At 68.9% G+C, this 42,621-nt stretch carries 34 protein-coding genes and 1 pseudogene (1 of these 35 running past the window's edge); 20 read left to right on the top strand and 15 right to left on the bottom strand.

From position 1 onward, the window contains the following. Positions 1 to 138 (bottom strand): annotated as a pseudogene (locus tag ACFFGN_RS11450) (IS3-like element ISMysp3 family transposase); the annotation flags it as partial. A gap of 966 nt (positions 139 to 1,104) precedes the next feature. Between ACFFGN_RS11450 and ACFFGN_RS11445 the strand changes: the two are divergent. The 4 genes from ACFFGN_RS11445 to ACFFGN_RS11430 all read left to right on the top strand — a co-directional run bounded on the left by ACFFGN_RS11445 (position 1,105) and on the right by ACFFGN_RS11430 (position 6,206). Further along, positions 1,105 to 3,027, top strand: a complete 1,923-nt coding sequence (locus tag ACFFGN_RS11445; protein WP_380046291.1) for a S8 family serine peptidase — start codon at positions 1,105 to 1,107, stop codon at positions 3,025 to 3,027. Between the two features lie 318 nt (positions 3,028 to 3,345). After that, positions 3,346 to 4,365: a glutamine synthetase gene (gene glnII, locus ACFFGN_RS11440; RefSeq protein WP_380046289.1), complete on the top strand. Its 1,020-nt coding sequence runs from the start codon at positions 3,346 to 3,348 to the stop codon at positions 4,363 to 4,365. A 164-nt stretch (positions 4,366 to 4,529) separates the two neighbouring features. Next, the gene (locus tag ACFFGN_RS11435) at positions 4,530 to 5,174 is read left to right on the top strand and encodes a LysE family translocator (protein ID WP_380046287.1); all 645 of its coding nucleotides are present in this window, start codon (positions 4,530 to 4,532) and stop codon (positions 5,172 to 5,174) included. An 81-nt stretch (positions 5,175 to 5,255) separates the two neighbouring features. Then, the gene (locus ACFFGN_RS11430) at positions 5,256 to 6,206 is read left to right on the top strand and encodes an SDR family NAD(P)-dependent oxidoreductase (RefSeq protein ID WP_380046285.1); all 951 of its coding nucleotides are present in this window, start codon (positions 5,256 to 5,258) and stop codon (positions 6,204 to 6,206) included. A gap of 81 nt (positions 6,207 to 6,287) precedes the next feature. Here ACFFGN_RS11430 and ACFFGN_RS11425 read toward each other — a convergent pair whose 3' ends face one another. Then, positions 6,288 to 7,853: a phytoene desaturase family protein gene (locus ACFFGN_RS11425; protein ID WP_380046283.1), complete on the bottom strand. Its 1,566-nt coding sequence runs from the start codon at positions 7,851 to 7,853 to the stop codon at positions 6,288 to 6,290. Between the two features lie 53 nt (positions 7,854 to 7,906). On the opposite strand from ACFFGN_RS11425, the gene ACFFGN_RS11420 reads away from it, so the two are divergent. Then, positions 7,907 to 8,380 (top strand): SRPBCC family protein, encoded by a 474-nt coding sequence (locus tag ACFFGN_RS11420; RefSeq protein ID WP_380046281.1) that lies wholly within the window; start codon positions 7,907 to 7,909, stop codon positions 8,378 to 8,380. An 8-nt stretch (positions 8,381 to 8,388) separates the two neighbouring features. Here ACFFGN_RS11420 and ACFFGN_RS11415 read toward each other — a convergent pair whose 3' ends face one another. Together ACFFGN_RS11415 and ACFFGN_RS11410 are read right to left on the bottom strand one after the other, a co-directional pair. Further along, positions 8,389 to 8,694 (bottom strand): hypothetical protein, encoded by a 306-nt coding sequence (locus ACFFGN_RS11415; protein ID WP_380046279.1) that lies wholly within the window; start codon positions 8,692 to 8,694, stop codon positions 8,389 to 8,391. A gap of 91 nt (positions 8,695 to 8,785) precedes the next feature. Continuing rightward, entirely contained in the window at positions 8,786 to 9,658 is an 873-nt protein-coding gene (locus ACFFGN_RS11410) for a manganese catalase (protein ID WP_380046277.1), read from the bottom strand. 149 nt (positions 9,659 to 9,807) lie between these two features. Here ACFFGN_RS11410 and ACFFGN_RS11405 point away from each other — a divergent pair, with 149 nt between their 5' ends. After that, positions 9,808 to 10,491 carry a GAF and ANTAR domain-containing protein gene (locus ACFFGN_RS11405; RefSeq protein ID WP_380046275.1) on the top strand — a complete coding sequence of 228 codons (684 nt, stop codon included), beginning with the start codon at positions 9,808 to 9,810 and terminating at the stop codon, positions 10,489 to 10,491. Positions 10,492 to 10,505: 14 nt separating this feature from the next. Here ACFFGN_RS11405 and ACFFGN_RS11400 read toward each other — a convergent pair whose 3' ends face one another. Beyond that, the gene (locus ACFFGN_RS11400) at positions 10,506 to 11,477 is read right to left on the bottom strand and encodes an MSMEG_6728 family protein (RefSeq protein ID WP_380046273.1); all 972 of its coding nucleotides are present in this window, start codon (positions 11,475 to 11,477) and stop codon (positions 10,506 to 10,508) included. An 18-nt stretch (positions 11,478 to 11,495) separates the two neighbouring features. After that, positions 11,496 to 12,446 carry a prolyl aminopeptidase gene (pip, locus tag ACFFGN_RS11395; protein WP_380046271.1) on the bottom strand — a complete coding sequence of 317 codons (951 nt, stop codon included), beginning with the start codon at positions 12,444 to 12,446 and terminating at the stop codon, positions 11,496 to 11,498. A 75-nt stretch (positions 12,447 to 12,521) separates the two neighbouring features. Between pip and ACFFGN_RS11390 the strand changes: the two genes are divergently transcribed. The 4 genes from ACFFGN_RS11390 (at position 12,522) to ACFFGN_RS11375 (ending at position 15,855) form a co-directional block, all read left to right on the top strand. Next, positions 12,522 to 12,962 carry a MarR family winged helix-turn-helix transcriptional regulator gene (locus tag ACFFGN_RS11390; RefSeq protein WP_380046303.1) on the top strand — a complete coding sequence of 147 codons (441 nt, stop codon included), beginning with the start codon at positions 12,522 to 12,524 and terminating at the stop codon, positions 12,960 to 12,962. A gap of 11 nt (positions 12,963 to 12,973) precedes the next feature. Beyond that, positions 12,974 to 14,149 (top strand): serine hydrolase domain-containing protein, encoded by a 1,176-nt coding sequence (locus ACFFGN_RS11385; RefSeq protein WP_380046269.1) that lies wholly within the window; start codon positions 12,974 to 12,976, stop codon positions 14,147 to 14,149. Positions 14,150 to 14,227: 78 nt separating this feature from the next. After that, complete coding sequence (locus ACFFGN_RS11380; protein WP_380046267.1) at positions 14,228 to 14,593, top strand: YciI family protein; 366 nt, start codon at positions 14,228 to 14,230, stop codon at positions 14,591 to 14,593. Further along, on the top strand, positions 14,590 to 15,855 hold the full coding sequence (locus ACFFGN_RS11375) for an RNA polymerase sigma factor (RefSeq protein WP_380046265.1): 1,266 nt from the start codon (positions 14,590 to 14,592) through the stop codon (positions 15,853 to 15,855). The genes ACFFGN_RS11380 and ACFFGN_RS11375 overlap by 4 nt, the downstream gene beginning before the upstream one ends. Here the strand turns inward: ACFFGN_RS11375 and ACFFGN_RS11370 are convergent. Together ACFFGN_RS11370 and ACFFGN_RS11365 are read right to left on the bottom strand one after the other, a co-directional pair. After that, a complete protein-coding gene (locus tag ACFFGN_RS11370; RefSeq protein ID WP_380046263.1) occupies positions 15,852 to 16,220 on the bottom strand; it encodes a DUF4180 domain-containing protein in 369 nt (122 codons plus the stop codon). The genes ACFFGN_RS11375 and ACFFGN_RS11370 overlap by 4 nt on opposite strands. Positions 16,221 to 17,498: 1,278 nt before the next feature. Further along, entirely contained in the window at positions 17,499 to 17,636 is a 138-nt protein-coding gene (locus ACFFGN_RS11365; protein ID WP_380046261.1) for a hypothetical protein, read from the bottom strand. 86 nt (positions 17,637 to 17,722) lie between these two features. On the opposite strand from ACFFGN_RS11365, the gene ACFFGN_RS11360 reads away from it, so the two are divergent. The 8 genes from ACFFGN_RS11360 to idi are packed head-to-tail and all read left to right on the top strand — an operon-like array spanning position 17,723 to position 27,382. Beyond that, positions 17,723 to 19,045, top strand: coding sequence for an SWIM zinc finger family protein (locus ACFFGN_RS11360; protein ID WP_380046259.1), 1,323 nt, complete (start codon positions 17,723 to 17,725; stop codon positions 19,043 to 19,045). Continuing rightward, positions 19,042 to 20,439: a DUF5691 domain-containing protein gene (locus ACFFGN_RS11355; RefSeq protein ID WP_380046257.1), complete on the top strand. Its 1,398-nt coding sequence runs from the start codon at positions 19,042 to 19,044 to the stop codon at positions 20,437 to 20,439. Before ACFFGN_RS11360 ends, ACFFGN_RS11355 begins: the two co-directional genes overlap by 4 nt. Next, entirely contained in the window at positions 20,436 to 21,536 is a 1,101-nt protein-coding gene (locus ACFFGN_RS11350; protein ID WP_380046255.1) for an ATP-binding protein, read from the top strand. The genes ACFFGN_RS11355 and ACFFGN_RS11350 overlap by 4 nt, the downstream gene beginning before the upstream one ends. Beyond that, a complete protein-coding gene (locus tag ACFFGN_RS11345) occupies positions 21,533 to 23,713 on the top strand; it encodes a DUF5682 family protein (protein ID WP_380046253.1) in 2,181 nt (726 codons plus the stop codon). Before ACFFGN_RS11350 ends, ACFFGN_RS11345 begins: the two co-directional genes overlap by 4 nt. Further along, positions 23,710 to 24,867, top strand: a complete 1,158-nt coding sequence (locus ACFFGN_RS11340) for a VWA domain-containing protein (protein WP_446685181.1) — start codon at positions 23,710 to 23,712, stop codon at positions 24,865 to 24,867. The genes ACFFGN_RS11345 and ACFFGN_RS11340 overlap by 4 nt, the downstream gene beginning before the upstream one ends. A 31-nt stretch (positions 24,868 to 24,898) precedes the next feature. Continuing rightward, complete coding sequence (locus tag ACFFGN_RS11335) at positions 24,899 to 25,738, top strand: methionyl-tRNA formyltransferase (RefSeq protein WP_380046251.1); 840 nt, start codon at positions 24,899 to 24,901, stop codon at positions 25,736 to 25,738. After that, entirely contained in the window at positions 25,735 to 26,784 is a 1,050-nt protein-coding gene (locus ACFFGN_RS11330) for an NAD(P)-dependent oxidoreductase (protein ID WP_380046249.1), read from the top strand. The genes ACFFGN_RS11335 and ACFFGN_RS11330 overlap by 4 nt, the downstream gene beginning before the upstream one ends. A 22-nt stretch (positions 26,785 to 26,806) precedes the next feature. Further along, positions 26,807 to 27,382: an isopentenyl-diphosphate Delta-isomerase gene (gene idi, locus ACFFGN_RS11325; RefSeq protein ID WP_380046247.1), complete on the top strand. Its 576-nt coding sequence runs from the start codon at positions 26,807 to 26,809 to the stop codon at positions 27,380 to 27,382. Here idi and ACFFGN_RS11320 read toward each other — a convergent pair. The 4 genes from ACFFGN_RS11320 to ACFFGN_RS11305 form a co-directional block, all read right to left on the bottom strand. After that, a complete protein-coding gene (locus tag ACFFGN_RS11320) occupies positions 27,379 to 27,882 on the bottom strand; it encodes a hypothetical protein (protein WP_380046245.1) in 504 nt (167 codons plus the stop codon). The two genes, idi and ACFFGN_RS11320, sit on opposite strands and share 4 nt — an antisense overlap. A 45-nt stretch (positions 27,883 to 27,927) precedes the next feature. Then, complete coding sequence (locus tag ACFFGN_RS11315; protein ID WP_380046243.1) at positions 27,928 to 29,055, bottom strand: peptidoglycan recognition protein family protein; 1,128 nt, start codon at positions 29,053 to 29,055, stop codon at positions 27,928 to 27,930. Positions 29,056 to 29,176: 121 nt separating this feature from the next. Further along, positions 29,177 to 29,845 (bottom strand): lysophospholipid acyltransferase family protein, encoded by a 669-nt coding sequence (locus ACFFGN_RS11310; RefSeq protein WP_380046241.1) that lies wholly within the window; start codon positions 29,843 to 29,845, stop codon positions 29,177 to 29,179. Between the two features lie 24 nt (positions 29,846 to 29,869). Further along, positions 29,870 to 30,787 carry a DMT family transporter gene (locus ACFFGN_RS11305; RefSeq protein WP_380046239.1) on the bottom strand — a complete coding sequence of 306 codons (918 nt, stop codon included), beginning with the start codon at positions 30,785 to 30,787 and terminating at the stop codon, positions 29,870 to 29,872. A gap of 38 nt (positions 30,788 to 30,825) precedes the next feature. Between ACFFGN_RS11305 and ACFFGN_RS11300 the strand changes: the two genes are divergently transcribed. After that, positions 30,826 to 31,458: a TetR/AcrR family transcriptional regulator gene (locus tag ACFFGN_RS11300; RefSeq protein WP_380046237.1), complete on the top strand. Its 633-nt coding sequence runs from the start codon at positions 30,826 to 30,828 to the stop codon at positions 31,456 to 31,458. Positions 31,459 to 31,914: 456 nt separating this feature from the next. Here ACFFGN_RS11300 and ACFFGN_RS11295 read toward each other — a convergent pair whose 3' ends face one another. The 3 genes from ACFFGN_RS11295 to ACFFGN_RS11285 all read right to left on the bottom strand — a co-directional run bounded on the left by ACFFGN_RS11295 (position 31,915) and on the right by ACFFGN_RS11285 (position 35,631). Continuing rightward, positions 31,915 to 32,862, bottom strand: coding sequence for a zinc metalloprotease (locus ACFFGN_RS11295; protein WP_380046235.1), 948 nt, complete (start codon positions 32,860 to 32,862; stop codon positions 31,915 to 31,917). A gap of 132 nt (positions 32,863 to 32,994) precedes the next feature. Then, the gene (locus tag ACFFGN_RS11290; RefSeq protein WP_380046233.1) at positions 32,995 to 35,121 is read right to left on the bottom strand and encodes a bifunctional polysaccharide deacetylase/glycosyltransferase family 2 protein; all 2,127 of its coding nucleotides are present in this window, start codon (positions 35,119 to 35,121) and stop codon (positions 32,995 to 32,997) included. Between the two features lie 3 nt (positions 35,122 to 35,124). After that, positions 35,125 to 35,631, bottom strand: coding sequence for a hypothetical protein (locus tag ACFFGN_RS11285; protein ID WP_380046231.1), 507 nt, complete (start codon positions 35,629 to 35,631; stop codon positions 35,125 to 35,127). 222 nt (positions 35,632 to 35,853) lie between these two features. Here ACFFGN_RS11285 and ACFFGN_RS11280 point away from each other — a divergent pair, with 222 nt between their 5' ends. Further along, a protein-coding gene (locus tag ACFFGN_RS11280) for a calcium-binding protein (RefSeq protein ID WP_380046229.1) crosses the window boundary here: on the top strand, positions 35,854 to 42,621 show its 5' portion. It continues 3,729 nt past the right edge of the window; only the first 6,768 of its 10,497 coding nucleotides appear in the window; it begins with the start codon at positions 35,854 to 35,856; its stop codon lies off the right edge, out of view.

Below are 42,621 nucleotides of genomic sequence, written 5' to 3'. Positions count from 1 at the left end.
GCGCAACGTCTCCGCATTCATCCCCAACCGGCCAGACACCGCCACAATCGCGGCCCACTCGGAGCCGTAATCCTGAACATGCTCAGTGACCAGCCGGACCGCCTTGGCCTTGGTCTGCTCGTCGTACTTGCTCGGCATAGATGACACCTTCCCAACGAAGGAGGTGTGCACCAAACCCGGGGTGGTTCAGACACCCCAACCCCACCCAGGTGACGGCAACCCCCGAACTACCGACGGTCGGACGCAAAATGCGGCGAATGTGGACAACCCTCCCGCGAAGTGCCTCGAAGAGTTGCCGTCGCGGGCATCGGCTGGCAGCGGCGCGGTTCCACCGGACGGTTGCGTGCACGCCCCGCCGCGGGCGGGTGACACAAGGAGGCACTTCGCGGAAGGGTTATCCACACTTCCCGCATTCCGTGTACGCCGTGGTGGTGACGGTCGGCGGCGGTGTGGGGCGCCCGCATTTCGCGTCCGACCGTGCGCAGGCAGTGCGAGTCGGCCGCATTCCGCGTCCGACCGTGGGAAAACACTTCACGCGCGTCCGTCCCGCCTTAACCGACGGTCGGACGCGAAATGCGACGCGCCGAACCCCGCTCAGGTGACGGTCGGACGCGAAATGCGACCCCGTCGAACCCCAGCTAACTGACGGTCGGACGCGAAATTCGCCGAATGTGGAAAACCCTGCCGCGAGGTGCCTCGAAGTGTTGGCGTCGCGGTGTCGGCCGGCGGGGGCGCGGTTCCACGGAGGGTTCCGGTCCTCTCGGACCTGCGGGGAGCCCGGCGCAAGGAGGCACTTCGCGGAAGGGTTATCCACTTCCCGCATTCCGTGTTCGTGGTGGTGGCGGTGTGGGGCGGCCGCATTTTGCGTCCGACCGTGGGGAGGGAAGGAGGGGAGCTCGGCCGCATTTTGCGTCCGACCGTGGGGAGGGAAGGAGGGGAGGGCGGCCGCATTTTGCGTCCGACCGTGGGGAGGGAGGGGCGTTGGTGGGGGTTATCCCTTGTGTGGTGTCGCGGTTGGGACATTGTCATCAATTGGCAAGGTGCGGTGGGGGAGTTCTGGCCTAGGGTTCGGACACCTCTTTCCGTCCCACTGGAGGACCGCCCATGTTCAGCGCCCGTACGCTTCGCCGGGTTGCGGTTGCCGCCGCGCTCGCCGCCGGTGCCGCCTGTCTTACTCCACCGGCGCTTGCCGCCAATACCAGCGAGGCGACGGTTTCGGCCGTTCAGGCCGGCCTTCGCTCGTATTTCGTGATCACCGCGCCGGGGGCCACCGATGGCCCGAAGGCGGCGGTGCAGAGCAACGGGGGCACGGTTTACGCCTCGTACGACGCGATCGGCGTTATCGTGGCGCACTCGTCGTCGACCGGGTTCGCTGCCGCGATGCGCGGGGTGACCGGCGTGCAGAAGGTCGGGGCCACCCGGACCTCGGACGTACCGGCCGCCGCGGCGAATCCGGCTATTCCGGGCGCGCCTTCGCAGATCACGCCTACCGCGAACGAGACCAATCGCGCCGACATGGTGCAGATCGGCGCGGACAAGGCCTGGGCGGTCAATACGGGATCGCCCGAGGTGCGTGTCGCCGTACTCGACACGGGTGTGGACGACCAGCACTACGACTTGAAGGCGAACTTCGACGCCACCCGGTCCGCGTCGTGCGCCTACGGCAAGGCTGATACCCGCGCAGGCGCGTGGCGGCCGGTTGGCGAGCACGGAACCCACGTGGCCGGCACGATCGCCGCCGCGAAGAACGGCAAGGGCATCATCGGCGTCGCGCCCGGGGTGAAGATCTCGTCGATCCGGATCGCTGAGCCGAGCACGCAGTTGTTCTTCCCGGAGAACACGGTCTGCGCGTTCGTCTTCGCCGGTGACCAGGGCGTCGACATCACGAACAACAGCTATTACACGGATCCCTGGCTGTTCAACTGCCCGAGCAACGTCGACCAGGCCGCGATCCTTGAAGCGGTGAAGCGTTCGGTGGCGTACGCCGAGGGCAAGGGCGTGCTGAACATCGCCGCCGCCGGCAACGAGAACTACAACCTGGCCAGCAAGACGACCGACAGCACCAGCCCGAACGACTCCACCGCCACGAACCGCACGATCACCAACGACTGCCTCAACCTGCCGGGCGAACTTCCCGGCGTTGTTTCGGTTTCGTCGGTCGGAGCCAGCAACACCAAGTCGTCGTTCTCCAACTACGGCACGGACAAGATCCACCTCGCGGCGCCGGGTGAGTCGACGTACTCGACTGTGCCGGGTGGTCGCTACAGCTCCATGTCCGGTACGTCGATGGCCTCTCCGCACGTGGCAGGTGTTGCCGCGCTGCTTGCGAGCGTCAACCCGACCGCGACGCCGGCCCAGCTCCGGGCGGCCCTGGCCGCTCAGGCCGACGACCTGCCCTGCTCGGGTGGTTGCACCGGTACGGCCGCGAAGAACTCGTACTTCGGCGAAGGCCTGGTCGACGCGGAAGAGGCCGTCGGTGACGCGTCTCCGGCCGGGCCGAGCGTGACCAGCCCGGGCAACCGTACGGGCAAGGTCGGTACGGCGGTGTCGTTGCAGGTGGAGGCGACCGATCCGGGCGGTCAGGCGCTTACCTTCAGCGCGACCGGTCTTCCGGCGGGACTGACGATCAGCGCGAGCGGGCTCATCACCGGTACGCCGACCGCTGCTGGTACGTCGAACGTGACTGTGACGGCCAAGAACGCCGACAACCGTACGGGTTCAGCAACCTTCACCTGGACGATTACGAGCGACAACCCGGGTGGCACGGTCACGCTGACCAAACCGGCCAACCAGTGGAACTTCCGCGGCTGGGCGATCCAGGGCCTGCAGATCCAGGGATCGAGTACGGCGGGTGGCAGCCTTACCTACACCGCGACGGGTCTTCCCGCCGGTCTGACCATCAGCGCCAGCGGACGCATCACCGGTACCCCGACTACCGCGGGAACTTCAACCGTCACGGTGACCGGCAAGGACGCTGGAGGCAGTACAGGTTCCACTAGCTTCACCTGGACCATCTACGGCTTCTAACCGCGCAAACCAGCCGTAACCACCCGAGCCAGCCCGAACCACCGGAGCCAGCTCGAACCACCGGAGCCAGCTCGAACCACCCGAGCCAGCTCGAACCACCCGAGCCAGCTCGAACCATCTGAAGACGCCAAGACCAGCGAGACCCCGGGCGAACCATGCCCGGGGTCTCGCTGCATTACCACCCGGAAATGGCCTGAGAGCGGCGCTTAACACCGTGTTCATAATCGGGCAACAGGTCCGTAACGGCTGATTGACACCGTCGACTTCGGTCAGTTCAGGAACACCTGAGGGGACGGCCGCAAACGAAGGGACAGACGGTTGAGCTACAAGGCCGAGTACATCTGGATCGACGGTACGGAACCGAGCGCGCGCCTTCGCTCGAAGACAAAGATCCTCGCCGACGGCGCGGAGCTGCCGGATTGGGGCTTCGACGGTTCGAGCACCAACCAGGCACCCGGTGACAACTCGGACTGCGTACTGAAGCCGGTCTTCTCCTGCCCCGACCCGATTCGCGGTGGTGCGCACAAGCTGGTGCTGTGCGAGGTCTACCTCGTCGACGGCACCCCGCACCCGACCAACAACCGGGCCAAGCTGCTGCCGATCGCCGAGCAGTTCGCCGAGCAGGACTCCTGGTTCGGTATCGAGCAGGAGTACACCTTCTTCCAGGAGGGACGCCCGCTCGGCTTCCCGGCCGTCGGTTTTCCCGCCCCGCAGGGCCCGTACTACTGCGGCGTCGGCGCTGACGAGGTGTTCGGCCGCGAGATCGTCGAGAAGCACCTGGACGCCTGCATCGAGGCCGGCCTGGCGGTTTCCGGTATCAACGCCGAGGTCATGCCGGGTCAGTGGGAGTTCCAGATCGGCCCGGCCGGTCCGGTCGACGTCGCCGACCACCTGTGGGTGGCCCGCTGGCTGCTGTACCGCATCGCCGAGGAGTTCGACGTAGCCGCGACCCTGGACGCGAAGCCGGCCAAGGGTGACTGGAACGGCGCCGGCGCGCACACCAACTTCTCCACCCGGGCCATGCGGGAGGGCTACGACGCGATCATCACCGCGTGCGAGTCGCTCGGCGCCCCGGGCAAGGTCGAGGAGCACATCGCCGGTTACGGTCACGGCATCGAGGAGCGCCTGACCGGTCACCACGAGACCGCTCCGCACGACGTCTACAGCTACGGGGTCTCCGACCGTGGCGCTTCGGTCCGCATTCCCTGGCAGGTCGAGGTGGACAAGAAGGGCTACATCGAGGACCGGCGCCCCAACGCCAACATCGATCCCTACAACGTCACCCGGCTGCTGGTGAACACCTGCTGCACGGCGCTGGAGAAGGCCGGCCAGGTCTGATCTCGCACTCGCACTGCCCACAACGTCGTCCGGCACCGCCGGGCGACGTTGTGTCATTCTGGCCGGACGCAACTAGGCGAGACAGACGCAACCAGGCGTAGACAGGCGAAACCACGCGCCATCACCTGACTGACGTCTGTCGCTCTCTGCGATGGGGTGTGGCGATGAACTGGCTGGCACCGGTCGGATTCGGTCTGGCCGTTCTTCCGCTCTGCCTGACCCCGGGCGTGAGCTTCACGCTCGTCACCGAGCGAGTGCTCGGAAGCGGTGTCCGGGCCGGTGCCGGAGTGATCGCCGGTACGTCCTTCGGACTGCTGACCCACGCACTACTCGCTGGGGTCGGGTTGTCCGCGCTGGTCATGAGGTCCGCCACGGCCTTCACCGTGGTGAAGCTGCTCGGCGCGCTGTACCTGATCGTGCTCGGAGTCCGGACCATCTGGGCGGCCCGGCCGGCGGCCACCGCGGCCCAGGCCGGTGACAGGTCCTCAGGAAGGTGCTCGCTGCCGTGGAACAACCGTGGCGACTTCGTCCAGGGCTACCTGGGCAACGTTCTCAACCCCAAGGCCGCCGCGGTCTATCTCACCCTCGCGCCGCAGTTCCTGGTTCGGGATCACCCGCTGCTGCCGCAGATCATGCTGCTGTGCGCCGCGCACGTGATCGTGGCGGCCAGTTGGCTGCTCATCTGGGCCGGGGTCGTGCATATGTCCCGGCGCGCGTTCCGCACTCCCACGTTGCGTACGGCGATGTCCAGGATCTCCGGGCTGGTCCTGGTGGCACTGGGCGTGCGAACCGCCGTCGCCGCCAGGTGACGCCGAAGCCATCCCTGACGGCCGGATCCCGGTTCGGCGGCCCGGAGACGGGTACCCCGAGGGGAACCGGGAGGAGACGAGATGGCGCGCGTAGTACTGATCACCGGGGCGTCCAGCGGGATCGGCCGGGCCACGGCCCAGGCGTTCGCGGCCGAAGGGGCGAACCTCGTTCTGGCCTCACGATCGCCTGACGGCCTTGCCGCCGTGGAGGCGGAAACGAAGGCCTTGGCCGGGGAAGTGCTCACCGTGCCGACGGATGTCGCCGACGCCGAGCAGGTGGAGGCGTTGTTCGAGGAGGCCGTACGGCGGTTTGGCCGGGTTGACGCCGTCGTACACGCCGCGGCCGTGCTGGCGTACGGGCGGTTCGAGGATCTCCCGGCCCAGGTCTTCGACCAGGTCATCCGGATCAACCTCGGCGGTACGGCGAACGTCAGCCGCGAGGCGCTCAAGGCGTTCCGCGACTCCGGTGGTGGCCGGCTGGTCCTGGTCGGCTCGCTGCTCGGGATGATCGCTTTGCCGACGATGGGCGCCTACACCACGTCGAAGTGGGCGATTCACGGTCTCGCGCACACCTTGCGGATCGAGGCCCGCCAAACGCCCGGGGTTCACGTCAGCCTGGTCTGGCCTGGTTCGGTCAACACGCCGATCTACCACCAGGCGGCCAGCTTTCTCGATCGGGCGAATCGGGCGCTGCCACCGGTCGATCCACCCGAGAAGGTGGCCCGCGCGATCGTGAAGACGGTGCACCGGCCCCGGCGGTCGGTTTCGGTCGGCCCGGTGAATCACTTGGTCGCCCAGCTGTTCGCATCGCTGCCAGGGGTGTACGACGCGGTGGCGGGCCCGGTGATCCGGGGAGGCGGAACCACCAAGGAGCCGGTGCTGCCGAACCACGGCAACGTCTTCGAACCGAAGCCCGAAGGTGAAGCCGTGCACGGGAAATGGGGACGGCACTGGTTGCGCGGTATCGCCCTGGCGGGCGCCGCCGGACTAGCCGGTGCCGCCGCAACCGCCTACCGCCGTACCAACCGCTAGAGCCGCCGTACGAGCCTTAAGCCGCAGCAACGCTAGAACCGCCGTACGAGCCTTAAGTCGCGGGCAACCGCTAGACAGAACCTACTTCCGGAACCGGAGGCGGTCGTGCAACAGGGCGGCTCGGGCGGCGTTGGAGCCGCACGCGCCGTGTACGCCGCCTCCGGGATGTGCCGAGGCTGACGCCAGGTATAGCCCGCCCACAGGCGTTTCAGCCCGCCCAAGTCCCGGTACGGGCCGGAAGATCAACTGCTGGTGGAGAGCCGCCGTACCGCCGTTGACCGCTCCGCCGACCAGGTTCGCGTCACGGGCCTGCATCTCGTGCGGGGTGAGTACGCGGCGCGCAATCACCTTGCTGCCGAAGCCCGGGGCGAACCGTTCCACGCGGGCCTGGATCCGGTCGGCCATGCGCTCACCTTCGTCGCGGTCCCACGCGCCGGTCAGGCCGTCCGGCCCGGCGTCGTGCCGGACCCGTTGCGGTACGTGTGTGTAGGCCCAGACCGATTCGGTTCCAGCAGGTGACCGGGTCGGATCGGCCGTGGTCATCTGGCCCATCAGCAGGAACGGGTCGGACGGTACGGCGCCGGCCGTGATCTGCGCCGCGGTCCGGGACAACTCGTCGACCGATTCGGCGATATGAACCGTGCCCGGGGCCAGCTCGGGCTGGTCGCGCCACGGGATCGGCCCGTCCAGGGCCCAGTCGACCTTGACCGTTCCCGGGTCCCACTCGAAGCCGCGCAACCGCTTGAGCAAGCGCGCGGGTAGTACCTCCGGCGGCAGCATGTCGCCGTACAGCGCGGGGGCGGAGACGTCGGCCAGTACGGCGCGATCGGCCGCGAACCGCGTGCCTTCCGCCGTGACCACACCAACGGCACGGCCGTCGCGAACGGTGATCTCGGTGACCCGGCTGTCGCAGTGGATCGTGCCGCCGACACTGGTGAATCGATCGGCCAGCGCCTGGCTCAACCGGCCCGCGCCACCAACGGGCACGGGATATCCGTACTGCTGGCCGAGCATCACCAGCAGCCAGCCCATAAAGCCCGAACCGGCCGACTCCGGGTTGATATCGGCGTGCTGCGCGTTCGTGGCGAACAGCATCCGCCCGGCCTCGTCGGAGAAGTGCTGCTCACCAAGGGCCCGTACGGACGTGAGGAACAACCGCAGCCGGTCGAATCCACCGGGCCGGGCCAACCGCATGCCGAGCCGGGCACCCGCGCGAACCGGCGGGAACGGAGTCAGCAGGGCATCGATGACGGCGGGCCCGAGCCGGCGCCAGTCGTCCACGAGCGAGAGCCAGGCCTCGCCGTCGGCCGGATTGGCGAACGACGCCGCGGTGTCGGCCGGGTCCGGGTGCACCAGCGACCAGCCGCCGCCCGCGAGCGGGTTGCCGACCGGTGACGGGGCGTTGGACCACGCCAGGCCGTGTTGCTCCAGCCGTAGGGCGCGCAGCGTCGGTGATGCCGCCGCGAGCGGATAGAACGAGCTGAACGTGTCGTGCACGTACCGGCTGTCCACGTCCCGGGCACTGCGCACGGCACCTCCGGGCGTGGGCTGTGCCTCCAGCACGGTGACGTCCCAGCCTTGGTCGGCCAGCAGATTGGCGGCCACCAGCCCGTTCGGGCCGGCTCCGATCACGATCGCGTCGGTCATCCGTCACCAGTGTCCAGGGAGTGGTCCGGGCATGCATCGGGTACTGGGCGGCCATGAGCCAGAACGAGCGGGTTGTGCACGCTGCACCGGAGGACGTGTTCAAGATCCTCGGCGACGGTTGGACCTACGCGGGCTGGGTCGTCGGCGCGGCCCGCATCCGTGACGTCGACAAGGGCTGGCCGGAACCGGGCCGCCGGATCCACCACTCGGTCGGGTCGTGGCCGGTGTTGATCGATGACACCACCACGGTCGAGGCGTACGAGCCGAACAGCCGGCTCAAACTCAAGGTGCGGGCCTGGCCGACCGGCGAGGGCTACGTCGAATTCACCGTGGCGGCTCATCCGGAGGGCTGCCTGGTGACGATGCGCGAGGACACCGCGGCCGGTCCGGCCAAGCTGATCCCGAAGCCGGTGCTCGACCCGGTGCTGAGCTGGCGCAACACCGAGTCGCTGCGTCGCCTGGCCCTGCTCGCCGAAGGCCACCACCACGCCGGCAGCGACTCACCCGGCCCCAACTCGACTGCTTGATACCGGTGCTAGCTCGGCGGTGTGAGCCGGTGCAGGCGGTGCCGGATCGCCTCGGCGGACTTGTAGAGCAGGTCGTTGGCCTGCTGCGCGGTCTGCCGGCAGCCACACGCCTCGTCGTTCGACTCGGCACACGCGCAGCGGAAACACTCTTCCGCGCTCGCCTCCACAACCGCGGGCAGCTGGGCGTGGATCGCGACCAGCCGGCGTAACCGGGGATCCGTCATCGCGGCATCCACCAGATCCACGCCGGTCGCGCTGTAGTGCTCGGCGAGAAAGGCCGCGAGCACCTCGGCCACCTGCTGACGTGTGGTCACCGCCGCGTGGTACCCCGTTCGTTCCGGCTGACACCGAGCACCGCGTCCTGCCCGGCCGGCGAAACGTCGCCGACCGGACAGGACCCGATGATCACTTACCGGTGGCCTTCTTGGCCTTTGCCTGCGCCTTGCCCTTCACCGTGCCGATGGCGTCCTGCGTGGCCGAGTAGGTCCCGTAGAGCGCCGGATCGGGCGCGGGCGCCGTACCGGGCCCGCCGAGCGGCTGCGGGTCCGTCAGGTACTCCAGCCCGTCCTTGCCCTTCGACCAGCCACCCTTCGGCCCGTCCGTACCGTCGGACAGACCCCAGATGGTGTGGTTGTGGTCCTGGTTCTCCTCGTCCAGATACGCGTTCGGCACGATCGGTGTCTCCAGTCCGTCGGACTCCAGCTCCTCGATGGCCTTCAGCCACTGCTTCTGGTGCACGGTGTCGCGGGCCAGGTTGAACCGCAGCATCTCCCGTACGCCGGGGTCGTCGGTCATGTTGTAGAGCCGCGCGGTCTGCAACCGCCCCTGGGCCTCGGCCGCCGCGTTGGCCCGGAAATCGGCCAGCAGGTTGCCGCTGGCGATGATGTAGCCGCCGTTCCAGGGCACGCCCTGGCTGTTGTTCGGCAGCGCGCCACCGCCGGCCACGATGGCCTGCTGCGGATCCATGCCACCCAGTACGGCGGCCATCACCGGGTCCTTGACCGACTCGGCCAGCACGGTCGAGGGGGCGCCCTCGAGCAGCCGCGCCACCATCGTGGCGAGCATCTCGACATGGCCGATCTCCTCGGTCGCGGTATCCATCAGCAGGTCCTTGTACTTGCCCTCGACCCGGCAGTTCCAGCCCTGGAACAGGTACTGCATGGTCACCGTCATCTCACCGTACGCACCACCGATGAGTTCCTGCAGCTTCCTGGCGTAAACCGGGTCAGGGCGTTCCGGCCGGGCTTCGAACTGCAGTCGTTTGGTGTGGCGGAACATGGATCCTCCATCCAGTTTGGCGAGGCCCGGGGGTACCCAAGGGGCGGCCAGATACACCGATCGCGGGAAATAGGTTCACACTGGCGGAGAATGGGGGAGAACTGTCCTGAAGGGGGGACCTGCCTGTGATACCCGAGTCGTCTCCATTGGTGTCGCTCGACCAGGTGATGGCGGATATCGCCGCGGCGCTGAACGTGCCGATCGACCTGGACGACACGCTGCGGAGCCTCACCAGTAGCGCGGTCGAGAACATTCCCGACCTGATCTCGGCCAGCCTGTCGGTCACCCACCGCGACGGCTCGATCAAGACGGTCGCACCGACCGACTCGCTGTCGGTCCAGGCCGACCAGCTGCAGTACCTGCTCGGTGAGGGGCCGTGTGTGCGGGCGGCGCTGGAAGAGCCGGTGGTGATCGTGCCGGACATGGCGACCGATCCGCGCTGGCCGGTCTATGGCCCGAAGGTCGCCGAGATGGGGGTCGGCGCCCAGGTGGCCTTCCAGTTCCGGGCTCAGCACGATCAGGTTCGCGGCGCGCTCAACCTGTACTTCGCCACCGCGCGGCAGATCGATGACGAGACCCTGATGCTCGGCCGGATGTACGCGACGCATATCGCGATCGCGATGGGCTGGGCCCGGCACGAGGAGACGCTGAACGAGGCCATCCTGACCCGCAACGTGATCGGCCAGGCGGTCGGCGTACTGATGGAGCGGTACAAGCTGGACGCGGATCGCGCGTTCGACTTCCTGGTCCGCACCTCGCAGACCGGCAACGTGAAACTCCGGGTGGTCGCGGAGGCCCTCGTCGCCGAAACCACCGACCAGGCCCGCCGCTGACGGGTTGGCGTGGTTCAACGCGAGGCGGTGGCGGCGACCCGGTGTACGAATGAGTGCGGGCCTTCGGTCACCAGGCGCAGGACCGGCGCGGAGGCGCGCGGCCCGCGCAGCTCGACGTTCCCATCCAGTACGACGAGGCCGGCGTCCCCGGGATCGTCCAGTGGCTCGCTGACCCGGCGGAACACGAACTCCGGATCGTTCGACCACTCGTCCCGGGTGGCGGCGATCTCCCGTGGGCCGGCCGGACGGGCGATACCCGGTCGGGCGGGCTCGCTCCACGCGGGCAGCGGGTGCGGTGACGACTCGGCCCGAACGGGCTCGCCGGGCAGCAACCACAGCGTGCGTCCCGGCGTACACCATCCTGCGAGCAGTCCCAGCAGGCCGGCCCGCTGTGGCGCCGTACAGATGGTGCCGGAATAGCCGACGCGCAGGTTCACCAGCACGCGGTGTTCGTCCTCGCTCAGGTCGGTCACGCCGAGCAGCTCGGCCGCCTCCTCGACGGACAGTCCTTCTTCGTGAGTACGGCGAACCGGCCAGCGCGGGAACGCCGGCCGCGGCCAGAGGTAGGGCAGATCATCGGGTACCCCGGGAAAGATCGGCCCGTAGTACGTCGGGTCCTTCCGGAGCAGGGCCGAGCGGTGGGACAGGTGCACGGCCTCTTCGCCCAACCACGGCGGCAGCGCGCCCGCGGCGGCCAGCGTGGGCTGCTCCGGAACCTCCCCGCCGGTGAATTCGAGCAGCGTCGGCAAGGTGCTGTCGGTATGACCCCGCGCGCCCCATTCCCGGCACACGGCCGTGCCGTAGCCGACCAGGGCACGGGTGAAACCGCGCCACATACCCACGGCCGGATGGTGCTTCCACCCGTAGTCCGGCCAGACCAGCGCCCGCAGGATCTGAAGGGTTTCGACCCGCTGTTTGCCTAGCCGCCGATCGTCCAGCACCGCGGCGCTGGCAGCGAAGTCGGCATACGGCACAAACGTCTGCATGGGCCCCCAGTGCCCACTTCAGACCTTCGCAAAGCGGTCCAGGGCGGCAAGAACGGTCTCCGCCATGCCGGGATCACCGGTGCCATGGCCCGCCTCGTCGATCAGCCGGAGGTCGGCGTCGGGCCAGAGCTGAGCCAGCTGCCAGGCGATATCGGGCGGGCCACTGACATCGAGCCGCCCGTGCACGAGCACACCGGGAATACCGGCCAGTTTGGTTGCCTCCCGCATCAATTGGCCGTCGGGCAGCCACGCCGCGTGCCGCCAGTAGTGCGTGACGAGCTTCGCGAAAACCATCCGGAACCGGGCGTCGCCGTACCGCGGGTCCGGCTGGTGGTTGGCGTGCACCGCGACGTGCGAGTCCTCCCAGGTGCACCAGTCGCGCGCCGCCTTCGCACGCACGGCCGGATCCGGATCGGCGAGCAGCTCGGCATACGCGTCGACGAGGCTGCCGTCGCGCCGCTCAGCCGGTACGCCGTCGCGGAAGCGGGCCCACTCCGCGGGGAAGACCCGGCCCATGTCCCGGGTGATCCACTCGACCTCGCGGCGGGTGGTGTTCGTGACGCTGAACAGCACCAGTTCGGACACCACCCCGGGATAGGCCTCGGCGTACGCCAGGCCGAGCGTCGCGCCCCAGGAACCACCGAAGACCAGCCAGCGGTCGATGCCGAGGTGATCGCGGAGCTGCTCCAGATCGCGGATCAGGTGATGCGTGGTGTTCACGCTCAGATCCACGCCGAACTCGCTCGCGTGCGGGGTGGACCGGCCGCAGCCGCGCTGGTCCAGCAGCACCACGCGATACGCCGCCGGGTCGAAGAACCGCCGCCATCCCGGCGTACAACCCGAGCCTGGGCCGCCGTGCAGCACGACGGCCGGCTTGCCGGTGGGGTTGCCGCAGACCTCCCAATAGACATGGTTGCCGTCACCAACATCCAGCAGACCGGTCTGGAACGGCTCGATCGGGGGATACATGGCGCTCCTCGAGAAATCTAACAGTACTGTTATATTCCTATCATGTACCGCGGCGCCGGAACCCACCTCAGACATGTGCTCGAGTTGCTCGACGGCGATGTCGCCAAGGTGTACGACGAGCAGGGCCTGGCGGACTACCGGCCCAGGTTCTCCCCGGTGGTGCGGGCTTTGCTGGCCGAGGGGCCGCTGTCGATCCGGGCGCTCGCGCTGGCGGTCGGCGTGACGCATTCGGCCGCCAGCCAGACGGTGAACCAGATGGCGCGCGCGGGGTTCGTGGCGCTGACGCGCGGCGCGGACGCACGCCAGCGAATCGTGCGGCTGACCGAACGGACCCGGGAGTTGCTGCCGGTGATCGAGGCGGAGTGGGACGCGACCGAGGCCGCCATGGCCGAGCTCGATCAGGAGTTGTCCGTGCCACTGGCGCAGGTGCTGGCGGAAATCGAAAGCGCGCTGGAAAAGCGGTCCTTCGCGGCGAGGATCGCCGGAAACGTTCAGGATCGACCAGATCAGGACTAACATCGCGGGCCATGAGGGCCCTTGTCGCGGTGCTGCTGTCGGCAGTTCTCGTGGGGTGCTCGACCAGTGCGCCGAAGACGGCGCCCACCCCGGTCGGCCGGGAATTCCCTGCGCCAGCCGTGGCGGCGCTCGATGACGGACAGGCCGCCGCGAAACTGCAGGCGGTGCTGGACGAGGTCGTGGCGTTGTTCAAGACCACGCCCGGCGCCGAGACCGCCGCCCGGGGCGTGACGGCCGCCGTGATCGTGGGCGATCGCTGGTCCTGGACCGGTGCCGCCGGCGCGGACGCCCTCGGTGAGACGCTCCGGCCTTCGACCGAGATGGCCACGGCCAGTATCACCAAGACCTTTGTCGCGGCCGAGGTGCTCCGCCTGGCCGAGGCGGGCCGGATCGACCTGAACGCGCCGCTGTCGCGGTACGTGAAGCACCGGTTGACGGCCAACGGCGCCACCGTCCGGCAGTACCTCGCGATGACCGCGGGTGTGCCCGATTTCCTGCCCAGTGACTACGAGAAGATGGCGAAGGACCTCGCCGGTGCGCCCGCACGACGGTGGACCGCCCGGCAGGCGCTGAAGTACCACACGTCGGCGCCACGTAAGCCCGGTTCGCCGTACTCCTATAGCAATGCGAGTTATCTGCTGGTGGGGATGGCGATCGAGGCCGTCACGAAGAAGCCGCTGGCCCTTGCTCTGCGCAACGATCTGGTGAAACCGGCCGGCCTGCGCCGGATCGCTTTCCAGGACGGCGAACGCCCGCAGGAGCCGATCGCGGGTTCGAAGTCCGAGGTGTGCGGAACGATCCCGGACGGATTCATCCCGTGCCGGTCCGTGGCCAGCTCGTCGGCGGCGGCCGGTTCGATGGCGGCCGACGCCGCGACGGTGGCGCGCTGGGGATACCAGCTGTACGGCGCCCGCGTACTGCCCGCCGCGATCGTGGACCAGCTGATCTCGGGCTCGCCTTCGGGCTCGAGTGAGTACGGTCTCGGCACGATGCGGTTCTCGTCCACGCTCGGCCCGCTCGGGGACGCCTTCGGTCACCGGGGCAACGCGCCCGGTTACACCAGCCTGCTCGCGGTGATTCCCACCCGGCGACTCTCCGTCGCGGTCCTGCTTGCGGACGGCAACAAGAACGTGGACGCGGTGATGACGAAGTTCCTGACCGCATTGGCGCCACTCGTTCAGGGATAATGTCGAGAACGGCCCGCGGGCTCCGTCCTACCGGTGGAGGCGCCGGCCGGCGTCACCGGTGACGAAGGAGACAACAACGTGAAGTTCCTGCTGATCATGACCGTCAACCCGGCCATCTGGGAATCCCTGACCGAGGCCGAACGTGATGCCGTCATGACGGGCCACGGCCCCTTCATGGAGACGATCCAGAAGTCCGGGGAGTTTCTCGGCACGGTCGCGCTGGCCGAACCGGCCAAGAGTGCCGTGGTCCGCGTGCGGGACGGCGCCCCGGTGGTGACGGACGGCCCGTTCGTGGAGTCGAAGGAGTTCCTCGGCGGCTACTACCTGGTGGAATGCGTGGACGAGGCCCGGGCATACGAGCTGGCCGCGATGATTCCGGACGCGGCCGTGCCCGGCTTGGGGATCGAGGTACGGCCCGTGGTCTTCTCCGCCGGGCCGGAATGAGCGCATCGATCGAGGACCTGCTGCGCGAGTTGGCGCCGCAGGTCCTCGGCATCCTCGCGCGGCGCAACGAGCGGTTCGACCTCTGCGAGGACGCCGTCCAGGAGGCCCTGCTGGCGGCGGCCACGAACTGGCCGGTGGAGGGGTTGCCGGACAACCCGCGCGGCTGGCTGATCACTGTCGCGTCCCGGCGGCTCACCGATCTGTGGCGCAGCGAGAACGCCCGGCGCGAGCGCGAGGTCAAGGCGTTCCGGCTCTCGCTGGGCGAGGTGACCTCCGGTGAGTTGTCCTTTGGCGGGGTCGGGGCCGAGCCGGCCGCCGTACCGGCTGAGGACGACACCCTCACGCTGTTGTTCCTCTGCTGTCATCCGGCTTTGTCCGCGTCGTCCCAGCTGGCGTTGACCTTGCGGGCGGTCGGCGGTCTCACCACCGCGCAGGTGGCGCATGCGTTCCTGGTGCCCGAGTCGACGATGGCGCAGCGGATCAGCCGGGCCAAGGACAAGATCCGCTCCACTGGTACGACGTTTGCGATGCCGCCGGAGGAGGAGCGGGACGAACGGCTCCAGGTCGTGCTGCAGGTGCTCTATCTGATCTTCAACGAGGGATACACGGCGTCGTCCGGGCCGGATCTGCATCGGGTGGAGCTGAGCGCTGAGGCGATTCGGTTGACCCGGGCGGTACGACGGCTGCTGCCGGATGACGGTGAGGTGGCGGGTCTGCTTGCGCTGATGTTGCTGACCGATGCGCATCGCCCGGCGCGAACGGGTCCGGACGGCTCGTTGATTCCACTGGCTGAGCAGGATCGCTCGCTGTGGGACGCGGCGGCCGTTGCCGAGGGCACTGAATTGATCGAGGCGACGATGCGTACGGCGCCGCTGGGGCCCTATCAGTTGCAGGCGGCAATTGTTGCTGTGCACAACGAGGCGGTTCGGGCCGAGGACACTGATTGGGCGCAGATCGCGGTGCTTTATCAAGTGCTGGAACGGATCTCGCCGAATCCGATGATCACGCTCAATCGGGCAATCGCGGTCGCGATGGTGGACGGCCCGGATGCTGGGCTCGCGCTGCTCGAACCGCTCGGGGCGGATCGGCGGATGGCCGGACACCATCGTCTTCATGCGGTGCGGGCGCATTTGCGTGAGCTGGCGGGGGAGTTGGATGCGGCGCGCGCGGGGTATCTGGAGGCGGCTCGGCGAACGACCAGTCAGCCCGAGCAGCGCTACCTGACCGCCCGCGCGAGCCGTCTCTCAGTCGCCTCGGGCTAGGCGGCGGTGAGGCGGGTGCCGAGGGTCGGTAGGTCGGGGAGGAACCAGACCTCGCGGCCTTGATTGCATTCGCGAACGAACGCGTCGAGGTTCGGGCGGGCTGCGGTGTGGTGGGAGATGTCGCCGATGACGGCGAGGCGGGATCCATACATGACGAATCGCTGAACCACTTCCCCGGCGATCCGGCTGCTCAGGTCGAAGAAGTCGTCCGCTAGGCGCGTCACCGGCACCGCGAAGCAGTCCGGGTTCTCGAAGTAGTGCTCACCGATGAGATCCACCACATCCTGCTGCGTACGCAACGCGGGCCCTTCGGTCGAAACCACCGCCACCACCTGCTCGCCGTACCGGACGATCTGGCTCTTCATCCCGCTCCCTTTGAATCTCGTTTTACTCTAAACGGCTTTATTAAAGCTTCTCATGTGGAAGGTTAGGGAACAATTCGCCGTGGTGGCTTCGGTGGTCGTGGCCAGGTCGGTCTGGGGTTGGATGCGCTTTTAGCGGTGGGGTACGACGACGTGCGGTGCGTGCGTACGTACGTACGTGCGTACGTACGTGCGTGCGTGCGGGTGGCTGCGGTGCGTCCGCTCGGGGCGTTGGTCTTCGCCTGGCTGAGGCGTGGCGTTGGTGGGGTGGTACCGGTGGCACCCGTCCCCCTGAGTGGTCTCGATGGTCAGGTCGGTCCGGGCCGCGTCAAGGGTTGGGAATCGGCTGCGCCGACGCTGCGCGCCCTTGACCCGACCCGAACCGACCAAAGGCGGCAGCTATCAGGGGGACGGGTGAGGTCTGCCCGGGTCCAAGCCGCCCTGCGCACCGCGACAAGTCGGCCATACGACACACGCTGTCCCCCGCCGTACGAAACACGCCGGCCCGCCGTCCGCCACGTGCCGGGTCGCGCTGCACTGCGCATCGGAGTGGCCGTCCAGCCCTCGCCTCCCTTCTCACGGTCGGACCCGAAATGCGGTGTGCCCGCGCGGGGCTTTCTCACGGTCGGACCCGAAATGCGGTGTGCCCGCGCGGGGCTTTCTCACGGTCGGACCCGAAATGCGGTGTGCCCGCGCGGGGCCTTCTCACGGTCGGACGCGAGGTGCGGTCCGGCTGCGTCCGCCTTTCTCACGGTCGGACGCAGAATGCGGCGGCGAATTGCTCGGCGCCGACGGTTGGCACGGTGGCTGGGGTGGGCTGGGGCGGCTGCCGAGTTTTGGTGGGGCTGCCTGGTTGCAACCGGGTAGCGGCGCAATAACTCGGTAGTGGTGGTGCTGAAGCCGGGTAGTCGCGCTAGAACCCGGCATCAGCGTCCGGGGCAAAGCGTTTGAGGTGGCAGCGTGCCGCTGGTGGAGACCTTCGCGTGGGTTGGGCCGGTGCCTGGCAGTGGCCAGCCACTTGGAAGGTGGGTTACCACTCCGGAATCCCAGGTGGTAACCCACCGTGTCAGTGGCCAGCCACTCTCCTGGGCACTCTCCTGGGGACTCGCCGGGCCGGTCGCCGCGTCGACGTGGCGAATCGGCTCGCGCTTAGGGTCGGCCGGGGGCGCGGGGTGGGGATAGGCGTGCCAGGTGCCACTGGTGATGAGGGCGTGGGCGGTGACGATCTCGGCGGTGATGGTCCAGTTGTCGAGGTGCGCCGGCGGTGAACCAGGCGTTCATTCATTGCTCGACGCGAGGCTTGCCGAGGTAGATGGCGCCGTACGACTCGATCGTTACGCATTCGTCGGCCAGCGTGGCGTGCGCGGCTGGGATGTCGTGGCGGCAGCAGGCTTCGATGTACGCGCGCAGTTGGTTCATCGGTTCAGCCCTAGGGAGCAAGTGCCGAGAGAAATGTCGGGTGGGGGTGGCATGCTTCGCGGCAGGGAATCGGCCGAGGAGGGACGTTGCAGCGCTGGAGTTCGGAGCAGGTGCTCGGCCTTGCGTCCGACGCGGCTTCGGTCCGGGCCGGGCAAGGTTTGGCCCGGATCGCCAAGTGGAGTTCGGCCGGTTGCGACGAGCGGGCGGTTTGGGGTTTGTGCCAGGGCAGTGGCGCCAAGCCGTACCAGACATCGGTTGATCTCGACGGGCCTGCGTTCCGGTGTTCGTGCCCGAGCCGGAAGTTCCCCTGCAAGCATGCGCTCGGGCTGCTCCTGCTGTGGTCCGCGGGCGTTCTGCCGGCCGAGGCGGAGCCGGCTTGGGTGGCGAGTTGGCTGGCGGATCGCGAGGCCCGCGCCGGCAAGGCCGATCAAACCGACGACGCAAAGACTGAAAAGACCGCCGAGCCCGCGGATCCTGAGGCGGCCGCTAAACGGGCGGCGATGCGGGCCGATCGGGTGGCCTCGGGGGTCGCCGAGCTGGAGGCCTGGCTGGCGGACCAGATCCGGCACGGCCTGTCCGGTTTCGAGCACCGGGGGTACGACGAACTCGGCCGTCTCGCCGCGCGGATGGTGGACGCCCAGGCCCCTGGTCTCGCCGGGGCGATCCGCCGGGCGGCCGGGGTGATCGGCCGCGGCGAAGGTTGGCCCGGTGCGTTGCTGGAGGAGCTCGCGCTGATCCACCTCACCGTGCAGGCCCACGCGCGCCTTGGGGAATTGCCCGCGCCGCTGGCGGAGACGGTTCGCGCGCGGATCGGCTGGACGGTCGAGACGGCCCGCGTGCGGAATGAGGGCGAGAAGGTCGATGACGAGTGGCTCATGCTCGGCCAGGTGGTCGAACCCGATGACCGCCTCACCGTTCGCCGGGTCTGGCTCCGGGGCGGTGATACCGGGCGGATCGGGCTCATCCTCAACTTCGCGGCGCCCGGGCGGCAGCTCGACTTGTTGCCGGGCGGGCCTGGCGACGTCGTACCGGGCACTCTCGCGTACTACCCGGGCGCTTTGCCGATGAGGGCATTGCTGACGCCGACGGCCGAGCCGAAACAGGGCGCGCGGCCTACTGGTACGACGGTCGACGAGGCGCTGGCGTCGTTCGCCGAAGCGCTCGGCACGGACCCGTGGAACGAGCGATTGCCGTTCGTGCTCGCCGAGGTCAGACCCGCCCGGCGCGGGACCGGCTGGGCCTTGGTGGATGCCGCCGGGGACGCCGTACCGCTCTTTGCCGGGGTGGATCCCTGGCCGTTGCTGGCCGTCTCGGCAGGGGAGGCGTTGACCGTCGCCGGGGAGTGGAACCGCGCCGGGTTTCGACCGGTCACCTGCTGGCACCAAGATCGGGCGGTGGCGCTCGCATGACCGGCTGGGACAAGCTCGTGAGCGCGGCGTTGCTCGGGACCGATCGGCGTCCGCCGAGCGCCGACGACCTGCCCGAGGCCGTACGACGCGACCTGGATGCGAGTGACCCCGTTCGGTTGGTGCTGGACGCGGCCGCGCTGGAAACGACGTACCGCCGGGCCGGCCGTTCCCCGCTCAAAGGCCTCGAGCCGATCGAACCTCCACAAGGCGAGGACGCGCCGTTGATCCGGCCTGCGGCGATCGGGCGTCTCGCGATGATGCTCGGCGGCGAACAGGCGACGGTCCTCGGCGAGTGGTTACGACTCGTGCTGGATCGCGGCTGGGCAGTACCGCCGGAGTTCCTACCGGCCTTGGCCGACTTCGCCCGCGGGCGAACGGAGTACCGCGCCCTCGTCGCGGCCGCTGCCGGTCGGCGCGGTCCCTGGCTGGCGGAACTCAACCCGGACTGGCGATTCCTCGCCCTGCACAACGCCTCCGACTCCGAGCAGGACTGGACCCACGGCACGCCGAACCAGCGCCGCGCCTGGCTGATCCGCACCCGCGAGCAAGACCCGGCCGCGGCGCGCGAGGCCTTGGCGGAAGTCTGGCCAAGTGAGCCCGCCGTTGTGCGCGCGGAATTCCTTGCCCTCTTGACCAACAACCTTTCCCCGGCCGACGAGGACTTCTGCGAACGAGCCCTGGACGATCGTGCGGCCGAGGTCCGTCGTACGGCTGCCGGGTTGCTCGCGCGGATCCCCGGTTCGCGTTATTCCGCGCGGATGGCGGCCAGAGTGCGGGAGTGCCTGGCGTTCGAGCCCGGGCGGGTCCGGGTCAGCCTGCCGCGCCGGTTGGACGACACCATGCTGCGCGACGGCATCACCGCCAAACCACGTCTGGCCATCGGCGAGAAGGCCTGGTGGTTACGGCAGATCCTCGCCGCGGCAGCCCTTTCGGTGTACGACGTGCGGATGGTCGAGGCGGAGGTGAGCGGGTTCGACCGGGCGTTGTTGCTGGAGGCGCTGGGCGATGCCACGGTGCGCGAGCGCAATGCCGAATGGGCCCGGGCCCTGCTGACGACCAAAGCCGCGAGTGCACGCCTGATCGCGGTCCTGCCGCCAGAGGAATGGGCCGCGGCCGTCGGTGCGCTGGGCAAGGGTGGTGAGCTGGCCCAGGTGGTCGGCGGTCTGCCGGTGCCCTGGCCGGAGAGTTTGGCGGTCGCGATGCTCGACCTGCTGAACCGGGCCGGACCGGATCAAGGCTGGGCGCGGCTCGCGAGTGCCGTCGCGCAGGCCGTGCCGGTCGCGGCGCTGGACCACCCGATCACGGCTCGTGCGGTGGACGAGGAACAGACCTGGCGGCGGCGCCTGATCGAGACGCTGACCTTTCGACGCGAGATGTACGAGGAGCTGTCATGACCGAATCCGTCGCCTCCAGCACCGAGGTGATGCGCCCGCACGCCGAGGAGGAGTACGCCGGTGAGCTGGCCGCGCTTGCGAAGACCGACGACCGGCCGCGTCCGCCCGCCTGGTTGTTGTCCCCGGCGGCCGTCGTCACGTACCTGCTCGGTGGTGAGGCCGACGGCGTCGAGATCACCCCGAAGTACGTCGGCCCGCGCCGGCTGGTCGAGGTGGCGGTGGCAACCCTCGCGACGGATCGGGCCCTGCTTCTGCTCGGCGTACCAGGTACGGCGAAGACCTGGGTCAGCGAGCACCTCGCGGCCGCGATCAGCGGCGACTCGACCCTGCTCGTCCAGGGCACTGCGGGTACGGCGGAGGAGTCGATCCGTTACGGCTGGAACTACGCCCAGCTGATCGCCCAAGGCCCGTCCGAGGCGGCGCTGGTGCCGAGCCCGGTCTATCGCGCGATGGCCGGGGCGAAGATCGCCCGGATCGAGGAACTGACCCGGATGCCGTCCGACGTGCAGGACGCATTGATCACCGTGCTGTCGGAGAAGTCCCTGCCAGTGCCCGAGCTGGCGACGGAAGTCCAAGCCCGCAAGGGTTTCAACGTGATCGCGACGGCCAACGACCGCGACAAGGGCGTCAACGAACTGTCGAGCGCATTGCGCCGCCGCTTCAACACGGTGGTCCTGCCGTTGCCGGACTCCGCCGAGGACGAGGTCGCGATCGTGTCCCGCCGGGTCGCGCAACTGGGCGCCGCACTGGAACTGCCCCAGCAAGACGACGCCCTGGCCGAGATCCGCCGGGTTGTCACGGTCTTCCGCGAACTTCGCGCGGGCCGGACCGAGGACGGCCGGACCGCGGTGAAGTCGCCCTCGGGCACGCTGTCCACCGCCGAGGCGATCAGCGTGGTGACCGGCGGTCTGTCGCTCGCGGCCCACTTCGGCGACGGCGTGCTCCGGTCGTACGACGTGGCCGGCGGCATTCTCGGCGCGGTGGTGAAGGACCCGTCGGCCGATCGCGTGGTCTGGTCGGAGTACCTGGAAACGGTGGTTCGTGAGCGGGAGGGCTGGTCCGACTTCTATCGGGCCTGCCGGGATATCAGCGGATGACCGTTCACCTCTTCGGTATTCGCCACCATGGACCAGGGTCGGCCCGCGCGCTCGCGACCGCCCTCGCCGAGTTGCGCCCGGATGTCGTACTGATCGAAGGTCCACCCGAGGCGGACAAGGTGGTGGCGCTCGCTGCCGACGAGGCGATGGAACCACCCGTCGCGCTGCTCGCGTATGCCGTGGACGATTCGACCCGGGCCGCCTTCTGGCCGTTCGCCGTCTTCAGCCCGGAGTGGCAGGCCATTCGGTACGGCCTGGCGGCCGGAGTGCCGGTGCGGTTCTGCGATCTGCCTGCCGCCTTCCAGTTCGCGGGATCGTCCGGCGACAAGCGCAGCGGGCTCGCGATCGATCCGCTGGCGGAGTTGGCCCGCGCCGGTGGGTACGACGATCCCGAGCGGTGGTGGGACGACGTGGTCGAGCATCGCCGGGATGGCGCTCCGCCGTTCGAGGTGATCGCCGACGCGATGGGCGAACTCCGGGCCGGGGAGATGGCCGAGGGACGCGAGGCGCAGCGCGAGGCGTACATGCGAACCGTGCTGCGTAAGGCGATTCGCGAAGGGTTCGAGCGCATCGCCGTGGTCTGTGGCGCCTGGCACGTACCGGCGCTGACCGAACCGTTGCCCCCGGCAACACACGACCAGCGCATCCTGAAAGGCCTGCCAAAACGCAAGGTCGCCTGCACCTGGGTGCCGTGGACGCACAGCCGCCTCGCGACCGCCAGCGGGTACGGCGCTGGGGTCACCTCGCCCGGCTGGTACCACCATCTCTTCACGGCGCCGGATCACGTCACCACTCGCTGGCTGACCCAAGTCGCCCAGGTATTGCGCAAGAAGGACCTGCCGGTGTCGAGCGCGCACGTCATCGAGGCCGTGCGGCTGGCGGAGACCCTGGCGGCCCTGCGCGAGCGGCCGCTCGCCGGGCTGAGCGAGGTCACCGAGGCGACGAGAGCAGTGCTCTGCAACGGCAACGACGTTCTCCTCGACCTGGTCACCCGTGAGGCGGTAGTCGGCCAGCTGCTCGGCAGCGTGCCGCCGGACACCCCGCAGGCGCCGGTCGCCGCCGACCTGGCGGCGCAAACCCGTCGGTTACGAATGCGCCGCGACGCAACCGAGCGATTCGTCGATCTGGACCTGCGTAAATCGAACGACCTGGCGAAGTCCCGCCTTCTGCACCGCCTGCGCATTCTCAACGTCGACTGGGGCGAACCAGCCGAAGGCGAACGGCAGAACCAGGGCACCTTCCGTGAGACCTGGGCGCTGCTCTGGGAGCCGGGCCTGGAGGTCGACCTCGTCGCCGCAGGCGCCCACGGCACCACCGTGCTCGGCGCTGCCACCACGGTGATGCTCGCCGCCGCGGCCGATGCGTCGACGCTCGCCGAGGTCACTGCCGCGCTGGAGCGATCGTTGCCGGCCGATCTGCCCGACGCTCTGCCCGAGTTGTTGCGTGGCGTCGACACCCGCGCGGCCAAGGACGCGGATGTGGGCCACTTGATGGCGGCTCTCCCGGCTCTGGCGCGTTCGGCCCGGTACGGCGATGTCCGCGGCAACGACACCGGCGGCCTGGCCGAAGTGGCCGAGCGCATGGTCGCCCGCGTCTGCGCCGGCCTCGGCCGTACGGTGCACGGGCTGGACGCGGAGGCCGCCGCCACCGTGCTGACGTTGATCGAGGGCGTGCAAGAGGTGACTTCGTTGCTATCGGCAAGCGTTCGTGACGAGTGGCTGACCACCTTGCAGGGGTTGAGCGACCGGGCCACGGTGCCACCGCTGATCACCGGGCGATTGACCCGGCTGATGCTCGACGCGGATCGGCTCGACTCGGCCGAGGTCGCGCTCCGCCTCGGCCGGGCGCTCACCCCAGGCGTCGAGACCAACGCCGCCGCGGCGTACGTCGAGGGCTTCTTGGCTGGGCGAGGCCTGTTGCTGATCCACGACGAACGTCTGCTGGAACTCGTCGACCGGTGGCTCGCGGCCGTTCCGGATGCGGCGTTCCTGGAGGTTTTGCCCTTGCTGCGAAGGACTTTCGGCACCTTCGCGCCACCCGAGCGGCGGTCCATCGGTGAGCGCGCTCGCGATCTTCGGGGTAAACCCCGGGCCGTCGCCGCCGTACCGGACCTCGAGGACGAACGAGCCGCCGCCGCGCTACCCGTCGTACGGCTCCTGTTGGGGGTGAGCGCGTGACCACCGGCGACGAGCGGCTGCGCCGGTGGCGGATGGTGCTCGGCGGGGAGGCGGACGAGAGTACGGCGCAGAGCCTGTCGCCGGAGGATCGCGCCGTGGACGAAGCCCTTGCCGCGTTGTACGAGGGCACCCCGGAAGGCGCCGGCACCAAACGCGCCGCGGGTCTCGGCGCCTCCGCGCCCCGGGTGGCCCGCTGGCTCGGGGACATCCGCCAGTACTTCCCGAGCAGCATCGTGCAGGTGATGCAGCGGGACGCGGTGGACCGCCTCGGAATCACCCGGCTGCTGATGGAGCCGGAGTTGCTCGGCGCGGTCGAGCCCGACGTCCATCTCGTCAGCACGCTGCTCACCCTCAACGAGGTGATGCCCGAGCAGACCCGCAACACCGCGCGCGAGGTGGTCCGCAAGGTGGTGCTCGAACTGGAGGCCCGCCTCGCCGAACGGACCCGGGCCGCCGTCACCGGCGCGCTGGACCGGGCCGCGCGGACCACCCGGCCCCGGCACAGCGATATCGACTGGGATCGCACCATCCGGGCCAACCTCAAGCACTACTCACCCGAGCTGGGCACGATCGTGCCGGACCGGGTGATCGGTTACGCCCGCCGCAATTCCAGCGTGCAACGCGACATCGTGCTGGCGATCGACCAGTCCGGCTCGATGGCCGAATCCGTGGTGTACGCGAGCCTGTTCGGCGCGGTGCTCGGGTCGATGCGCGCCCTGCGGACCAGCCTGGTGGTCTTCGATACCGCCGTGGTGGATCTGACCGATCAGCTGGACGATCCGGTCGACGTACTGTTCGGCACGCAACTGGGCGGTGGGACCGATATCAACCGGGCGCTGGCCTACTGCGAGGGTCTGGTGGTTCGTCCGGCCGAGACGATCCTGGTGCTGGTCAGCGACCTGTACGAGGGTGGCGTCCGCGAGGAACTGCTGCGCCGGGCCCGTTCCCTGGTCGAGTCCGGGGTGCAGGTTGTCGCCCTGCTCGCGTTGTCCGATTCCGGCGCTCCGTCGTACGACGCGGAGAACGCGACCGCGCTGAGCGAGCTAGGCATCCCCGCCTTCGCCTGTACGCCGGATCTGTTCCCGGATTTGATGGCGGCGGCCATTCGCCGAGAGGACCTGGGCGTCTGGGCCGCAAAGGCCCTACCCGACTGAGAGCCCCGATCTGACCTGAGAGGCTGGGGTAATGCGAATCGTTGCGCTGACCTCGTTCCTGCCCGCCTACCTCCGTCTCGAGGCCTGGGCCGAGCGGAACGAGCACGAGATCGTCCTGGTGGTGACCCCGCCCGTCGGTGCGAACCAGCGGTACGACGCCGCCGCCCGGCCGTTTGTGCTGGACCTGCCGGAAAGCGCGAACGTGCTGATCACCGGCAAGCTCCGTTCGGTGGCGGCCCCGGCGATCGCGGCGCTCGAACCGGACTTGGTGGTGTCGATGGCGTTCCCGCGGCTGATCCCGGCCGAGATCCTGGACGTTCCGGCGTACGGCGCCTACAACCTGCACCCGTCGCCGCTGCCGGCCGGGCGTGGGCCGAACCCGATCCGCCTGGTCTACGAAGGCGCGGAGACGATCGGCGCGACCCTGCACCGGACCGAGGCCGGTTTCGACACCGGCGCGATCATGGCCCAGCGCGAACGGCCGCTGCCGGCGGACCTCACCGGTGCCGCGATCTTCCAGGCCTGGGGCGAGATGCTCAGCGAGGTGCTGGAGGAGGGTACGGCGAAGGCGTTCGCGCGCGATCCGGGCGTACCGCAGGATCCGGCCCTCGCCAGCCAGGCCCCAGTGTTCACCGAGGCCGAGCGCTGGCTCGACCTGACCGAACCGGCCGCCGTCATTCGCCGGAAGGCCGCCGCCCTCAACGTCACCTCCGTCACCGCGCGTACTCCGATCCAGGGCGCCGAGGTATTCGTCCGCGAAGTCCGGATCGAGCCGAGCGCGGGCCTGACCCCCGGCACGGTGATCGACAAGCACCCGGACGGCTGGACCGTGCAAGCCGCCGACGCCGTCGTACACCTGGTGGCGGAATGAACCCCACCGCCTGGCAGTCCGTCGACCTGGATGCCCGCCTCGCCTGGGCGAATCGCTGGATGACCCACACGAAGGCGGCTGGCCAGGCTCTCCCGCGACTGGACGACGTCCGTCTGGCCGTGACCAGCCATCTTGATCTGAAGGCCTTCGTGATGCTGTCGGCCCTGCTCGACGCGGGCGCGGCGATGATGGTGCACGAGGCCGATCCCGCGACCACCCATACGAACATCGTCGGTCTGCTGGGCGATTGCGGAGTAACCGTCGGGTCCGTTGGCGAGTGCGTCGACTGGGAACCGACCCACACGGTCGAGATGGGTGGCGACATCGTGGTCGAGGCCGCCACCCGCGGGTACGACGGCATCGTCGCCGGGGTCGAGACCACCCGGACCGGGCTGAGCCGGATCAGCGCGCTCACGCTGGCGCATCCCGTCTTCGACGCGGACGCCCTGCCGCTGAAGAACCACCTGCACAACCGGTTCGCCGTCGGATCGAGCACCTGGCAGACCGTGCTGTCGCGGACCAACCTGTCCCTGCACGGCCTGGTCGTTGTCGTGGTCGGGTACGGCGAGGTGGGCGGCGGTTTGGCCCGGTCCGCCCGGGGTCACGGAGCGCAGGTTCTCGTCGCGGAGGTGGATCCGGCCCGAGCCACGATCGCGACGTACGACGGCTTCGAGACGGGCCAGCTCGCGGAGCTGGCCGCTCGCGCCGACGTCATCGTCACCGCGACGGGCCGCCCGGGCGCCGTACCGGCCCTGCCGAACTTCAAGCCCGGGTGTCTCCTCGTCAACGCGGGCCACTCGCCGGACGAGATCGACCTGCCCGCGCTCGGCCCCGCCACCCGGGTGATCCCGGCCGTGACCAGCCACCAGGTGAACGGCCGTGAGGTACTGCTGTTCGCCGATGGGCACGTGGCCAACCTCGCCGCGGGTGACGGCGACAGCCTCAACGCCTTCGACCTGACCGCCGCCGTCATCGTCAACTCGACCGCCTGGATGATCGCGAACGGCCACAACTACCCACCCGGCCTCCACCCGCTGCCCCATTAGGTCCGGGCGTTAGGCTGCTTGGATGGAGCAGGTGGTGTTGCTGGACGAGCAGGGCCGGGCCGTCGGGGTGGAGGCCAAGGCCTCGGTGCATCATGCCGCGACACCTTTGCACCTGGCCTTTTCGAGCTACGTTTTCGACGCGCGCGGGCGGTTGCTACTGACCCAGCGCGCGCTCGCGAAGCGAACCTGGCCAGGAGTCTGGACCAATAGTTGCTGCGGGCATCCATCGCCCGGTGAGTCGATGCAGCTCGCCGTACAGCGCCGGCTCCAAGACGAGCTCGGCGTGACGGCGACCGCGGTCGACCTGGTCTTGCCCGCGTTCCGCTATCGCGCCGTGATGGCCGACGGCACCGTCGAGAACGAGCTCTGCCCGGTCTACCGGGTCACGACCGACTCGGACCCGGCGCCGGACCCGGCCGAGGTCGAGGAAACCCGCTGGATCGACTGGACGCCGTTCGTCGACGACGTCCGCGGGGGCCGCGCCGGGGTTTCACCGTGGTGCGTGCTCCAGGTCGAGCAACTCGCCGCGCTCGGCCCCGATCCCGCCGGCTGGCCGATCGCCGACCCCCGCGACCTCCCACCCGCCGCGACGGCTTAGCGCGGCGTGTCGTCGGGTACGGCGAAGATCTCGGGGTCGTTGGGGTCGACCAGGAGATCGAGGCGGGCGCCGATCAGGTAGTCGCCGCTGTCGAGGGTTTTGTACTCGACCTCGTACGGCGCGAGGCCCGGACCGGTGACTCGCAGCGTCAACGCGGTGGCGCTTTCGTCGCCGAGGGAGCTCGGCCGGGTCGCGGTGATCTCACCTTCGGCGCGGACGCCGTAGGCGCGCAGCTGGGCGGCGTACCGCCTCTCCAGGAACTCGCCGCGCCACATCGCGAGCGTGAACGGAATGCCGATACAGGCGACCACCGCGCCGATGGCGACGGTCATCCACCGTCCCGCGTCGGCCTCGGTCTCCGGGATCAGGAACCCGGAGACCATCAACGCCGGGCCGCTCAAGGCGAAGAGCAGGCCGAGGATCCAGCTGAGGACGAAGGACAGCGGGCCCTTCTTCTTCAGCTGGACCGCTCCGGACGCGTCCACCAGCGCGAATGCCATGGCAGCAGGTTGGTTCCGCCGCACGGTCAAAGCCATGGCCTCGGTTCAGCGGCGGCGGAGTGCGCGGGCGACTTCCTGGCGGACCGAGGGCAGCTGCGGGTAGAAGGCGTCGCCCGGGCACGCGGTCGAGTTCCAGTCGCGGTGGCCGGAGATCGCCGCGACGGTCCGGGTGGCGCCGCTGATCGGGTTGACGTAGTTGACCGTGCCGAGCGGATCGACCTTGCACAGCTTCGCCAATGCGGCCAGGACCTTCACCAGCGACCGGCGCTGGGCCGCGGCGGGCTGGCGACCGGTGAAATCGCCGAGCAGCGAGACGCCGACGTTGGCCGCGTTGAACCCGACGGCGTGGGCCGCGTTGCTCATGTGCGGTACGTCGCCGAGCGGGCTGCGGAACACCGGCAGGCCGTCCTCGCCGGACCAGCGGCCTTCGTAGACCACGCCGTTCGGGTCGATCAGCAGGTGGTAGCCGATATCGCCGAAGTCCCGGGTGATCGTGTGGGTGTAGTAGATCGCGCGGATCGTGGCGGCGTGATCGGGGCCGAGCGAGTCACCCGCGGTGTGGTGCACGGTCAGGGCCTGGACCGGGAAGTACGCCTGCGGGTACCGCTCGGTGCCGTCCGGGTTGAACCGCAGGGTCTCGTCGGCACCCCAGCCGGCCCGATTCACGAACGCGCAATCGGCCGTCGCGAACGACGTCGAGACCGAGAGCGAGCTCACGCCGAGCGGGCCGTCGGTGGTGTTCAGTGCCACGATGAGCACGTTCTCGGCCAGCGGCGGCGGCTTGACCTCGTACCGCGAGGCCTTCTGGGCGCCGAACAGGGCCAGCCGGTTGGCCGGGCCCGCGGGATCGGCCTGCGTGCGGCCGTCCGCGTCGCCGGTGACCAGCGGGCGCCACGCGCCCCAGCGGCCGTTGTGCTCCAGCCGGTAGACACCGCCACCCTTGGGACCGGTCCAGCTCACGCTGACGAAGTCGAGCGGGAACTCTGCGGCCGCGACGAGTTGCCCGGGCGCCGCGATCTCGGCCAGCGTCTCCGGCACACCCTGCCCAGCGGCGTACGGCGCGTGCGCGAGTGGTCCGGCGGGCGCGGCGGCGGCGGTGAGCGGGCTGGCCAGCCCGGCGGCGGTGCCGGTGGCGGCGACCGCGCCGATCAGGGCCTGGCGGCGTGTCAACATCGTCGACCTCCTGGAAGACATAGGCGGACGGACCCGGCAAAATCCCAGGCCACCCGCCGACCTTAAGTCCTCGCGGTGCCACCCCCGCCGCCTTTCGGTCACGGTGATAACCCGGCCGGCCTCATTCAGGCTTGGCCGGCTCGTTGTACACCCCGGCGGGCGTCTGGCCGGTCAGCTCCTGGATCGCGGCCATGATCTTGTCGGTCGCCTGCCGGCGGGCCTGGGCCGGGCGAACGCCTTCGCCGGGCGGTTCGAAGACCAGCGGGGCGCCGTACCGGATGGTGGGCCGGTGCAGCCGCGGCCAGCTCTTGCCGATCGGCTGGACCCGGTCCGTACCGATCACCCCGACCGGTACGACCGGCGCGCCCGAGGCGAAGGCCAGCCAGGCGACACCGGTCTTACCGCGGTAGATCCGGCCGTCGCGGGACCGGCTGCCCTCGGGATAGATACCGAACGCCAAGTCGTCGGCCAGTACGGCGAGGGCGGCGTCGAGCGAGGCCTGGGCGGCGCCATGCGTACCGCGTTCCACCCCGATCGCGTCGATCGCGGTGAAGAACGCGGCCACCAGCCGACCGCGCAGACCCTTGCCGCGGAAGTACTCGGCCTTGGCCAGGAAGACCACCGGGCGGGGCGCCCACAACGGAATCACGATGCTGTCGATGAACGACAGGTGGTTCGACGCCAGGATCACCCGGCCCTGCCGTGGCACGTTCTCCCGGCCCTCGATCACCGGCCGGTAGACCAGCCGCGCCAGCGGAGCGATCACCAGTCGCACGATCGCTTGAATCATCAGGCCTCCAGGGGTTGCGGAAGGCTAGTGTCCCCCCGATCGGCCCTGATCGCCGCCAGTGGTGCGAATGATGAGCACCGCGACGGCCGCGACGGCCATGCCGATGACGGCGAGCAGGCCGATGGTTTCGCCGAACATGAGCCAGGCCCAGACCATGGTGGCGGGCGGTACGAGGTACATCAGGCTGCTGATCCGGGTGGCTCCGGACAGCCTCAGGTTCAGCAAGTAAAACCCGTAACCGCCCGCGGTCGAGAACAACACCAGCCAGACCACCGCGCCGTAGAACGCGGGCGCGGCCGGAGCGCTGAGCTGGCCGGTGCCCAGGGCAAGGGTCGTGAAGAAGATGGCGGCGATCACGCACTGGATCGCCAGGCCGTCGATGACGCCGACCTTGGGCCGGCGCCGCCGATCCAGGCAGGTTCCGACCACGAGGCCGACCACACCCGCGAACGGCAGCAGGTAGACCGCCGGCGCCGCATGTCCCGCGCCGAGATCGCCAGCGACCACTAGGCCGACACCGCCGACCCCGAGCACCAGACCGACCCACTGCCAGTGGCCGACGCGTTCACCGAGCAAGGGCCCGGCCACGGTGGCCACCAGAATCGGCTGGAGCGCGCCGATGAGCGCGGTGATGCCCGCGGGCACGCCTTGATCCACCCCGCTGAAGATCAGACCGAGATAGGCGCACTGGCTGAACAGCGCCATCAGCACCTGGGTGATCAGGTCGGCTCGCGCGATCCGCGGCCGTCGCCAGGCGAGTACGGCAAGGCCGATCGTGGCGGCGACCAGGTAGCGCCAGGCCAGCAGGTTGAAGACCTCGCCGTTGTCCGTTCCCCAGCGGGCACCGATGAAGCCGGAACTCCAGAACACCACAAACCCCGTGCCGGCTCCGACCGCCAGCAGGCCGGTACGACGGACAGGTGGTGCGGACAAAGTCGTCATGCCGCCCACGTAACCATACCGGTCGGTATACTCGCAGTATGTTTTCCCAGCAGCCGAGACAGCTGCCCTGGTGCGTCGGGCGGCCCCAGCCGGCCATTCCGATCGCCCAGACGCCGGCCGCGGAGCGAATTCTTGCCGCGGCCGCCGATCTCTTCTATACAGAAGGCATTCGCACGGTCGGCGTGGACGCGATCGCCGCTGCCGCGGGGGTGACGAAGAAGACCCTGTACGACCGGTTCGGCTCCAAGGACAACCTGATCGCGGCCTACCTGCAGCGCCGGGACCAACGCTGGCACGATTTCCTCGATGAGCAGTTGCGCCAGCGCCGCGCGACCGAACCGGAGCAGGTCATTCTCGCCCTGTTCGCCGCCTTGACCGACTGGGTGGCCGACCACCAACGCGGTTGTGGCTTTCTCAACGCGGCGGCGGAACTCGCCGAGTCGGATCATCCCGCCATGCCACTGATCGTCGGCCAGAAACGCTGGATGCGCGACGAGTTCGCCGCCCAGGCCAAGCGTGGCGGCTTTCGCCGGCCGGCCGAACTCGCGGACCGCCTGCTACTGCTCCACGAAGGCGCCCTGGTCAGCCAGCAGGTGGCCGCGATTCCCGACGCCACCAAGGTCGCCCACCGAGCCGCCCGCGACCTCCTGTCCACCTGGCCCCGCCGCTGACCGCCGAACGGCGGGCGCGACGGGGGAGGTCGGCATTAGCCGTACGGCGTACCGGCTGGCGCGCCGAGCCGCCTCGCTCGGTACAGCAGAGACGCCGAGCGCGTCGGGCAGGAACAGCTGACGAACGGGCTCACTGGGGACACCTCGCGGGAGCCGAGCATCCCAAACGGCGTCTGAGCAGGGGTTATTACCTCTGCGAGGACCCCGTTGGCTCTGCCAGGACCCCGGTCCCCCTGCGAGGAGCCCGTTGCCTCTGCCAGGAACCCGTGCGGGGCAAAGCAGCGAATCTCGCCGAACCAGCGACCGGCGAGATTCGACGTGGCGACGAGCCGACGAGGCGGTCAGACGGCACAGACGGAACAGACGGAACAGACGGAACAGACGGAACAGACGGAACAGGACGCGAAGCGGCCCGGCATTCTGGGGGGAATGCCGGGCCGGTTCGGTCAGGGGTGGTCAGGCGCGGTAGGCCGTCCACATGTTGCTGATCCGGGTGCTCTGGCCCGGACTGAACTGGTTGTAGCAGGAGTCGTACGAGTAATCCATGTAGTTGTGGATCGGGTCCAGGCCCGGCAGCGAGCACGAGTCGCGGCCGACCGGGCAGCCGTTGGTCGAGCTGCTCTGCGCCGGGGTGTCGGCGACCTCGTCGTTCGTGGCCGTGCAACCGCCCTGGAAGGTGTGGTAGAGCCCGAACCAGTGGCCGGCCTCGTGGGTCGCGGTCTCACCGAGGTTGTAGTTCGTGGCGGTGCCACCCGGCAGCGAGGTGTACTGCACCCGGATGCCGTCGACGCCCGGGTTGCGGCTGTAGTCCCACGGGAAGGTGGCGATACCGAGGTAGCTGAAGTTGACCAGCCAGATGTTCAGCGCGTTGGCGCCGCCCTTGCGGGTCTGCTTGCGGTAGGTCGCGCTCTGCTTGTCCTTGTGCCAGTTGGTGTTGTTGTACCGGTACGTGGCGACCAGGTTGAACGTGAAGCCGGTGTTCGCCGCGGAGGCGGATTCCCCACCGGCGAAGGTCTTGTTCAGCACGTCCATCTGCTGGGCGATCTGGGTGTCGGTGACGTCGCCGTTGCCGGCCGCGTCGCGCATCACGTGCACGTAGACCGGCACGCTGGCAGCCGCCAGGGCACCCTTCGGTACGGCGATGCCGCGGGCCGCCTTGGCCTTCAGGATCTGGGCCGTGCGGGCTTCGACCGCGCGCTGTTCGGCGGCGGACATCTCGCGGTGGTCGGCGCCGCGGCCACCCTTGGCGGCCGAGCCGGTCTCCGCCGGGGTGACGCAGTTCAGGCTGCGCAGTTCGTCGACGGGCAGCCGGGCCGAGGCGCTACCGCCGAGCGGGCTGAACGCGAGCGCGGTGCCGGTGAGCACCACTGCCAGCGCGCGGGGACGGGTGATGAGAGATCGCATCGAAGCGCTCCTCAGGGGATCGTGGCCGCGACTGGGCGGGCGGCCGATTGCCCGGAATAGTGCGCAAAATTTCGCTGTTCCGGAAGCGATCGTCTCGTTCCTCTGTAAAATCTAGGGAAAACCTTCGGTCCGTCAGGTGGTCCCGGCGGGCACTTCCAGGCTGCCGTACCGCTCCATGCGCTGCCAGCGCAGGCGGGAACCGGCCAGTGCGGTGAAAACCGATTGAATAACTACGAGATACATCAGCTGGCGGTAAACGAATTGCTGCAGTGGAAGACTCCACAACGGACCGGGCCGCTCGCCGTCCAGCCGGAACGCGTAGAACCCCATCGCGGCCTGCAGGCCGAGGAACGCCAGCCACAGGCCGATGATCCGGACCGGGTCGAGGAACACCAGACCGTACAAGGCGAACACGTCCACCACCGGCGCCAGCAGCGGCAGTAGGACCTGGAACAGCAGCAGGTAACCCAGGCCGCGCCGGCCGAGCTTGCCCGCGGGACCGCGCTGGACGAGCGCCCCACGGTGCTTCCACATCGCCTGCAGAGTGCCGTAACACCAGCGGTAGCGCTGCCGCCAGAGCGCACTGAGCGAGGCCGGGGCCTCCGTCCAGGCCTTGGCGCGCTCCTCGTAGACGACCCGCCAGCCATCCCGGCACAGAGCCATCGTGAGATCGGTGTCCTCGGCCAGCGTCACGTCGCTGACCCCGCCGATCCGCAGCAGCGCGCTGCGGCGGAATCCGCCCACGGCGCCGGGCACGGTCGGCATGCACTCGGCCAGGTCGAACAAGCGCCGGTCGAGGTTGAACCCCACGACGTACTCGATGTGCTGCCAGCGGCCGAGCAGGCCGCGGCGGTTGCCGACCTTGGCGTTGCCCGAGACGGCGCCCACCCGCGGATCCGCGAACGGCTGGATCAGCATCCGGACGGCGTCCGGCTCGAACACGGTGTCGCCGTCCACCATCACGACCAGCTCGTACGACGCCGCCTGCAGGCCGGTGTTCAGAGCGGCGGGTTTGCCGGCGTTCGGCTGCCGGATCACCCGCACACCGGGCAGCCCCAGCGACTCGACCAGGTCGGCGGTGCCGTCGGACGATCCGTCATCGACCACGATCACCTCGACCGGATGGTCCGAGGCCACCAGCGAGCGGACCGCGGCCTCGATGCCGGCGGATTCGTTGTACGCCGGCACGATGACGGTCACCGGTTGGGTCACCGCTGGGCCCCACTCCAGGCTGGTTCGGCCCCGGGCATGGCGCCTGGCCGCGACCAGTACGGCGATGGCCCGCAGCACGCTGAGCGCACCGGCGGCGTACAGCAGCCAGGTGATGATCGTCAGCGTCACGTCACTGAGCCGGATCGCGCCGATCACCGCGAGCCCTCGCCACCGCTCGGAGGTGGTGGCCGGCTGCATCGGCTTGGCCAGGCCGACGGACTCGCTCACGGTGGTGAACCGGAAGCCCTTGCGGCTCAGCTGCGGGATCAGCCGTTCGAGCGCGGCCAGCGTCTGGGTGCGATCGCCACCGGCGTCGTGCATGAGCAGAATCTGCCCGTTGCGGCCTTTCGGCGTCGAGTTGGCGACGATCCGGTTGACGCCGGGCCGGCGCCAGTCCTCGCTGTCCTGCGTGCTGAGAACCGTCAGATAGCCCTCGGCGCGGGCCCGTTGAATGGCGGTCCAATCCGGATCGGCCACGGCGTTCGCGCTGGAGGAGTACGGCGGTCGCAGCAGCGGAGTGCTGATCCCGGCCGCGCCCGCCAGGATGAGCTGGCTCTGCCGCAGTTCCAGGGACCGGCGCCAGTCCGGCAGGGTGGCGAGATCCGCATGGGTGAACGTGTGCACACCCAGTTCGTGGCCCTCGGCGACGATCCGCCGGGTCAGCGTGGGATGTTTCGCAACCTCCGTGCCGACCACGAAGAAGGTCGCCCGCACTTTGTGGGCCCGCAGTAGGTCGAGCACTTTCGGCGTCCAGACCGGATCCGGCCCGTCGTCGAAGGTCAGGGCGATCGTGCGGGGCTTCGGCCGGGCCGAACGGTGCTTCGTGCCCGCCGCGTCGATGATCGGGCCACCGGCCGAGATCTCTCGCGGCACGGCCTTGGCCGAGGATCGCGGTGGCGCCTCACCGTCAGGCGCCGTGCCGAACAGGTGCTGGGTGTATCCCTGTAGCAACAGGGCTCCCGCGAGGCAGACCAGCAGGATCGTCAGGACGACCCAATGCGTGCGCAGCGCGACGTCCCGGCCGTGCCGCGATCTTCGTGCAGCCATCGGTCAGGGCCGCGCGGGCGACTTGGTCCGGCCGGGAGGAGCCGTCGGCTTGCCGCGTTCACGTGTTCCGGGCGTCGTGGTCGGGCTCGAGCCGGTCGTCGGCGTACTGGTCGGCGAGGTCGTCGGCCGGTTGGTCTGGCCAGGCGTGGACGGGCGGCTGCGAGGAGTGATGGTCGGTACGGCGGTCGGCCGCGCGCTGGCCGGAAGCCGGGTTGCCGCCGAGGTTGGTACCCCGGTCGGAGTGGTCGACGGCTGCGACGTCGGCTCGACGGTGCGAGCCGGCACTGGGGTCGGCGTCACGACTGGTTTCGGCTTCGACAGCTGCCGTACGGCGTCGGGGAGCGGGATGAACGGGGTGTTCGGCGCGGGCCCACCGAGCAGACTGCTGGCGAGCAGCACGAGGTATCCGGCGGCGGGCACGGCCAGGAGGGCACCGAGGCGGCGGACGGAGCGATGGCGGCGGCCGCTGGGATCGACGAAGATCGGTTTACGGCCGGGGAACGGCGTCACAGCTGCGGGAGTTTAGCCCGTTGTGGGCCACCCTGACGAACGGCGAAATTTCCCGTGACGACGGGCCTGAAGCCGGTAACAGACTGTCACCCTTTTGGGCGGAAGCCAGCTTGAAGTATTGCCAACACCCTGGGCGGGGTCTACTTTTCCCTTGCGGCTGGGGGGTCGCCTCAGTGCGATCGTGGGGGTCGCGGGGGCCCGGGGCCGCGGGGGTGGAAACGTATGGGGGTTCTTCGCTTTGTTTCGTCGCGCCTGATTTCGGTCGTCGCGGCGGTCAGTCTGCTGGCGGGCATGCTCGTCGTCACCGCGCAGCCCGCCCGGGCCGCCGAGAACGGCGTCGACGACCTGCTGGGCCTGCTGGGTGCCGGCGGTACGCCGAACAGCCTGGCCACCTGGACCTCCGGGCTGGCCTCGGTCGACAAACTCGGTGAACCCTTACCACTGGTCTCGGCCAGTCCAGGGGGACTGCTCGGCCTGAACGACCTGTTCCTGAAGGCGGTCACGGACGAGCTCGACTCGGCCGTGGACTTCGGTGATCTCGGGGTCGACAAGGACATCACGATCGACGGCGGCCGGACCGGTCACCTGAAGACGACGGTGAGCGATCTCGGCGCGGGCAAGAAGCTCGACATCCTGGCGACGGTGGACCGCACGGTCACCGGCCAGGATTTGCGGCTGTCCAGCGCCACGCCGAAGGTGGAACTGTCCGTGGCCGACGGCGTCACGCTCGCGCTGAAGTCGCGGCTGGCGCTGAGCGTCGTATGGACCGGTGGAGCCGACGACAAGGTCTACCTGGTCCGGACCGACAGCACGCCGCGCCTGGACGTCGACGCGCACGCGAGCATCGACAACGCGACCGCCAAGGCCGCGATCGGCGTACTCGGGGTGTCGCTCACCGGTTCCAGCCTGGACGTTGACGCGCACCTGGTCGGCACCGTCAGCGACCCCGACAACGACGGCAAGCTGTTCTTCAGCAACAACGGTGAACTCGCGCAGGCGGGATCGCTCGAGGGATTGTTCACGGTCGGGCTGGACCCGCAGGGCTCGCAGCCGATCGACGCCTCCGACCCGGACTCCCGTGGCTCGGTGCACGCCACCTTCCAGCTCGGCGCGGCCGCGTCGGGTGTGCCGGTTTCGTTGCCCTCGGCCATCAGTACGACCGTGAAGGTGAACTGGAACGACATCGGTGTCGGTGCCCCGGTGGTGGAGGCGCCGGATCTCGCCGCCACCGTCGGCAAGTTCCAGAACATGAGCCTGCAGGACCTCGCCGAAGGCCTGGCCCAGATCGTCGCGTCTCTGACCGCGATCCAGAAGGCGAAGTACGACCCGGACCAGGGCGGTCCGCTGCCGACGATCGGTGACCTGGATCTGCCGTTCATGAAGGGCACGCTGGCCGACGTGATCCGGATCAACGACGTGCTGAAGGCGTTCCTCGCCGCCAACACGGTGCCCGCCCCCGGCCAGCCCGGGTTCGTCGCGGGTGTGACCGATCCGGCGCAGGCGGGCAAACCCACCTTCACCTCGCTGCAGGATCTGCTCAAGAAGCTCGACGACGCCTCGGACATCGACTTGAGCGGTCTGGTCTGGGAGGCCGCCAACAGCAAGCTCGCCCTGACCCTGAAGATGAAGAAGCTCGCGCCGGACACCGCCGTCGATCTGGACCCGGTGAGCATCGAGGCCTCCGGCCCGACCGCGACGTACGACACGAAGACGCTGACCGTGGCCGGAGCCGGCTGGACGACGAACCAGTGGGTCGGCCGTCGTGTTGTCGCCGGTACGTCGGCCGGCGAGGTGGCCGGCAACGACGCCAGTACGATCACGCTGAAGACCGACTGGGCCGGCGGTAAGCCGCCGGCCAACTCGCCGTACGTGATCGCGGGATCGGAACCGCACATCGGCGCGGTCACCTTCGCGAACCGGATCGACTCCAGCGGTCAGGGCATTCTGAACGCGAACAGCGAACAGACCTTCGCGAAGGTCAAGCCGTCGTTCGAGGCCTCGCTCACGCTGGTGCTGGACCTGCAGGACGCGCGCACCGGGAACGCCTGTATCGGGTTCCTCGGTAGCACCAAGGCCTGCCCGTTCACCCAGTCCAACGGCGCACTCGACACGGTCATCCCGTCGCTGCCGCTGAACACCGACCGGATGATGATCCGGACCGGGTCGTCGCTGTTCTCGGCCGACTTCCCGATCGACACCGCGGTGGACCTGACCGCGAACGCCGGCTACTTCAAGGTGAAGCTGACCGGCCAGCTCAAGGTCTGCAACTCCTCGCTCGGCGACACCTGCGCGGCCGGTACGCCGACCGGGCACATGCTGAGTATGGGACTCAAGCAGCAAGGTGACGCCCAGCACGACCTGCGGTTGTCCGAACTGTTCAAGCAGCTGGTGGATTCACCCGCCGCGCTGCTCGACGTGGACGTGAACGTTCGCGCGTACGGCGATGTGACCGTGGCGGTGCCGGAGGCGGAGCAGTTCCTGCCGGCCGGCGCGACCACGAAGTTCACCGCGAAGTGGGGCGACCTGACCGATCCGTCGACGATCGCCCTGGACACCGGTGACCTGTCCGAGGTGTTCAAGCTCGACTTCGACGCGGACGACCCGAAGGCCTTGTTCACCGCGTTGATCAAGACGCTGCAGACCCTGTCGAAGCAGCTCGCCTCGGCCAACACGACCGCTGGTTCCGGTGTGTTCGACAAGGACATCCCGGGCCTCGGCAAGTCCCTGCGCGACCTGCTGGTCAGCGACGAGTCCAACGCCGGCGCGGGGGTTTCGTACGGCGCCGACACGGTGGTGGACAACAACCGGAGTGAGGCCAACGGCGATCTCTTCGGCCCGCACCTGGTCGGGCGCTCGATCGTGGTCGGGACCCAGGTCGGCATCGTCAAGGCGGTCGCGCCCAACGGCAAGTCGCTCACGATGACGAAGGCATGGGAGTCGGTGCCCGCCCCGGGAACGCCGTACATGATGCGGTCGGCACTGGACGACGCGACGGATCGCCTGCTGGCGAACACGCCGGACAACATCCAGGACGCGGTCAAGCTGCTGAACGAGACACTCGGCACGCAGGCCGTGAAGTTCCGTTACCTGGAGGTCGACGGCAAGCCGAACCTGGTGCTCGACGTCGACTGGAAGCGCGACTACCGCGCGGCCGCGCCGATCAAGCTCTCGCTCGGCAACCTGAACGGCTCCGACCAGACGTTCGCGGCGGCCCAGGCCAGTGGACTGGCCCAGGTGGACGTGACCGGCCGGGTGAAGGTGGGCCTGGTGGTTCCGCTCGCACCTGGTGACGGACCGGCCGACGGTGCCGCGCTCAAGGTGCTGGAGGATTCGTCGATCAGCATCGGCGCGAAGGCCACGCTGACCAACGGCTCGGTCCAAGGTGTGGTCGGCCCGCTGTCGATCGCGCTGGGCAATCCGGCCGCGGGTGCGCCCGCGGCCGAGAAGGCCCAGGCGAAGGCGGATCTGAGCATCGCGCTTTCGAAGTCCGGCGCGGCCGCGAATACGCCGGTCTCGTTCAGCGACTTCCTCGGGGCGGTCGGCGTGAACTTCAACGCCAGTAACGGCACGGTCTCGTGCGGGGAGACGCTGGACACGCCGCTGATGGTGTGCGGCAGCCTGCCGATCTTCCTGAACAACACCGGCGCGGACGACGGCTGGGTGCCGATCGGGCAGATCGCCCTGCGGGTACCCGACTCGACCAATCCGGCCGACCTGGTCGACCTGGATGACAACCTGCCGGCCCCGGACGACGCCAAGAAGGAGCTCGAGCTCCCGGCTGACCTCGGTACGCGGCTCGCGAACGCGCTGCTCGACTTCGGCAACTTCGGCGACGGCCTCGAGGGTTATCTCGCGGCGATCGAGCAGGCCTTCCGGACCGCGAGCTTCCAGGGCAAGTTGCCGCTGATCGGCGAGGACCTGCAACAGGGCGCGGACTTCATCGGCGACCTGCGGACCAAGCTGCGCAGCTCGATCTGGAACGAACTGCCCGGTGGCGGCCGTCCCGCGAACTCCAAGGAGTTCAAGGACTTCATCAACACGAAGCTGGCTGCCGCGCTGGCCGAGGTACAGATCGCGGCCACCGAGGTCTCGGTCGACTTCGACTGTACGGCGACCCTCGCGCCGGCCGCCGCGCCCACCGTGGCGGAGAGCCCGGACGACGTCGGCACAGCGACGTACGAGTATCAGATCGTCGCGTACCAAGGCACGGGTGACGGACCGAACGACGACACGGTGCCCAGTCCGGCAGGCCAGACCACCAAGGGCGCGGCCACGCTGAACGGCACCAACTTCAACCACCTCACCTGGGCGTCGGTGCCGAACGCGACCGGCTACAAGGTGCTTCGCAAGGCTCCGGGCGACACCGGCTTCAAGCTGATCAAGAAGCTCGGCAACGTCTTGGTGCACGACGACAAGGGCGACACCGCCTCGGACTACACCGCGGCGACCCAGCAGCCCGATCTGGCCGTCTGCGGTCTGAACGACATCGCCGGGGTCTTCCTGGAGTTCACCGCTCAGCGCGGCAACGTCAGCCCGGCCAAGGGTTGTGAGAACACCGGTGCGCCGAAGCCCTGCTTCCACACCAGCCTGCCGCTCGACATCGGTATCCCGGGCCTGGCGCTGCGCCAGGGCAAGGACGGCACCGAAGGCATCACCGTCGACGCCGGTTTCGCCCTGCACTTCAAGCTCGGGCTGAACAAGACCGACGGCTTTTTCGTCAACACCCACGACGGCTGGGGCGCGGACAACAAGGCGCGGGCCGAGCTCCAGGTGGGGCTGGCCTTCGATCTGCCCGACACGATGGTGGCCGAACTGGCCTTCATCAAGATCAATGTGGACAAGGCAACCGGTGGTACGCACGACCCGACCAAGCCGTTGTTCGCGGGCGCCTTCCAGATCGACCTGAAGGCCCCGGGCGAGAACAGCTGCTTCAAGGGCGACGAGCCGGCCTGTACGGCGGACGAGGACGCGAAGATCAAGTTCGCGGACCTCGGTTCGGGTGGCGACCTGTTCGGGATCTCGCTCAGCGGGGCGTTCCACCTGGACTGGATCGTCGAGGCGCAGGTCGACTCGGCCTTCCCCGGCATCCGGGCGAACTTCCAGCTGATGTGGTCGTTCAATAACCAGGCCCCGGACGGAGCCACGGCGCCGTACATCGCCTTCAAGGAAGTCGGCATCAGCGCCGGCACCTTCTTCGAGGGCCTGCTCGGCGACGTGGTGAAGGAGATGAAGCGGGTCACCGGGCCGCTGCAGCCGGTGATGGACACGCTGTACGCGCCGATTCCGGTGCTGTCCGATCTGAGCCGGATGGCCGGTGGTGACGACGTCACCTTGATGACGCTGGCGAAGACGTTCAGCACGCTGGCCGATGGGCCGAAGCTGGACTTCGTCGACACGATCAAGGCCGTGATCGAGTTCATCAACCGGCTGCCCAGTTGCAGTCCGGACGCGGCCAACGACTGTTACGTGCCACTGGGCGAGTTCGAGATCTCCGGTGAGAAGGCGCTGAACACCAGCAACTCGCCGACGACCGCGGACAAGATGTACGAGGGCACGCCGAACGCGAAGTCGGCCAACGAGGTGAAGACCGGCCTGAACGACAAGAACGAGCACGCGAGCGCCGCGCAGAACCCGATCTTCGGTGGTACCGGCCTGGCACCGAACGAGGGTGACGCGGAGAAGTCCGGGATCACCTTCCCGATCCTGGAGAACCCGGCTTCGGCGTTCAACCTGCTGATGGGTGGCGACATCACCCTGGTCGAGTTCGACTCGGGCCCGCTGACGCTCGGCTTCAGCTGGCGGCAGGCCTTCGGCCCGGTGTACGCACCGCCGCCGGTGTTCGTGACCCTGGCCGGTTCGGCCGAAGTCAGCCTGCGCATCGTGGCAGGCCTGGACACCTACGGCATTCGCAACGCGGTCGAGGCGGCCCAGAACGGTACGCCGGTGGGCGCGATCGACGTACTCGACGGGCTGTTCTTCAAGACCGTCGACAACTCCGGTACGCCGATTCCGGTGGTCAAGCTGACCGGTGAGATCGCCGCGGGGGCAGCGGTCAGCGCGGTCATCATCACGGTCGGCATCGAGGGCGGACTGCGCCTGACGATCGGGTTCTACTGGAACGACCCGAATGACGACGGCAAGTTCCGGGTCAGCGAGTTCCTGCACGCGGCCCTGAACAACCCGCTGTGCCTGTTCACGGTCAGCGGCAAGCTGTCGCTGTTCCTGCGGGTCTACATCACGATCGGCGTGAGCATCTTCTCGGTGTCGTTCAGCTTCACGCTGGCCGACGTGACGCTGCTCGACTTCTCGGTCTCACCGGACTGTGAACCGCCACCGCCGAAACTCGGTGGCACGGTCGACGACACGCTCGTGGTCTACGCCGGCCAGTTCGGCAAGAACGCGCAACGCGGCTCGCCCTGGGGCAACGACGAAGCGGCGGTGGAGAAGGACACCGTCAAGGTGATCTCGCTGCACTACGCGCAGAAGCCCGGTGACGAGGCCGGTACCAACGCGGCCTTCGACGGTTTCGCGGTGGAGATGCTCGGCGAACGCCGCGAGTACCTCGACCCGAACCTGAAGCGGGTCGTGGTGGACGGCTCCGGTTACACCAAGCCGATGAACATCACCTTCATCGGTGACGGCAAGAAGGAGACCGGTACGAACGCGGGCAACAGCCCGGCCATCTTCGACAAGGAGGCCGTCGCGATCGGCGGCGACGCGGCCGACGTGATCACCACCGGACGGGGCCTGTCGTACGTCGACGGCCGCGGCGGCGACGACATCATCGTCACCGGGGACACCGGTGGGCCCGGCTCGAAAGCGATGGTCGCCGGTGGTGCCGGCAAGGACACCATCACCGTCGGCAACGGTGACAACCTGGTCGCGGGTGACGCCTCGCTCGGCACCGCGACCAAGGCCCGCAAGGTCACGCACAACGAGCAGGACAAGGGTGGTACCAAGGATCTCGCCGGCGTCTTCGACTGGGAGTCG

The sequence above is a fragment of the Kribbella deserti genome, from assembly GCF_042434725.1.
Lineage (GTDB): Bacteria > Actinomycetota > Actinomycetes > Propionibacteriales > Kribbellaceae > Kribbella > Kribbella deserti.
Note: the sequence above shows the minus strand (reverse complement) of the source record. Positions and strands in the feature narration are given on the sequence as shown.

Coding starts and splice junctions, on each gene's coding strand:
- ACFFGN_RS11445 (WP_380046291.1), top strand. CDS start 1,105: ATGTTCAGCGCCCGTACGCTTCGCCGGGTTGCGGTTGCCGCCGCGCTC.
- ACFFGN_RS11435 (WP_380046287.1), top strand. CDS start 4,530: ATGAACTGGCTGGCACCGGTCGGATTCGGTCTGGCCGTTCTTCCGCTC.
- ACFFGN_RS11430 (WP_380046285.1), top strand. CDS start 5,256: ATGGCGCGCGTAGTACTGATCACCGGGGCGTCCAGCGGGATCGGCCGG.
- ACFFGN_RS11425 (WP_380046283.1), bottom strand. CDS start 7,853: ATGACCGACGCGATCGTGATCGGAGCCGGCCCGAACGGGCTGGTGGCC.
- ACFFGN_RS11420 (WP_380046281.1), top strand. CDS start 7,907: ATGAGCCAGAACGAGCGGGTTGTGCACGCTGCACCGGAGGACGTGTTC.
- ACFFGN_RS11410 (WP_380046277.1), bottom strand. CDS start 9,658: ATGTTCCGCCACACCAAACGACTGCAGTTCGAAGCCCGGCCGGAACGC.
- ACFFGN_RS11400 (WP_380046273.1), bottom strand. CDS start 11,477: ATGCAGACGTTTGTGCCGTATGCCGACTTCGCTGCCAGCGCCGCGGTG.
- pip (WP_380046271.1), bottom strand. CDS start 12,446: ATGTATCCCCCGATCGAGCCGTTCCAGACCGGTCTGCTGGATGTTGGT.
- ACFFGN_RS11385 (WP_380046269.1), top strand. CDS start 12,974: ATGAGGGCCCTTGTCGCGGTGCTGCTGTCGGCAGTTCTCGTGGGGTGC.
- ACFFGN_RS11375 (WP_380046265.1), top strand. CDS start 14,590: ATGAGCGCATCGATCGAGGACCTGCTGCGCGAGTTGGCGCCGCAGGTC.
- ACFFGN_RS11370 (WP_380046263.1), bottom strand. CDS start 16,220: ATGAAGAGCCAGATCGTCCGGTACGGCGAGCAGGTGGTGGCGGTGGTT.
- ACFFGN_RS11365 (WP_380046261.1), bottom strand. CDS start 17,636: ATGAACCAACTGCGCGCGTACATCGAAGCCTGCTGCCGCCACGACATC.
- ACFFGN_RS11355 (WP_380046257.1), top strand. CDS start 19,042: ATGACCGGCTGGGACAAGCTCGTGAGCGCGGCGTTGCTCGGGACCGAT.
- ACFFGN_RS11350 (WP_380046255.1), top strand. CDS start 20,436: ATGACCGAATCCGTCGCCTCCAGCACCGAGGTGATGCGCCCGCACGCC.
- ACFFGN_RS11345 (WP_380046253.1), top strand. CDS start 21,533: ATGACCGTTCACCTCTTCGGTATTCGCCACCATGGACCAGGGTCGGCC.
- ACFFGN_RS11335 (WP_380046251.1), top strand. CDS start 24,899: ATGCGAATCGTTGCGCTGACCTCGTTCCTGCCCGCCTACCTCCGTCTC.
- ACFFGN_RS11330 (WP_380046249.1), top strand. CDS start 25,735: ATGAACCCCACCGCCTGGCAGTCCGTCGACCTGGATGCCCGCCTCGCC.
- idi (WP_380046247.1), top strand. CDS start 26,807: ATGGAGCAGGTGGTGTTGCTGGACGAGCAGGGCCGGGCCGTCGGGGTG.
- ACFFGN_RS11320 (WP_380046245.1), bottom strand. CDS start 27,882: ATGGCATTCGCGCTGGTGGACGCGTCCGGAGCGGTCCAGCTGAAGAAG.
- ACFFGN_RS11315 (WP_380046243.1), bottom strand. CDS start 29,055: ATGTTGACACGCCGCCAGGCCCTGATCGGCGCGGTCGCCGCCACCGGC.
- ACFFGN_RS11310 (WP_380046241.1), bottom strand. CDS start 29,845: ATGATTCAAGCGATCGTGCGACTGGTGATCGCTCCGCTGGCGCGGCTG.
- ACFFGN_RS11305 (WP_380046239.1), bottom strand. CDS start 30,787: ATGACGACTTTGTCCGCACCACCTGTCCGTCGTACCGGCCTGCTGGCG.
- ACFFGN_RS11300 (WP_380046237.1), top strand. CDS start 30,826: ATGTTTTCCCAGCAGCCGAGACAGCTGCCCTGGTGCGTCGGGCGGCCC.
- ACFFGN_RS11295 (WP_380046235.1), bottom strand. CDS start 32,862: ATGCGATCTCTCATCACCCGTCCCCGCGCGCTGGCAGTGGTGCTCACC.
- ACFFGN_RS11290 (WP_380046233.1), bottom strand. CDS start 35,121: ATGGCTGCACGAAGATCGCGGCACGGCCGGGACGTCGCGCTGCGCACG.